Consider the following 57,671-nt stretch of genomic DNA (forward strand, 5'->3'; position numbering starts at 1 on the left):
GAATAATCTTTATCTTCTGGGTCAGTATTATTATCAGCAGCTGCCTCCTGTCCAGGCGAAAGCAAATCAGCTGCTAATTTTGAGGGCCGAAAAACCTTTTGGATATTTTCATAACTGGGAGCTTAATTTGATCTCTGACCTCAAAAAAGGAATGTCTGTAGTCAGACCCAGCCTTATCTTTTCTTTAAATGAAGGCCTTGATTTAGAAACTGGAGCGGTTCTTAAGCTTAACCAGAAAAAGGAAAGCAGTTTAAATCAGTTAAGTCAGGAACTTCTTTATCTTTCTTTAAGTAAATACTTTTAGCACAGGAGCTGATCTGAATGCTGCAAAAAACAATAGAAAAAATTTCTTCTCTGGCAGTTAAACATCCGCTTCCAGTAATTTTGATTTTTATTGTAATTACACTTTTTTCACTATATAATTTACAGGTGATAGAGGTAGATACAGCAATTAAAAGTCAGATTCCGGAGTCGATGCCTTCTAGAACTAAAATAGAAGAGATTGAAAATATTTTTGGTGGTACAGAAATGGTTATGCTGACAGTAGAGGCAGAAGATGTGCTGGAGGCTGAACTGCTGAGAAAATTACGCTTTATTTCTGACGAGTTAGAAAAACTGGCCGAAGTTGATAAGGTAAACAGTCCCTTTACAGTAAATATTATTGAGGGTAGAGAAGATGAACTGCTGATAGAAAGTGCTGTCAACACTATTCCCGCAGATGAAACTGAAAAAGAAAGTTTGCGGGAGCGGCTTGCAGAAAGTGAACTGGTAATGGGGTCGGTTTTTTCCCGAAACTTTAAGGCGGTCAATATTGCTGTGATTCTGGCTGAAGACTTTGATGATGCAGAAATTAAGCAAAAAATCAATGCTATTCTGGCAGAGGCAGACGAAGAGTTTTCAGCTGAAGAAAGTATATTAAAGTCTGGTCTGCCAATCATAAGAGCCTTAAATGCAGAAATTATGCAGCACGATATGAGGCTTTTAATGCCGCTGGGATTAGTTATTATGTTAATTTTTCTTTTTTTCTGTTTCAAACAGCTGCGCGGTGTTATTTTACCATTTACAGTTGTTGTAATGTCAATAATTTTTTCTTTATCTCTGCTTCCTCTCCTGGGCTGGAAGTTTCAGCTGATGACGGTTATTTTACCGGTAATTTTAATTGCTGTGACCAATGATTATGGAATCCATATCATTGCAGCTTATCAGGAGCTGGCAGTTGAGCAGAAAAATTCAGTTCAGCTGAGCAGAAATTCTGTTTTAAAGCTGGGAGCTCCTGTAATTGCTGCAGGAATTACAACTGTTGTTGGTCTGCTCTCCCTTTCCAGTCATATTATTGTCCCGGCTCGAGAACTGGGAGTGCTGGCAGGTGCCGGAATTACTTTTGCGCTTTTAGCCAGTCTTTTATTTATTCCCGCGATTTTATCTCTGCTGAAAGTTAAGACTCCCCTGAAAAAATATAAGTCCGGTGCTGAAAATAATCAAGGAATTAGCAGAAAAGGAATTATAGACCGGATATTGTTTAAAATCGCAGATCTAGTTGGTAGAAAAGCTAAAACGATTCTGATTTTTAGTGGTTTAATTATTCTGGCACTTGCTGCTGGAATGCTGAGGCTGCAGGTTGACACTAATCCAATTAACTTTTATGAAGAAGAATCTGAGATTGTGCGGGCAACAGAGATAGTTAATCAGAATTTTGGTGGAGCAAATACTATTTCTGTAGTTGCCAGAGGTAATATTACTCAGTCTAAAATGATGCAGAAAATCAGTGATTTTGAGCTGGCAATTGAAGAATTTGAGAATGTAGGAGAAGTAAATGCAGTTTCCACAATTATCAGGACTATGAATAGAGAACTCCATAACGGCCAGCAAGAATTTGAAAGAATTCCAGAAGCCGACTCTGCTTTATCTCAGTATTTACTTCTTTTTTCGATGTCAGGTGACCTTGATAAAATAATTGATTTTAGGGAAGAAAACGCTCTGATAACAGTCCGCATAAAAACTAACAGCACTGATCAAATCAGGGGAGTGTTAGATAAAATTGAAAATGAAGCCCAAAATTACGAAAAGAATACCTTTCCTCTGATAGGTGGATTTGGGGATCTGCTGTCTGAACTGGTGAATGCTGTTGTCCGGGGTCAGGTGGTCAGTCTTTTTCTTTCAATAATTCTGGTTGCAGCTGTAGTTATGCTGTTATTTAAATCTTTTACAGCTGGTTTTTATGCTGCAGTTCCGCTGGTAACAGCTTTAGTTTCATTGTTTTCGCTGATGGGCTTTTTAAATATTAAACTCGATATGATTACCACTATGCTTTCTTCGATAATGATCGGGGTCGGAGTTGATTATACAATTCACTTTCTCTGGCGCTACCGGGAGGAAAGAAGAAATCTAGATCAAGAAGAAGCACTTCTCGAAACTCTTACAACTTCAGGCCGGGGAATCACTTTTAACGCTCTTTCGGTAATAGTTGGATTTTCGGTACTTTTTGTTTCTGGATTTTTACCGGTTAAATTCTTTGCTTTTCTAGTAACAGTATCTATTGCTACCTGTTTAATTGGGGCTTTGCTGATACTTCCAGCTTTAGTTCTAGTTTTTGAGCCTGAATTTTTGGAATAAATTCACAGGTACCAGGTACCTAAAACGATTTCTGGTACCTGGTACCTAAAAACAAAAAAAGGAATGATAAAATGAAAATAGAGAGAATTAAAATTTTTATAACTTTAGTTGATTTGGAAAGTTACTCACTAACAGCCGAAAAGTTTGAATTGAGCCAACCAGCAGTAAGTATGCAGATTAAGTCCCTTGAAGAATTTTTTGACACAGAATTATTTTATAAGGAAAATAGTCAGATAAAACTTAGTCCTGCTGGGAAAATTGTATATCAGGAAGGCAAAAAGATTGTTAAAAGATGGGAGTATTTAAAACAGAGGGTTGAAGGCAAAAAAAATATACAGACAAAGAATCTAAAAATAGCTTCCAGCACTATTCCTTCTGTATATTTATTACCAGATATAATTTCAGCCTTAAATAATAATATTGAAGTTTTAAAAACAGAAGTTTCAGTTGGTGACAGCAGATCGATGATTAATTTATTGGAAAATAGTGAGGTTGATTTGATAGTAGTTGGATATAAACCTCAAAATAATAAATTTAAATCAGTTGAGCTTTGTAGTGACAATTTGAGTTTGATAGCACCATTAAATCATTCTTTAAATAATAAAGAAAAAATATTTTTAGCTGATCTTCAAAATCAAAACTTTTTGCTAAGGGAGGAAGGATCTGGAACTAGAAAGGCTACCATTTCAGCATTTAAAGAAGCTGATTTAAAATTAGATGATTTTAATGTTATAAGTCAGCTGGGAAGTACCGAGGCAATAATTTCTGGTGTTGAATCCGGACTGGGAATTTCTTTTATTTCAGAAATAGCAGCTAAAAAAGCTGCTATTTGTAGAGGAGTTACTGAAATAAAAGTTGCAGACGCTGCATATGAGCGTAAATTTTATTTATCCTATAATAAAAACCGTCATGATGATTTTTTAATAAATTCTTTTATTGAAGCTGCTAAAAATATTTTATAAAATATTTTTTAGAACATCTAAAGTAAATTCTATTTCCGGAAGAGTATTAAAATAGCCAATGCTGAAGCGCAGACTTCCTTCTGGATAGGTACCTAATGTTTTATGAGCAAAAGGTGCACAGTGTAGCCCGGATCTTGTCATAATATTATATTTATCATCTAATTCAAAACTTAATTGACCTAAATCTTTTGCGCCGCCTGTTATAGAAAATGTTGGTATTTGTTCTCTAAGGTTACCAGGGCCAATTATTTTTATTTCAGCTATTTTATTTAGACCTTCTAAAAAGACTTTCCCTAACTGATGTTCATGTTCTCTTATTTTTTTAATACCTATTTTTTTAATAAACTCTATGCCTGCTTTTAGACCGCTTATTCCCATAGTATTCATTGTTCCACTTTCAAATTTATCTGGTAGAAAGTCTGGCTGTTCTTCTTGATCAGACTTGCTGCCAGTTCCCCCTTCAATTAAGGGTTCCATCTCTGCAGCCATTTTTTTGCTCACTGCAAAACCACCAGTGCCGGTAGGTCCCATTAGTGCCTTATGACCCGTAAATGCCAGAAAATCTACTTTTAATCTTTTAAAGTTAATATCATAAATTCCGGCAGTCTGGGCAGTGTCGATCATAAAATAAATATTATTTTTACTTGCAACTTCTCCGACTTCCTTAACAGGCATAAGGGCACCGCTTACATTTGAAGCATGTGTTAAGATGATTAGTTTAGTATTTTTATTAATAGCTGCTTCAACTTTTTCTGGATCTAACCTTCCTTTTTCATCACATTTTATGTAATCAACATTAATAATTCCTTTTTTTTCAAGGCTATTTAAAGGTCTTAAAACAGAATTATGTTCCATAGTTGAAGTTATGACATGATCTCTTTTTTTTAAAATACCTTTAATTCCAATATTTAAGGCATAGGTTATATTGTGTGTAAAGATAATTTGTTTTAAATCATCAATATTAAAAAGGTCAGCTATTGTCTTTCGTGCTTCAATAATCAACCGTCCTGCTTGAAGAGAGTCCTCATAACCACCGCGCCCAGGGCTGCAGCCAATATTTTCATAATAGTTTAGTATTGCTTTTTTAACTGTCTCCGGTTTATTTCTGCTTGTAGCTGCATTATCAAGATATATTTTTCCCATAAATATGTTCCCTCCTTTTGTTATATTAGCTTCAAATTTAAATTGTGATACGAAATTTATTGATTTCATTATAGACTTAATTAAATGATTAATCAAGAAATATAATAAAAAATTATAAATATTATAAAAATGCTTTATATATAAAATAATTTGTGCTATAATAATTGTGAAATAAAGAATAATCATGATTATATTTTGACTCAGACTATAATGATCTATATTAATAGATTGGATATTTAATTAGTTTCTGGGTGAATTTAAATTATAATCAAAAATATTTAAGTAAAATAGATTTAAATTTTATAAATTGAAATGATTATAATATTAGAATTGAAATTTGGAGGTAAAAATGAATAATAAATCGTTAGCACTTACTATGGCCGCTTTAGGAATTGTAGTTAATCTTGTTTTAGGTACAACAGTAGCAATGCTCAAAATCCCTTTGCTTTTTCTTGATACAGTAGGAACTATTTTTGTAGCAGCAGTACTGGGACCTGTTTATGGAGCAATGGCCGGAGGATTAACTAATTTGATTCAGGGCATGATCACAAATCCAGCTAATATCCCCTTTGCTCTAGTTAATATTGTAATTGGAATTGTAGTTGGACTTATTGCTAGACGTTATGGTTTTGATTATTGGATTGCCTTGCTAACTGGATTGATCCTGGCTATTGTAGCACCCTTAATTGGAACTCCAATTGTAGTCTGGTTATTTGGGGGAGTAACCGGAGGTGGAATTGACTTTGTTTTTGCCTGGTTGTTGAATTCTACTCAGAATATTTTTGAAGCTGCTTTTATTTCCCGAATCACCGGGAATCTGGTAGATAAAGTTGCCAGTTGTTTATTTGTAGCTTTTGTAATCAGGCGTTTATCAGCTAAGATTAGGAGCCGTTTCGGGGCTCCAAAAAAAGTTTATGCGGGTGACAATTAATGGAAAGAAGCAAAAAACTTGTTTTGGTTGCACATTGTCTTCTAAACAGCAATTCTAAAGTAGCTGGTCTTGTTAAAAAACAGGAAGAAATCCAGAAAATATTATCTTTATTGTTAGAGAAAAAATTCGGAATTATTCAGCTCCCCTGTCCTGAATTGACTTTATATGGAATTAAGCGTTGGGGACATGTAAAAGAACAGTTTGATACCCCCTATTATAGGAGACACTGTCGAGAAATTTTTCAGCCATATTTAGATCAGATAATTGATTATCGGGCAGTTGGTTATGAAATTAAAGCTTTAATTGGTATTGACGGCAGTCCGAGCTGTGGGGTTAATAAAACCTGCTCTGCCTGCTGGCAAGGTGAGGTAGCTGATCTTAAACCGGATGAACTGATGAGTTTGAAAATAATTAATGAAGCTGGGATATTTATTGAAGTAATAAAAAAAATCTTGAAAGCAAAAGAGATTGAAATTCCATTAATTGCAGTTGATGAAGAAAATCCGTTTTTAGCCAGAGAAAAAATTGAACAGTTGTAATGAAGGATAAGGAAAAATAGAAATTTAAGATTATGTTTATAAACAAAAATTATTTTAAATAAACAATTTAAATATTAAGGAGAGATTATTAATGAATAACAAACAACAGGAATTAGTTAATGAGGCAAGAGAACGGGCTGAAGGCTATTTTCGTAGAGGAGAATTCTATTGTTCTGAAGCGGTTTTGACAGCAATTAATGAATTATTAGGTGAAGAGGTGGATCCAGAAATTGTTAAATTAGCTTCTGGTTTCCCAATTGGAATTGGTAAATCAAAATGTTTATGTGGGGCAGTCAGTGGTGGAGTTATGGCTCTTGGTTTAAAATATGGTAGAACTGAGCCAGGAGCAGAAATGCCAGAAAAGTGTTTTCCTGCAAATGCAGCTTTACATGATTACATAAAAGAAACTTATGGTTCAACTTGCTGTCGAGTCCTGACTAAAGATTTTGATGATTTTGGCAGCCCAGAAAGAGCAGCTCACTGTATTCAAATTTCCGGTGAAGTTGCAGCCTGGGTAATGCAGAGATTTATTGAAGATGGAATAGTTGAATAATTTTAAAACAAATAGAATTTTAGAAGGAGAATCTTATTATGCAGAGTTTAATTAAAAAAACTCCTATTCCGATTGCCGGCCTGATGCTTGGACTGGCGGGATTAGGTAATTTAGTAGCAGATTATAATATCTATTACCGGTATCTGGCGGGAATTTTATCAGTTTTAACTGCATTATTTTTAATTGGACGTTTCTTAATAGCCAGGGATAGTCTTGGACCTGATTTAAGAAATCCAGTTATAGCAAGTGTTACTCCTACTTTTTTCATGGCTTTAATGATTCTTGCTACTTATTTATTAAGTATAACTCCAAATTTGGCTTCTTCTATCTGGTATTCCGCTATTATCCTACATACAGTTTGGGTTATCTGGTTTACAATTCGTTTTATCTTTAATTTTAAAATTCAACAGGTGTTTGCCAGTTATTTTATTGTTTATGTAGGATTAGTGGTTGCCAGTGTAACTGCACCTGCTTTCAATAATTTGAAATTGGGTCAGGGGATTTTTTATTTTGGTTTTGCTGCTTATCTGGTACTTTTACCAGTAGTTATTTATCGTGTTTTCTGGGTTAAAGGAATAAAAGATCCTGCTCTGCCAACCATTGCTATTTTTACAGCTCCAGCTGGACTCTGTCTGGCAGGTTATCTGAGCTCATTTCCTGAAAAAAATATTCTTATGCCTGGTTTACTTACTATCTTGACCTTAATTATGTTAATCGGGGTAACAATTTATTTGCCGAAAATGCTTAAAGTTGGGTTTTACCCTAGTTTTTCAGCTTTTACTTTTCCCTATGTTATAAGTGCAATCGGTCTAAAAATGGCCGTGAAATTTTGGGGCACTAATCCAGCATTGAACTGGCTTAAATATCCAGCAAGATTAACTGAACTGCTGGCAATTGTTATAGTTTTATTTGTTTTTATTAAATACAGCAGCTTTTTTTATCAAAACTATAAGAATGGGAATATGACTGTTGAAGTAGAACAAAAAAGCTGTTAGTAATAAAAAAATAATTTTACTGAGAAAAATAATTTTTGCAGAGTATAGAAAAAAGTTTTCGATTCTTTAAATGAAAAACTAAAAGGGTATGTTTCAATTGCTAGTATAACATAAAATGACTTAGAAGGGGTTTGACTTAATGGTAAATAATATAGATTATTCAGAGCTTACAGCACGAGTAAATTCTGTTTTAGAAGTTAAACGAAAAATAGTTGGAGTGAAATTTATTTATAACGAAAATGAATTTGATAAAGCTGCTGCTACTCATTCTAAGAAAAAAATGTCCTACTGCCGAATGGTAAAAGAAGCATCAAATGGAAAGGATATTAAGTCTAATTTTGATAATTTTGGTTGTTTTGCAGGAGCTAGAGCTTTAGGAATAGTAGATATAGATGAGGGATATAAATCAGGAGCATATTATGATGGTTGTGGTTTGTATCAGGATTTAGCTACTGCTAAAGAAGCTACAGATAAAATAACAATCTGTAATCATAGTGTTTATGGTGTTCAAGTTAAACCTTTAGAAGCATTTAGTTTAAAACCCGAGATTGTAATAATTATTACTAATCCATTTAATGCAATGAGATTAGTTCAAGGTTATACTTACAATTGTGGCCCCTATTCAGCTTTTAAAATGATGGGTAATCAGGCAATTTGTTCTGAATGTACTGCTTATCCTTACGAAACTGATAACATTAGTTTTTCACTTCTTTGTGCAGGAGCCAGAAAAAGTGGTTTTGATCAGAATGAAGTAGGAATTGGTATTACTTTAAATATATTTAGACAGATGGTAGCAGGTCTCTGTTCAACAGTTACTCCGGTGGAGAATAATCAGAACAAGAAACTGATTGAAAAGAAACTAAAAACTAATAAGATTACTGATGTGGGTGTAACTTATAATAATAATTATGGTGATAAATTACGCAGATATGATTTAGATTTATTTTTGAAATGATTAAGTCATATTTAACTAGCTCGTTTATTTTTTTAGATTTTAGACTGTTAAGCTCAGAATATTGCTTTTAAAGGTAAAAAAATTGGAGGGAATAATTATGCAGAGTATAGAAAAAATATTCAACGATCTAGATGGAGAGTTAAAAGGACACGGTCCAGTTGCAATGAAAAATCTGGTAGAAAAAGAAGGTAAAAATGTTGTAGGTACCTATTGTGTTTTTACTCCATATGAGGTGATAAGTGCTGCTGATGCAGTGCCGGTAACTCTTTGTAGCACCAGCAATGACACTATTGATGAGGCAGAAAAAGATTTACCCAGAAATTTATGTCCTCTGATCAAATCAAGCTATGGTTTTGCAATTACTGATAAATGTCCCTATTTTCATTTTGCAGATATTATTGTTGGTGAAACAACTTGTGATGGCAAGAAAAAAATGTATGAATACTTAGACGAAGTTACTCCTGTTCATGTTATGCAGCTGCCTCAATCATCTCATCGAGAAGCTGATTTTGATTTTTGGAAAAATGAAGTAGTATTATTAAAGGAAAGATTAGAAGAAAAATTTGGGACAGAAATTACTGAAGAGCGTTTAGAAAAAGAAATAAAAATCAAAAATGAGGAAAGAAATACCTTAAAAGAATTTTATGAACTGGCAAAATTGAATCCTGCTCCGATTTATGGAACTGAAATTTTTAAAGTTTTAAATAGATCTAACTATACCTTTGATAAAGAAATTGCAAATAAGAGGACAAAAGCAATTACTGAAAAAGTTTTAGCTAAGTATAATCAGGGAGAAAAAAGAATCAGCGAAAATGCACCGAGAATTTTAGTTACTGGCTGCCCAATGGGTGCTGCTACACTAAAAGTTATTGAAGCAATTGAAAATAATGGCGGTTCAGTAGTTTGTTTGGAAAACTGTACTGGCTTAAAACCTAATGAAGAGAATGTAGATCAGGACAAAAATCCAATCGATGCAATTGCAGAAAAATATTTAAATACTCCTTGTTCCTGTATGAGTCCTAATGATAACCGGGTGGAGCTAATAAAAAGATTGGTAGAAGAGTACCAGGTTGATGGAGTTGTAGACATGATTTTGCAGGCCTGCCATACTTATAATGTTGAGACAAAAAGAATTAAAGACGAGCTGAAAGAATGTAATACTCCTTATATCAATATTGAAACTGATTATTCGGAATCAGATAAGGGTCAATTGGGAACTCGCTTAACTGCCTTTTTAGAAATGCTGTAAAGGAGCTACAAAATGTATTATATTGGTATTGATATTGGTTCAGTTGGCTGTAAGGGAGTTCTTTTTAAAGATCAGATTGTAGATAAAAAACTATTACCTACAGGCTGGAATCCTCAAAGAAGCGGAGAGCAGACGCTTAATTACTTATTAGAAGCTAATGATTTGAAAGCTAAAGACATAGAAGGAGTTGTAGCTACTGGCTATGGACGAGTTTCCCAGCAATTTGCTGATAAAACTGTGACAGAAATAACTTGCCACGGTAAAGGCGGATATTATCTAAACAATAATATTAGAACTATTATTGATATAGGTGGTCAGGATAGCAAAGTAATATCTTTAAATGATTATGGTGATGTCATTGATTTTGTGATGAATGATAAATGTGCTGCCGGGACAGGTAAATTTTTAGAGATGACAATTAATTCTCTGGAAGAACAAATTGATAATCTAGACAATATAATAAAAAATGAGAAAAAAGCTAAGATTAGCAGTATGTGTGCTGTTTTTGCAGAATCAGAAATAATTTCTCTCTTAGCTGCTGGTGTCAGCAAAAGTGAAATAGCTGGGGGGATTATTGATTCGATTATAAATAGAATCAATATTTTGTTGAGTAAAATCACTTTCCAAGAGGATGTTCTTTTTACAGGGGGGCTGGCTCAAAGTGAAGTTATCAGAAGTGAACTTAGTAAAAAGCTGCAGACAGAAGTCTTTAGTTACTCAGATTCTCAGTTTGCTGGTGCTATTGGGGCAGCTTTAATCTCAAAAGATATTGACTAAGTAAGATAAGTAAGATGATGCAAAACTCAAGATATTAACTTTTTTAGTTATAATTATTTGTAGTTTTAAGAGATTAAATTTATGATAAAGGAGCAAAAATTTTGAAAGAGTATAACATAATATTTACTTTTTATTCAACTCATCTGGCTTTAGAATTTGAACGTGAGTTAAAAAATAGTGAAATAAATGTAAAAATCATTCCAGTTCCCAGGCAGATTAGTTCTTCCTGCGGTTTATCTGGAAGAATTAATGCTCAAGATTTAGAAAAAGTTAAGGAAATTTGTAATGATAGTGAAATAGAATATGAAGATATATACCAAATCAAGGGAGAAAACTTCAAAAAAATTTTTGAATAAATAATCTAAATGGGAGATGTTTTGAATGAAAAAAACAATACTTGTTTTCTGTTTTATATTACTAACTTTATGTTTAGTATCAGGAAATATTTTAGCAGAATATCAAACTAGTGAAATAGTTGAATCTGAAGATATGATATTGATTGATTCTAGATCTTCATATTCCTATAATGGTTGGGCAATTGATGGAAAAGTAGGAGGACATATTCCCGGAGCTGTCTTGTTTTCTACAAAGTGGCTGGAAAACTTAGAAACTAATCAGGCAATTAAGAATGAACTTAATAGGTTTAACATAGTTAAAAATAAAGAACTGTATGTTTACGGAGATAATTCAGATACATTAGTGGATAAATTAAACGAGTTGGGTTATAAATCTTCTCAAATCGAAGTTGACTTGAAAGAATATGATAACTTAGCTCAAATGGAAAATTTTGAAATGCTTGTTCCACCAGTCTGGCTAAATGAAAAAATTAAAGCCGACCAGGTTTTTGTCTTAGAAGCTTCCTGGGGAGATCAATCTGAATATCTGAAAGGACATATACCAGGTAGTGTCCATATCAATACTGATGCCATCGAAGAAGGGCCTATCTGGAATAGAAAAAGTGATGAAGAAATTATTAAATCACTCGGCCAACATGGAATAAATAAAGAGCAGACAGTTGTTGTTTATAGTGTGGCAGATACTACACCTGCAGCTCGACTCGCTTCAATATTAAAATATGCTGGTGTTAACGATGTTAGAATTTTAGATGGAAATCTTAAGGCCTGGAATGCCGCTGGTTATGAACTGGAAACAGAAAAAGTTGAAGTTGAGCCAGTAGATTTTGGGGCTAAAAAAGTAGAAAATCCAGAATATATTATTGATTTAAAAGAAGCAAAAAAAGCTTATGATAACCCAAATTCAGATTTTATAGATGTTAGAAGTCCAGAAGAATTCAGGGGTGAAACTACAGGTTATGATTATATTCCCAAAGCCGGTAGAATTAAAGGTGCCATTTATGGCTATGGTGGTAAAAATGCCTATGATATGAGTGATTATCGTAATCCTGATAATACAATGATTAGTTATACTTTTATGGAGTCCAGATGGCTGGAACAGAGTGTAGAAGCAGAAAATCAAAATAATTTTTATTGTGGAACTGGTTGGAGAGCTTCAGAAGTTTGGTTTTATGCTCTAGCTTTAGGTTGGGATAATGTTTCAGTATATGATGGCGGCTGGTTTGAATGGAGCGAAAATAAGCAGCCAGTTGTTAAAGAGTAATCAAAATGAAAATAACTTTTAAAAGTATACTATTATTAACATCATATATCTGCTTAGCAGCTAGCTTAATTTTAACTAAGCTGGCTGCTAATTATCAAGGAATAAACCGGAGTTTAGTAACCAGAAGTTATTATGTGAACAAGGTACTTTTTAGTAATTTTAATTTGAAGGTATTTCAAAATTTATTGATTTTATTTTTTATATTTTTTGTTTATAAATTATTTCAAACTAAAAAATTATTTACTTATATCATCTTGATTGTCTGGAATATTGTACTTTTATATATTTTATTTAGATATCATGAACTTACTATTTTAGGTTTACCTTATCTTACAATTACAATATTTTTAGTTTTTTCGCTCCACTTTATTTATGCTTTCAGCAGGTTTAAAGACTAAAGGTGGTTAGATAAAACTGGAATTAAATATTATTATTGATAAAATTAATAGTGTGGATGTATAATCTAAGAATAGAGGGATATTAATGATAAACAAATTAAAGTCAATAATTTTTGGCCCGGATTATAGTGAGATGCAGAAAGATTTTGCAGACAATACAATTAATCTCAGCAATATTAAAGAAAAAGCCGAGAACTATTATCGAAATGGTGATTTTTACTGCTCGGAATCGATAATCAAGACTTTTATTGAAGAATTTGCTCTAGATCTTCCTGATGATGTAATAGCAATGGCTTCTGCTTTTCCTGTTGGCATGGGTAATTCTGGCTGCAGCTGTGGAGCAGTCATTGGTGCCCAGATGATGCTAGGATACTTTTTTGGCAGAAGGCAGGCGGGAAGTAAAAAAGTAAATAAGACAATGGAACTTTCAGCTGAATTACATGATTATTTTAGGGATGAACATGGTTCTCTCTGCTGTAGAGTTCTAACTAAAGATTACAAACTTGGTTCTAAAGATCATATTAAACAATGTGTAGATTTTACTGGTGAGATGGCTTATGTTGCTGCTAAAAAAATATGTGAAGAATTAGACTTAGAATATAGAGAATAATAAAGAGTATGATTTATTTAAAAAATTGGAGGTAATGATAATGAAAGAAATTGACGCTAAAGGTTTAGCATGTCCTAAACCAGTTGTACTTGCCAAAAAAGCTATAACTTCTAATCAAGAAGTATTAGTAATTGTTGATAATCAGACTGCTGCTTCGAATTTAACTAAATTAGGCAATAAAATGGAAGCTGAAGTTTCAGTTGTAGAAGAATCGGAAACTGAATTTAGAGTCATGTTTAAAAAATCAAAAAGTAGTAACAGCGAAAACGATGAATCAAAATCAGAAAGTAAAGGAGCTAAAATTTATTTAATTCCAGCAGATACTATGGGAGATGGAGAACGAGAATTGGGTCAAATCTTAATTAAAGGCTTTATTTCTACTATTAAAGAGTTAGATCCTCTGCCTAAAAAAATTATTTTTTTAAATTCTGGAGTTAAATTAGCTGTCAAAAAAGATGTTACTTCTTATTTAAAAGAGCTTGAGGATAAAGGGGTTGAAATACTTCTCTGTGGAACCTGTGTTGACTATTATGGACTACAGGAAGAAGTAGAAGTAGGAGAAATAAGTAATATGTTTGAGATTGCTGATAGTTTGAACAGAGAAGAAGCTGTTGTAATTTAATCTAGAAAGAGAGAGTTAAACTTTTCTAAGATAAAGTAAAAGAAGCTGGTGCTTATAAAAATAGAGACAATTATCAGGAATTTGTCAGCGAAAGTGGACAGTGGACAGAGAGATCAGATACTTTACGACTTAATGCATGATCCTTAGACTTCAGGAGGACTTTTAATTTCAGTGGCAGAAGCAGATACAGCTGACTTATTAATTGACCTTTATGCAGCAGGACTTGATGTGGCAGTAATTGCAAAAGCTCATCAAGGTGAAAAAGGAATTAAGATAAACTGGAATTGAATTATTAATTATTTACCCTCTTAGGTTAGAAGGATCAATTCTAATTTAAGAGGATTTATTTTTATAATAGGAGTAATTAAATGTTTAGTACTTAATAAGAAAAGTCCATTTATTAAATATTAATACAGAAAATTATAAAAAAAGTAGTAAAAAAAATCACAATCATGATTGACATATAATCATGATTGTGGTATTATAATATTGCGAAAATGATGAAAATAAAAATATCAAGGAGGTGTTACTCATGTTAGAAGGTAAAAAGATTGCTATTTTAGGCGATCGTGATGGTATCCCTGGACCAGCTATTGAAGAATGTATTGAAACAACTGGTGCAGATGAAGTTGTATTTACTACAACTGAGTGCTTTGTCTGAACAAGCGCAGGAGCTATGGACCTGGAAAATCAGCAGAGAATAAAAGATCTTGCTGATAAACACGGTGCGGAGAACCTTGTTGTTATCTTAGGTGGTGCAGAAGCAGAAGCTTCTGGATTAGCCTGTGAAACTGTAACAAATGGTGATCCAACCTTTGCAGGACCATTAGCAGGAGTTCCGTTGGGACTCGCGTGTTATCATGTCGTGGAACCAGAAATCAAATCTGAAATTGATGATCAGGTTTATGATGATCAAATCAGTATGATGGAAATGGTATTAGATGTAGATGCTATTGTAGAAGAGGTAAAAACCTATCGCGAGAAGTATTCAGAATATAAGTAAAAGCATATTCTGAGTAAGATTGTGAATTAATTACTAAGAAAGGGGTGGACCGCGGTGAAACTTGAACTCGGAAATTTTTATGTAAAAGATATTGAGTTCGGTGCCAAAACTGCTTTTAATGATGGAATACTGACTATCAATAAAGAAGAAGCATTAGAAGTGGTTTTTAAAGATAATCATATTACTGAGGCAGACTTGAGAATAGTTAAGCCTGGAGATATGGTTCGTCTGGTACCAGTTAAAGAAGCAATTGAACCCCGCTTCCGCGTAGGGGGAGGACCTGTTTTTCCTGGTGTAACTGGAAAACTCATGCAGGCTGGTGAAGGTGAAACTCGCTGCTTAAAAGATATGAGTGTTTTAGTTGTAGGTAAACACTGGGGTGGTTTCCAGGACGGACTTATTGACATGGGAGGAGAAGGTGCAAAATATACACATTTTTCCTCTTTAAAAAATGTTGTTTTAGTTGCTGATACTGATGAAGAATTTGAGCAGCGAGAACAGCAGAAAAAAAATCATGCCTTGAGATGGGCCGGAATGAGACTTGCAGAATATTTAGGTGAGGCAGTTAAAGATTTAGAGCCAGAAGATAAAGATACATATGAGCTGGAACCTTTAACCAAAAGATCTAAAGAGTTAGACGAACTTCCTAGCGTTGCAATTGTAATGCAGCCACAATCTCAGATGGAAGAAAAAGGTTATAATGACCTAAACTATGGTTGGGATACAAATAGAATGCTTCCAACTTTTATGCATCCTAATGAGATTCTGGATGGAGCAATGATTTCCGGCAGCTTTATGCCCTGTTCTTCAAAATGGGCGACTTATGATTTTCAGAATTTCCCATTGATTAGAAGACTTTATCAAGAACACGGTAAGACAATTAATTTTGTTGGTGTGATTATGTCAAACTTAAATGTTGCGCTTGAGCAGAAAGAGCGTTCAGCACAGTTTGTGGCTCAAATGGCTAAATCTCTTGGAGTTGATGCAGCAATAGTAACAGAAGAAGGATACGGAAATCCAGATGCTGATTACATTGGCTGTCTGGTTGCTTTAGAGGATGCCGGTGTTAAAACAGTTGGTGTCAGCAATGAAGCAACAGGAAGAGATGGTGGCTCACAGCCATTAGTAACTTTAGATCCAAAAGCAGATGCACTTGTTTCTACAGGTAATGTATCTGAACTAATTGAATTACCTCCTATGGATGAGGTAATTGGTGAATTAGAAGCACTTGCCAGAGATGGACTTTCTGGAGGCTGGGAAGATGACGAAGTCCTCGGTTCTTCAGTTAAAGAAGACGGTTCAATTATTATGGAAAATAATGCAATGTTCTGTGGAGATCGAATTGCTGGTTGGTCTCCAAAAACAATGAAAGAATTTTAAACCGGGGAGGTGGAATAAATGAAAAAAGCAGTTGTATATTTAAACCAATTTTTTGGTCAGATAGGTGGAGAAGATGTTGCAGATCATGCTCCTGAAATAAGAGAAGAAAAGGTTGGAGCAGCAATGCTTTATAATCAGTTACTTGATGCAGAAGTTACTCATACTGTGATTTGTGGAGATAATTTTATGGGTAGTAGGACTGAGGAAGCTGTAGAAACTATTCTTGATTTCTTAAAAGATGTAGATTTTGATATCTTCTTTGCTGGACCCGCTTTTCAGGCTGGACGTTATGGTATGGCCTGTGGTGAAATTGGTAAAGCAGTAAAAGAAGAGTTTGATGTACCTGTAATTTCATCGATGAATATTGAGAACCCCGGTGTTGAAGTCTTTAAGAAGGATATTTATATCTTCCCGGGTGGACACAGTGCTGCAAAAATGAGAGATGATGTTAAAAAAATAACTGATTTTGGTAATAAGATTCTGAATGGAGAAAAATTATTACCTGCAGAAAAAGAAGGTTATTATAAACGTGGTATTAGACATCAATATTTCTTAGAAGATGAGACTCCAGCATATGAGAGAGCAATTGATATGCTGTTGAAAAAGATTAATGGTGAAGAATTTGAAAGTGAACTACCCATACCTGAATTAGATCTGGTAGAAATTGCTCCAGCAATTGAGGATTTAAGTAAAACAACTATTGCTTTAGTGACTTCAGGTGGTATTGTACCTGTTGATAATCCAGATAAAATACAGTCGGCTTCTGCTACAAGATGGGGTAAATATGATATAAGTGCTATGGATAAACTAGACAACAGAGAAGATTTAGCTTTTAAAACTATTCATGCTGGTTATGACCCTGCTGCAGCTGATGCTGATCCTAACGTTGTAGTTCCCGTTGATGCAATGCGCAAATATGAAAAAGAAGGTAGAATTGGTAAATTACATGACTATTTCTATTCAACAGTAGGAACTGGTACTACTCAGAAAGAGGCTGCCAGAATGGGTAAGGAAATAGCCCAAGAATTACAAGATGCCAATGTTCAAGCAGTTATTTTAACATCCACTTGAGGTACCTGTACACGTTGCGGTGCAACAATGGTGAAAGAAATTGAAAAAGCTGGTTTTACAGTTGTTCAAATGGCAAACTTGATTCCTGTAGCAAAAACTGTTGGTGCTAATAGAATGGTTCCAACTATTTCTATCCCTTATCCATTAGGTGATCCTTCTACAAGTAAAGAAGAACAGTGGGAGTTAAGATATCACAGAGTGGGAGTAGCTTTAGACGCTCTAACAACTGAGATTGAAGAGCAAAAAGTCTTTGATGTAGAAATCTAAATATTAAACCTCTACCCCTCCTTTATAGGTGGGGTAGGGGTCTTTAACTGAGATTTAAGTGAAAAATATAACACATTCTATAAGGGGTGAAGTAGATGGAAGAACGTAAAGACGCACATGGTAATATAATTAAAGAAAGAGGCAAAGAAGTGTTTGTGATTTCTCTGGTGGTGGTTTTTGCAATTGTTCTCTGGGGAATAGCAATGCCAGCAAGTTTCAGTGGAGTTGCTAATAATTTGTTCAATTATTTGACAAATAATTTCGCCTGGTTTTATTTAATTACGATGACCTTATTTGTAATTTTCTGTGTCTGGGTGGCCCTGAGTCGTTATGGAAAAATAAAGCTCGGTAAGCCTGATGAAGATCCAGAATTTAGCACTATTTCCTGGTTTGCAATGTTGTTTAGTGCAGGTATGGGAGTAGGACTTGTATTCTGGGGAGTTGCAGAACCATTAAATCACTTTGTTAATCCTTTAGCTATTGAGGGAGGAACTGCGGCTGCTGCAGATTTTGCTTTAAAAACTTCATTTTTACACTGGGGACTTCATCCCTGGTCTGCTTATGGAGTTTTAGCACTGGCTTTAGCCTATATGCAGTTTAGACATGATAAACCTGCACAAATAAGCAGTGTGTTTATTCCACTAATCGGAGAAGCTAAGGCCAGAGGGACAATTGGAAAAACTATTGATATTTTAGCGATTTTTGCAACTGTAGCAGGTGTTGCAACTTCGCTGGGACTGGCGACACTACAGGTAACTAGTGGTCTTAATTTCTTATTTGGAGTTCCAGAAACTGATTTAATACGTTTATTAGTTATTGGAATTATTACGATATTATTTATGATTTCTGCAATAACCGGTGTTGATAAAGGGATTAAATATTTATCTAACGCCAATATTTCACTTGCAGGAGTTATCATGCTGCTCTGTTTAGTTATCGGTCCCACTGTTTTAATCATTAATAATTTCACTAATGCCTTTGGAATGTATTTTTCAAATATAGTTCGAGATAGCTTTAAAATTGGTAAAGATAGCTGGTATGGAGCCTGGACCATATTTTACTGGGCCTGGTGGATAGCCTGGGCACCTTTTGTTGCCACTTTCATTGCCAGAATTTCTAGAGGTAGAACAATTAGAGAATTTATTGGTGGTGTATTATTTGCTCCAACACTTGCTTCTTTTGTCTGGTTTTCCATTTTGGGTACTATGGGGATTGAAACCGGAATGGGAGTTGCTGAAGAGGCTATTGCTGTAACAGAGACTGCATTTTTTGAAGTGATGCAGTATTATCCTGGTGGTGGTTTGATTTCCATTATCGCAGTAGTGCTGTTAATAACTTTCTTTATTACTTCAGCAGATTCAGCTACCTTTGTCCTGGGTATGTTATCTGATAAGGGTAATCAAAATCCCTCAGCAAAATTAAAGATAACCTGGGGAGTAATTCAGTCAGGCCTTGCTATTGCACTGATGTTATCCGGAGGTTTAGGTATGCTGCAGACCGGATCAATCGTAGCTGCTTTTCCCTTTGCCTTCATTATGCTTTTTGCCATGCTAGCCATGATGAAAGCCTTAAAAGCTGATGCAGCAGTAGAGGGTATTGTTGATATTGATAAAGTAGCAAATGTTTCAGTAGATCATATGGATAAAGAAGAATTAGCGGCAGTCGAAGATGCTTAGAGTAAAATTATTAATAGATTGGAAATAAAAAATCCCGGCTTATTAGCCGGGTTTATTTCCAATCATTTTTGATGACAGCAGATGGCATTTTCTAAAATTGTTCGTATTTGGCTGCTGATAATTTCTAGGGCCTGATCACTTGTGTATTCAATTCTCTCATTCACCATTAAGGTTAACATACCGTGGTAAATATAGGTAATCATGTTATCCATCTGACGAGCTTTTTTTTCCTGAAGAAAATCATTTTCGATTAATGGTTTAGAAGCGATAGCAGCACGGTGAGAGAGATCAGGATCTAAAAGCATTGGCAGTAGATCAGTAGGTGGAGTGCCTAATTTTTCAGGAAAGAGATCAAAGTATTTTTTCATTAAAATTTCTGGATGATCTCCAATATTATCTGAAAAAATAGCATAATAAATTTTTGGGTTTTCGAATGAATATTTACAGAAGCACTCCCACATTTTTATGAATTTCTCTATTTCATCTTCAGCATCTGCTATGTATTCCGGCATTGCCTGGCTGTATTCACCCAGAAAATCAAGTGAGGCAAAAAATATCAGCTGGTTGCAGTTATCAAAATAATTGTAGATTGTAGCACTATTATAACCGGCTTTTTTAGCAACTCCACGGATTGTTACTTTCTCAATGCCCTTTTCTTCAATCAACTTGCGAGTTGCTTCAATAAAAATTTTAAGGGTTCGCTTTTTCTTAATGTCTTTATTATCAAAGTCAATCATGTTTATTACACATCCTTTAAAAATTTTAAAAGCTAAATATTCTTTATTTATTAAGGATACAACAGCTTTTAAAAAAATGCAAGAAGGCAGTACCATATATTTTTCAACAAATATATTTCTAAATATAAAGTTATAAACTTAAATCTTTTTAAAAAGTCAAGTTATTTTAGGAGGAAAAATATGAGCGCAAATTATGATTTAATTGTTCTGGGTGGAGGACCTGCTGGTATGGCTTCTGCCATCTATAGTTCAAGGTCAAGACTTAATACTTTAGTTTTGGAAACAAAAAGAAAAACTGGTGGCCAGCCTGGTACCTATCACGACATGGAAAATTACCCAGGTGTACCTGAGACTACAGCTTCTGAGCTAATGGAAAATTTCCGTACACATGCAGAAAAGTTTGGTACGGAATTTGAAAGAGGAGAAGTTAAGTCGCTTGAGGTTAATGGTTTTGAGAAAGTTATTACCACTAAAAAGGGTGAAGAGTATAGGGCTAAAAGTGTTGTTATTGCAACAGGGGCTGAGCCTAGAAAATTAGGAATTAAAGGTGAAGAAGAATTTAAAGGTAAGGGTGTTTCTTACTGTGCAACCTGTGATGCAGATCTATTTACAGATTTAGATATTGTTGTAGTTGGTAATGGAAACTCTGCTGTTGAAGAATCAATTTATTTGAGCAAATTTGTCAATAAAATTACAATGATAGTAATCCATGATGAAGGTGTAATGGATGCTGAAAAGATTCTTCAGGAAAAAGCAATGGAAAATGATAAAATTGAATTTGTCTGGAATTCAGTTTTAGAAGAAATCAAAGGTGAAGGCCTAGTTGAAAAAGCTGTAGTTAAAAACATCAAAAATGGTGAAAAAACCGAACTTGATTGTAATGGTGTTTTCTTCTTTGTCGGCAGGGTACCCAGTACTGACTTCCTGGAAGGAGTTGTTGATTTAACAGAGCATGGTTATGTTAAAACAACAAAGCAGATGGAAACAAATCAACCTGGAGTTTATGCAGTTGGAGATGTAAGAGATAAGGTTGTGCGTCAGGTAATAACAGCTGCTGGTGATGGAGCAACTGCTGCGGTATTGGCCCAGGGCTATATTGAAGAAGAAGAGTACTGGCATAATCATGTTGTTAATTCTGATAAGCCGGCTCTGGTAGCTTTCTGGAGTGTTACTGATCAGGAGAGCATGGATCTAATCAGTCAGCTCGAAGGTATGGAGCTTGAAGATAAAGGTTATAAATTCATCAAGATTGATACCTATAAAAATAGACTTATTTCTGACAGATATGATGTAGAAGAAATCCCAACTCTACTCAAGATTGAGTCCGGTGAGGTAGCTTCTAAGCTTGTTAAACCAGAAAAAGAAAAGATTAAAGAATTAATTTAAAAAATTTAAGGAGGAATAAAAATGATTGAACTTAACAAAGATAATTTTGAGGAAGAAGTACTTAACAGCAAAGGTAAGGTTGTAGTTGATTTCTGGAGTGAAAGTTGTGATGTCTGCATGGAAATTATGCCTGATGTCAAAGAATTAGCTGAAGAATTTGCAGATGACTTTAAATTTGCAAAGTTAGACATTAAAGGAAACAGAAGACTTGCTATTGGTCAGCAGGTTTTAGGTCTGCCTTCAATTGTTTTCTATGAAGACGGAGAAAAGGTAGAGCATTTAAGCGGTGAAGATCTGGAAGTAGAAGATATTAGAAAAGAATTAGAAGCAAGAGCATAGTTGAATAGTTAAGCTGATAATAATTTCTCTGCCCAATTTAATTTGGGTGGAGAAATTATTCAAAAAATTTGGAGGTGAGCTTATTGGATTTTCCAGTAATTAAAGCTTCAGGATATATTCTGGTACATACTCCCAATATATTAAAAGAGGGTGGTTCTACTCAAACGACAACCAGAGCCAAGAATCCTGATGATGAATATTTAAAAAAATTAGATGATTATTTAAGATCTTTTGAAGAAGTTGTTTCGTATGCTCCCAATCAGGCATATATAGGAAATATTTTACCTGATGAATTAAAAAATATCGAACAACCCTGGTATGAAGAGCAAAACTTTGTTGAGGGTAATAGATATGGTGACTTTGGAGAAATAATGCCGGAAGATGAGTTTTATGTTCTGCTCAAACATGTTGATGTTTTTGATTTAGTAAAGCTGAGCAGTGATTTTATTTCAGAAATCGAGCCAAAAGTTGCAGAACATTCAATTTTAAAAGAGATGGAGATTGAACTTGGAGAAGGTGAAGAAAAATCTGAACTTGAAGCTCTACTAGATAAACATGCTGAACCACTTTACTTGGGCGAAACATTAATAGGTTGTGTAAAGAAAGCTCATGAGAGTGATGTGAATCTTAATGCACATACTATTTTGGAAAACCTGGTTGCTAAAGCTTCGGCTGTATTGTCTCTCAAAAATATGGCTTTTAAAAATGATCTTGATTTAGCAGATATTGATTATGTTTTAGAGTGTTCCGAAGAGGCCTGTGGTGATATTAATCAGCGTGGTGGAGGCAACTTTGCCAAAGCTATCGCAGAAATGGCTGGTTGTGTTAATGCAAATGGTTCAGATGTTAGAAGTTTCTGTGCAGCTCCAGCTCATGCGGTTGTTAATGCTGCTGCTTTAGTTAAAGCAGGTATCTATGATAATGTTGTAGTTGTTGCCGGTGGATCTGTGGCAAAACTCGGGATGAATGGTAAAGATCATATCAAAAAAGAAATGCCTGTTTTAGAGGACACACTGGGTGGATTTGCAGTTTTAATCTCAAAAAATGATGGAGCCAGTCCAGTTATTAGAACTGATATTATTGGCCGTCATAAGGTAGGAACAGGGTCTTCTCCTCAGGCTGTAATCAGCTCTCTGGTAACTGATCCTCTAGATGAAAATGATTTAGGGATTAAAGATATTGATAAGTATTCTGTTGAAATGCAGAACCCCGAAGTTACAAAACCTGCTGGTGCAGGCGATGTACCAGAATCAAACTATAAAATGATTGCTGCTTTAGGAGTTAAGCGGGGAGATTTAGAAAGAAAAGAACTTATGAACTTTGTTAAAGAACATGGAATGCCTGGATTTGCACCAACTCAGGGTCATATTCCTTCTGGAGTGCCCTTTATTGGTCCGGCGGCAAAGATGATGAGAGATGGTCAGATTGAAAAGGCAATGATTATTGGTAAGGGAAGTCTTTTCCTGGGCAGAATGACTAACCTTTTTGACGGAGTTTCTTTTGTAATTGAAAAGAACTCTGGAGTTAAAAAACAGGAAAGCAGTGTAAGTGATACAGAAATCAAAAATATGATCGCCGGTGCTATGCGCCAGATGGCAGATAATCTTCTCGGCGAAACCGAGTGAGGTGGATAAAATGACAGATAGTGTAAAAGAAAGAGTTGCTGGAGTGTTTAATGAAGTTGCAGCGGCAATTGAATCCGGCCAGTTTGGTGATAAAAAGAAAATTGGCTTAACTTTACTGGATAGTGAACACGGAATAGATGAGTTAAAAAAGGCTGCAGAGATTGCACGTAACAAATATAATGATTTAGAAGTAGAATTAATCGGCTGTGAAGATGATAAATGTGACTGCCTGGCAGATGCACATTCAATTATGGATCAGAAACTTGAAAAGAATGAAATTGATGCAGCTGTGACTCTTCATTATAATTTTCCTTTAGGTGTTTCTACAGTTGGTAGAGTAGTTACTCCTGGTAGAGGAAAAGAAATGCTGATTGCTACAACAACAGGTACAACTGATACAGATCGAGTTCCCTCAATGCTAAAAAATACTATCTATGGAATTGCGGCTGCTAAATCTTTAGGGATTGAAAAGCCGACTGTAGGTATTTTAAATGTTGAAGGTGCAAGGCTGGTCGAGAAAAATCTGCAGAAGTTAAAGAAAAGTGGTTATGATTTTGATTTTGCGACCTCTGTAAGAGCTGATGGTGGTTCTGTAATGAGAGGTAATGATCTTCTATTAGGAACTCCAGATGTGATGGTTACAGATACTCTGACCGGTAATATGTTGATGAAAGTATTTTCTGCCTTTAATACAGGTGGCCAGTATGAAGCTGTTGGTTATGGTTATGGTCCTGGAGTTGGAGAGGGTTATGACAAGTTGATTGGAATAATTTCCCGTGCTTCTGGAGCACCTGTAATTGCCAATGCTATTAAATTTATGGCAGAGGTCAGTAAAGGTGATTTATTAGAAATAACTAAGGCTGAAGTGAAAGCTGCCAATAGTGCTGGTTTAAAAGATATAATTACTGAACTTAAAAGCAGCAGCTCGGCTGTACAGGCAGAAAAAGTAGAAGCACCTGCTAAAAAGGTTACTGGAGAGGAAATAGCGGGTATTGATATTTTAGAAATTGATGCAGCTAAAGAATCCCTCTGGAAAAAAGATATTTATGCTGAAACGGGAATGGGCTGCACTGGTCCGGTGATCTTAATTGCAGAAGAAGACGAAGAAGCAGCAAGAAAAGAATTGAAAGAAGCAGGTTTTATTGAATAACTGATTACTCAAATTTAATTTTAGTAATTTGTTAATATGTATTTTTTAAGTATAAAGTTATAAGAAAAGAGCCTGTTTCAAATTAAAACTTGAAATGGGCTCTTTAAATCAAATCTTTACCAGCTTTATTTAATTATCTGGAGTTTTTAAAAATTGCAGTATATAAAAGTATACTAACTGGAGAGCATAATAATGAAATTACTTAATAATTTATCTTTTAAAGTTAAGTTTATTATAATACCAATTGTTTTAATTTTAATTGGAGTCAGTGGAATTGGGTTTCTGGCAACAAGTCTTTTACAAGAAAACTTATTTGAAGAACAGTATAATAACAGTCTAAACCTGGCTGAACAAGTAGAAATGCAGGTTGCTGATAACAGTAATTCACTTAAGACAATTGATAGAATGCTGGAAGAGAAAATAGAAGCTGCAGCAAATGTGGTAACTTTAAATAGAGATAATCTCAGTAATGAGCAGCTAAGAGAAATCATGGAACAGACAATGGTCCAGGAGATTTCCTGGTATAATTCAGAAGGTGAAATCATTTATTCAACTGTAGATGATTATGTGGGCTGGACTGCAGAAATTGATCATCCTGTTAATGATTTTATGATTTCCGATAAAAAAATTCTAATGGAAGATATTCGTAAAGACACTGAATCTGATAATTATAATAAATATGGTTATTTAAGAAATGACGATGGTACTTTTCTCCAGGTAGGAATAACAGCTAATAACGTAAGGGAATTAACTGATAGTTTTAGCTATCAGACTTTAGTGGAAAAGCTAGAAAAAAATGACCAGATAGTTTATGCTGCTTTTATTAATAATGATCTGGTAAACGAAGCAGACAGTAGACAAGAAAAAGTTGGAGTTCTTAGAGATTCAGGGCTAATTAAAGCGGCTGTAAAAACAGGACAAAATCATTTTGAAGAAAGAAGTTATAATTACAATAATCAACAGATCAAAATAAATGAGGTATTTGTACCTGTTGAAATCGGAGGAGAACAGATTGGAGTTTTAAATCTGGCCTTTTCGATGGAAGAAATTTATTCAACAGTAGATCAAGCAAGAAATGATATAATATATATTTCTGCAATTCTCTTTATTTTAATTAGTCTAATTCTATTTTTAAGTTCAAATAATGTTATAAAAGCTTTAGACAGGATAGTTGAACAAAGTGGTGAGATTTCTAAGGGCAACTTAAGTCAAAAAATACCGGAAGCTCTTTTAAAAAGAAAAGATGAACTTGGAAAACTTACAAAAAGTTTTTCCGTTATGCAGAGCCATTTAAAAGAAATTATAGGCAGTGCAGCAGATATATCAGGTGAATTATCAGCTGCCAGTGAAGAACTATCAGCTTCAAGTCAAGAAGTTTCGGCTTCAGCAGATGAAGTAAGTAGGTCAATTCATAATGTTGCATCTGGTGCAGAAAAACAGACTGCTGTAATTCAGGATAGTAAAGATAATATCAATAATCTTGGCCAGAGAATTAATAAAGTGAATCAAATTTCTGGTCAAATGCAGAATAATGCTTTTGAGGTAGCAAATAATATTAAAGTAGGTCGGACGAAGCTTAATCAAACAGTAAATGATATTGAAAGTGTAAAAGATAATTCTGATCAGGCTGCAGCTAAAATAAACAAATTGGGAGAGCTTTCTGGGGAAATTGAAGAAATAATTAACCTGATTAATGATATTGCTTCTCAGACAAATCTCTTAGCTTTAAATGCTGCAATTGAAGCAGCAAGAGCTGGAGAAGCCGGAAGAGGATTTAGTGTAGTAGCAGATGAAATCAGAAATTTAGCTGAAGAATCGGAAAATGCTACTGAAAATATCTCAGTTTTAATTAAAGATATTCAATTTGCTGTTAAAGATGCTAATAACAAAATGAATAATACTGAAAAAGTGGTAGAGCATAGTATTGATTCTATTCAGGATACAGGAGATTCTTTTAATAAAATTGATAAGGCAGTAGAGAGTTTAAATTCTTTAATTGAAAAAGTAGATCATAATCTTGAAGAAATTAAAGTAGAAAGTCAGGAAGTAAATGATTATATGGAGGATATTTCTCGAGTGAGTAATGAAACTGCAGCAAATTCAGAAGAGGTTTCAGCCAGCAGTGAGGAACAAAGTAGAGTAACTGAGGAAATTGTAAAATCAGCAGAAAACCTGACAATTATGGCCCAAAATTTATCAGCTATTGTAGAACAATTTAAACTATAGTATACAAAAAGAAATCTTGTAAATTAAATAACAAAATGATACAATTATATTAATCATAATAAACAGGGGAGTGTTTATGTTCAAGGTGAACATCCTGGACTTCAAATCCAGTGGCAGGCAGGTAGACCTGTCTGTGGTGGGTTCGATTCCCATACATTCCCGCCATATAAATATTACTAACTTTTAGGCATCTATTTAGATTATATAATCTTTGTAGGTGCATTTTTTTTTAGAAAAATAAAAGCCATTAATTTAGGGAGGTAATTATGGGTAAAGAAGAGCTTTTAAAGTTAATACCTGCTGTAAATGACATATTATCCGAAAATAAATCAGAAAAAATTAAAAATGATTATTCCAGGGCAGATTTATTAGAAGGGATAAGATATGTAACTGATAATTTAAGAACTAAGATTTTAGCAGATGATTTTTCAGAGACTAATTTTGATCAAGAATCATTAAAAGCAGAAAAAATTTTAGATTCAGTAAAAATTTACTTAAAAAATATTTATCGACCAGAAATGTCTCCTGCCATAAATGCCACAGGTGTTGTTATACATACCAATCTTGGCCGTTCTCTGCTTGCAGATAGTGCTGCAGAAGCTGTTAATAATGTGGCTCTTCACTATTCAACTTTAGAAATTAATAGAGATACTGGAGAAAGAGGAGATCGCTATTCTTCAGTCCAGGATATTATTAAGAAATTAACAGGAGCTGAGGCTTCTCTGGTAGTTAATAATAATGCAGCAGCGGTAACTCTGGTATTAGCTGCTATAGCAGAAGATAAAGAAGTAGTAATTTCTCGAGGGGAACTTGTAGAAATAGGTGGCTCTTTTAGAGTTCCAGAAGTTATGGAGCAGAGTGGAGCTAGATTAGTCGAAGTTGGTTCAACTAATAAAGTTTACTTAAAAGACTATTTGAATGCAGTTACAGAAGAAACTGGTGCCTTTTTAAAAGTTCATACCAGCAATTATAGAATACAGGGTTTTACAGCTACTGTGGAGGCAGAAGATCTGGTTAATGACGCACACCAGAGAGACATTCCGGTGATAGAAGATTTGGGCAGTGGTATTATTTTTGATTTGCAGTCTTATGGATTGCCATATGAACCTACAGTTAAAGAAAGTATAGATGCAGGTATCGATCTGGTAACATTCAGTGGAGATAAACTACTTGGTGGTCCTCAGGCCGGGATAATTGTTGGTAAAAAGAAATATATTAAAAAACTGGAACATCACCCTTTGTTGAGGGCTTTGAGAGTTGATAAATTTACACTGGCAGCTCTGGAGGCTACACTCAAATTATATCGTAATTTTGATGATGCTGTAGATAAAATTCCAACTCTAAAAATGCTTACAGAATCAGCTGAAAAAGTTATGCAGCGGGCTGAAAAATTATTCAGTTATTTAGATGAATATGATAATTTTACTTTAAAAATTGAAAAAGATACAGCTCGAATTGGTGGAGGCAGTTATCCTTTGACAGAAATAAAAACATATGTTCTGACAATTGATTCTGAGCTAATTTCTTCAGAAGAGTTAGCTTATAAATTGCGTCAGGCTGAGATGCCTATCTTCAGCAGAATTAAAAACCAGAAATTAATAATTGATCTGAAGACAGTACAACCAGCTGAAATTAAATTACTGGCTGCAGAGATTAATCAGGTTCTGAGGGAGGAAGTCTGATGAATGATAAAAATATTATTATTGGTACAGCCGGCCATATTGATCACGGAAAAACTACTTTGATCAAGGCTCTTACCGGTGCCGATACAGATAGATTACAGCAGGAAAAAGAACGCGGAATCTCGATCGAGCTTGGATTTACCTCATTTGAACTTTCAAATCAGCATCAGGTAGGGATTATTGATGTACCCGGACACGAAAAATTTATAAAAAACATGCTGGCCGGAGCCGCTGGAGTTGATCTTGCTATTCTAGTAGTTGCTGCAGATGAAGGGATGATGCCCCAGTCAAAAGAACATCTGGCAATTCTTGATCTGCTTGGGGTTAAACACGGAGTTGTTGCTTTATCTAAAAGTGACAAAGTAGAGGAAGAATGGCAGGAGCTGGTGATAGAAGATACCCGGGAAAAACTGAAAGGTTCTTTTTTAGAAAATGCAGAGATTATTCCTATTTCTGCTGTAGAAAAAGAGGGGATAGATTCTTTAAAATTAGAACTAAATAAAATTATTGAAAAAATTAGTACTAAAAAAAATGAAAATAATACGTATTTCCCAATTGATAGAGTCTTTACGCTTAAAGGGTTTGGAACAATAGTAACTGGAACTCTTTTTAGAGGAGTTATTGAGGTAGAAGATGAGCTTGAACTTTACTCTCAGTCAAAAAAAATTAGAGTTAGGAGTCTGCAGGTTCACAATGATCAGGTTCAAAAAGTATATCCCGGTCAGAGAGTAGGGATTAATATTTCAGGTATTGATAAAGATGAGCTGCAGCGGGGAGATGTGCTGGCAAAAATCAATTCACTTTTTAAGACAAAATATTTTGAGGCAAAAATGAAAATGCTGAAAGACTTAAATTTTGTCCTTAAAAATGGCGATCAGATAAGATTTCATATTGGAGCCAAAGAAATCATTGGTAGAGTCTATATTTATGATAAGAAAGAACTTTTTCCTGGAGAAGAAGCTTATGTTCAGTTTACTCTGGAAGGAGAGATTGCAGCCTATTTGGGAGAAAAATTTGTAATCAGAAGACATTCACCAATGGATTTAATTGGTGGTGGTCAGATAATAATTGTTGATCCACCGCCGCGAAAAAGAAATGAACAACAGATAACTAAAATACTTCAAAAAATCGAAGCAGGAGACTGGGAAGAAAAAATAGAAATCTTTATTAACTCTAAAAAGTATGAATCAGCCTCTCTGGAGTATTTATTAAAAAAATCATCACTTAAAGAAACTGAGCTTAAAAATATTCTTAAGCAATTAAAAACTGCCGGAAGAATAATCTGTCTAAAAGAAGCTAAAAACAGTTTATGGATTCATATTGATAAATTTGCAGAAGTTGAAGAGCAGATACTTGATTTTGTTACTTCCTATCATCAAGATAATCACCTGGAGCCTGGAATCAGTAAAGAAGAGCTGAGGTCAAAAATTAAATTTAATTTTGATAATCAGGAGTTTAATCAAATCATTAAGATTTTAGTTTCGAAAAATATAATTAAAGAAAAAGAAAATACTGTCGCGCTTTTTGATTTTGAGATTAATTTTACTGAAGCAGAAAAAGAACTAAAAAATAAAATTGTTGAGGAGTTCAAAAACAATTTATATTCTCCGCCAGGTCAAGAAGACCTTAAGGAGGAACTGAATATTGATCAGCAAAAAGAAGAAAAATTTAATTCAATTATTAATTATTTGATTTTTAATGAGCATCTAATCAGATTAAATAATCAGATCTTAATTCACAGTCAGGCTATAGATAGGTCGAGAAAACTATTGCAGGATTATCTAAAAGAAAATTCAGAAATAGAACTGGGTGAATTTAGAGATTTAATTGAGAGCAGCAGAAAATATGCTTTAGCACTGCTGGAGAAATTTGAGAATGATAGATTAATTAAAAAGAATGGAGATAAAAGAGTTCTTTTCTAATTAAGCTTTCCAAAAACAAAGTCGGGTGATAGCATGGAAACAACCAAAAATGAAAATGGAGATCCAAAGCTTAGAGTCTGGACCAGACAGCATAAAAATGTTCTTAAAATACTTAAAGAAAAAGGTCTTTATAGAGTAAAAGAGAGATATATAAGGAAAAAGCTTGATGATTGTGCTGATATTTATCTTGATGTTTATAAATGGCTGCGAAATCAGGCAGCTAAAAGGATGGAAATCAGAGAAGAATTAAGATATCCTATCTGGCTCAGCACAGAAGAAGAGCTTAAACTTCCAGCAGCGGAAGGAATGGTCTTTTTTGAGCTAGAAATTCCCAGAAATAAAATTATGGTTTTTGATATACTGAAGTGGGATTATATAGTTAATTATCTTTACCTTCCCAAAAATAAAGAAGATAGAAAAAGGTTTAAAGAAAAACTTAAAAAGTATAATATCAATGTTGAATCGGATATTTATCTGCAAAATTTTTACCCGAGGTTGAAACAGGAAATGACTTCAAGCTGGGAAAGACTTTTTGATTCAGATATCAAGCTTTCAGACAAAAAAGTTGCAATAAGCTGGGAACTTAATGAGGAATGGGTGGTTGATTATGAGTACAGAGATTGAAATCTGGACTCAGCAGAGCCAAAAGGTTAAAGAACTGTTACTTAAAAAGAAGAGACTGAAGGTAAAGAAAAGATATATTAAACAGAAGTATGGTTCGGAAGCTAAAATATTTTTAAAAGCATATAATTTTTTTGTTAAAGAAGCTGAAAAAATAGTTGAAAAACCTGAAGCTGCTGAATATCCATTCTGGGCTGCAGCTGATCCAGAGACTGCCTTGAGTGGTGGCGGTGGTTTTTTAATTAAATTAAAAGTTCCTGAAGATAAAATAATATTCTTTGATAAAAAGAAATGGAATCAGATTTTAAAGCTCAGCTATCTTGCTGATAATCAAAAAGATGCAAATAAACACCAGGAGATCTTAAAAAAACGGGGAATAGCTGATGATTCAGAGGTTATGCTTTCTCCTCATTATCCGGTTTTGAAAAATAAGATAAAACAGAGCTGGCAAAAACTTTTTGAAGCAGAGAATGACGAATTCAACTCTGAGATAAAAGGAGCAGCAGTCTGGGAGCTCCGTTATAGTTGGTTAGAAGAAATTATTGAAATGAAATAAAATGATAACGTCAAATTAAACTTATAGGGGGAAAAAATGAAAATACTTGTTATTAATAGTGGTAGTTCATCTTTAAAGTATCAGTTATTTAATATGGAAACAGAAAGTGTGCTGGCTAAAGGTTTGATTCAGCGAATCGGAATCGAAAATTCATTTTTAGAATATGAAAATGGAAGTGGAGAAGAAATTGTGATTGAGAAAGATATTCCTACACACAAGGTGGGAATTGAATTATTATTAGAAACACTATTATCAGAAGATCACGGAGTACTAAAGAATATGGATGAAGTAGAAGCTATCGGTCATCGAATTGTCCATGGTGGTGAGGCCTTTTCCGAGTCCACAGTTATCGATGCTGCAGCAATTAAAAAGCTGGAGGAAGTTGCAGATTTAGCTCCTCTTCACAATCCTCCCAATATTATGGGGATTAAGGTTTGTAAAGAATTAATGCCTGACAAACCACAGGTTGGTGTCTTTGATACTGCTTTTCATCAGAGTATGCCTGAGAAAGCCTATATTTATGCTCTGCCATATGAATATTATAAAAAATATAGTATAAGAAGATATGGTTTCCACGGCACCTCTCATGGTTATGTTGCAAAAAGAGCTGCTCAGATGATGGACCAGCCATTATCCGAACTTAAAATTATTACCTGTCACTTAGGTAATGGTGCTAGTGTAACAGCGGTTGAAAATGGTAAATCAGTTGATACCAGTATGGGACTGACTCCTTTAGAAGGTCTGGTAATGGGAACTCGCTGTGGAGATATTGATCCCGCGATAATTCCCTTTGTTATGGACAAAGAAGATATTTCTGCATCTGAAATGGATCATATTTTAAATAAAGAAAGTGGACTTTTAGGGGTTTCCGGTATCAGCAGTGATTTTCGTGATGTTGAAGCTGCAGCAGCTGAAGGAAATCACCAGGCAGAAATTATAATTGAACATTTTAACTATAGAGTTAAAAAATATATTGGTGCCTATACCTCCGCAATGGGTGGAGTTGATGCAATTGTATTTACTGCTGGAATCGGAGAAAATTCTAAAGAGACCCGGACAGGAGTTTTAGATGGACTTGAATATTTAGGTGTTAAGGTTGATCATGAAGCTAATGACTGCCGCGGTAAAGAAGTATTTATTTCGACGGCTGATTCTAATGTTAAAGCAATGATAATTCCTACCAATGAAGAATTAGTAATTGCCAGAGATACAATGGAATTAGTATCTTAAGCCAACATATACATATATAAATACCACTTATATAAAATAAGGACCCTGCTGTTTAAACAGCAGGGTTTTTTAAATGCTAATTTTAAGCTATAGCTTTTAGTCCTTCTTCGCCAGTGCTTATTTTAACAGAGTTTTCTATATCACTGACATAAATCTTACCGTCCCCACTCTCACCTGTCTGGACTGTGTTTTTAATTGCTTCTACGTATTTATCAACTTCGGTATAATTAATAACGAATTCTATCTTTATCATCGGGGTAAATTCAATTTTTAGATCACTATCTGCTAACTTAATTAAATCTTTGTTAAAGTTTTTTGCTTCCAGAATATTTAATTCCTTTAGGCCCATAGAATTTAATTTTGTGACTAATTCATTTAGCTTATCAGATCGGATAAAAGCTTCAACTTTTTTCATTTCAACCCCTCCTTAGATTAATATTCTGAATATTTCTATATCTTCATTATAGTCCAATAAGGAGTAAATGTGAATAGTTTTAAGGTTGATTATAATAGTATACAGGGATATTAATTTTATACCGGAGAAGAAAAGACAAAGTCAAAAGAGAGTTTTAAATATCTGCACTGCTGGTGATCCTCTAAGTTATACTGCATAATTTTTTCTGCTTTTTTCAATCTATAACTTAAAGTGTTCCGGTGGATATTCAGCTTTTTTGCAGTATAATTATTGTCTTTAAAAGAAAGCAAATACTGATATAATGTAAAAGCGAATTCGGTTTCATTTTCTTTATCATATTTTAGGATCCTGCTTACTCCGGGGTGAATAAATTTTTTGTTGTTTTCTGTTTTAATTAATTTATTAATAAAAAACCTTTCACCAAATTCATTAAAGTTATAAATAAATCTGTTTTTATCTTGAAAAAAATTAAAGACAAACTTAGTTTGTTGATAATAAAAATAACTTTCACTCAGCATATTGAATTTATTACTCACTCCTGTTTTTAACTTCTTTTCTTTTAATATCTTTGTAGCCTGATTCAATTTAGCTTCTATATTCCTTCCATGAATGAAAATAACCAGGTTATTGTTATGAGTCAAAATTTGTATATTATTTATTAAAGCTGAAAGCTTTTTATGTAATTGCTTGAGCTTATTTGTGGATAAATTATTTTTTGAAATTGGGACACTTAAAATATAATAAGGTCCATTAATATTAACCCGGGCAGTATCAACTGATTTTTTTAGGATCTGTTGAGAATTGATTCCATTATCCAGTAGATTTGCAAGTAATGATTGTTTTATAACATAAAGTTTATCTGTTGGCTGTTGAATTTGTTTAACTAAGGCCAGTAGAGCTTCTGATAAAGCATTTACTATCATATAATCTCTATTTTTAATTTTTTTGTTAACTTCTAGAACTCCAAAGGTTCCGTATAACTCGTGTTTATCAGATATTTTTGCCGAAAGACGAGGTATTTCCTCAGCAAAGCCCCAGTCAAGATAAATTACTTGATCAGAATTCAAAAGTTTTTCAAGTGTTTGATCAACATCAAACATTATCATATGTTTTTGATTAACAAAGCCATCCTGGTACATATTATCCCAGACTGGATCTCCTATTTTTTGCTCTGGATAATAACCTAAAGTTCTATAATTTGCATCTGCTACTAGAATAGGATTTCCCAGAAAATCATATGCCTCTTTGAGGAGTGAGGAAATGTCACCATTTTTAACTACTATTTCAAAAAATCTTTTTCTGATATAAGAAAGATAGTTTGTTTCATTTATTTTTGCTTCTAAAATATTTAGGCAGTTATTTAGTGAGCCTTTTTTTATAATGATTAAATTTTTCACTTCTGATTTTTCTAACTCTGCAAAGTCTATTTTGTTTTTTTCTACCAGCAGATTATCACTATCCAGGCTGCCTGAAGTTAAATTTTCTTTTGTGAAATTTAATAAATTAGAATATTGATTTTCTTTACAGCTGTTTATATTTTGAATTCCTATAATTTCTGGATTAGTATTTAGTCTATGATTTATTATGTGATTCTCTAACAGATCAACTATATCAAGCATTTTCATAAATGTTACCTCCTGTTTAAAATGAGTTGGTAATTATTTTATCATAGTTGTGCATAATGAACAATTAAGTGAAGATAATTCATTATTTTAGATATTGTTAAGTTTATCACAATAAAATATAATAAATATAAATTATATATATCACAAAATTAAGCAGGAGGTAATAAAATGAATTATGATGTTTTGTTTTCACCCTTTAAAATTGGAAATATGGAAGTGAAAAATAGAATAGTTATGTCACCAATGGGTACTAATTCTGCACGTATTGATGGTACAATTGCTGATGATGAAATTGATTATTTTGAAGCCAGAGCTAAAGGTGGCACAGGAATGATTATAATGGGCTGTCAGTTTATTTCGAAAGAGATGGCTCAGGGATCGCTGGAAGGAGTACTAGAAAAATCACATGTTATTCCTCAACTAACAACTTTATGTGAAGCTGTGCATCGTTATGACTGTAAAATAACTGCTCAATTGAGCTGTGGAACAGGCAGAAATGCTTTTCCAAATATGCATGGTGAGCCTCCAATGTCTGCTTCTGCTATTCCATCAACTTTTAATCCCGATGTTGACTGTAGACCTATGAGTTATGATGATATTCAGGAAATGATGGATAAATTTGCTCATTCTGCTAAAATTGTAAAAGATGCTGGTTTTGATGCTATAGAAATTCATGGTCATGCCGGGTACTTAATTGATCAATTTATGTCTCCTGTCTGGAACAAAAGAACTGATGAATATGGCGGAAGTCCAGAAAAACGAGCGCGTTTTCCGCGTGAAATTATAAGGTCAATCAGAGAAGCAGTTGGTGAAGAAATGCCAATTTTATTTAGAATTTCTCTTGATCATCGTTTTGAAGGTGGTCGAACTCTGGAAGAAAGTATGAAACTAATAAAACTTTTAGAAGCTGAAGGAATTGATGCAATTGACATTGATGCAGGCTGTTATGAAACAATAGATTATATTTTTCCACCTGCTTATCTCGGTGATGCCTGCATGGATTATGTTTGTGAGCCTGCACGTGAAGCTGTAGATATCCCGATACTGAACTCTGGTAATCATACTCCAGAGACTGCTGTTAATTTACTGGAGTCAGGAAATGCTGATTTTGTAATGTTTGGAAGACCTTTAATTGCTGAGCCTGAGCTGGCCAATAAATTAGCTGAGAATAAAAGAGAAGAAGTAAGACCCTGTATTAGATGTAATCAGGAATGTATTGGACGAATTGCTGGAAGATTAACTAAATTGAGCTGTGCTGTTAACTCTCAGGCCTGTGAGGAAAAAAGATTTGAAATTAAGAAAACGGATGCTCCCCAAAATGTAGTTATTATTGGTGCAGGTCCTGCTGGATTGGAAGCTGCACGCACAGCTGCTTTAAGTGGTCATCAGGTAAATATTTATGAAAAGGAAGATCAGATAGGTGGTCAACTTGCGGCAGCAGCTACTCCAGAATTCAAGAAACAGCTAAAAGAGCTTATTGATTGGTATGAATTACAGCTTGAGCAACTTGATATTAAGCTTAATTTAAATAATGAAATTACTAGTGATAGCCCTATATTATCTGAAGCTGATAAAATTATAGTTGCTGCAGGAGCTGTTCCAATTGAGGTTGAAATAGAAGGAATTGAAAATTCAAATGTAATTAATGTTCTAACTGCTCATCAGGATAAAGGGCAGATAAAAGGAAATGATATTGTAATTTGTGGTGGAGGTCTTTCTGGATGTGATAATGCTCTGGAACTTGCAGCAGAAGAAAATAAAAATGTTACGATTGTTGAAATGCAGTCAGAGCTTGCTCCGGAAATGTTATTTATAAACAAGGCTTCATTAATGAGAAAACTTGCTGAAAATAATGTTAAGATTTTAACTGATACCAGAGTTATGGCTTTTTCTGAAAACCAGGTTAAAATTGAAAAGGCAGATGAAAGTATTGATAAAATTAAGGCAGATACTATTATAACTGCTTTTGGTATGAAATCAAATAATAAGCTGGCAGATAAAATTAAAGATAAGTTTAATTTAAAGACTCGTGTAATAGGAGATAATAATCAGGTTGCAAAAGTCGGAGGAGCAATTAGAGATGGATTTTATGCAGGTAGTAGTATAGTCTAATAGAGTTGTGCTGACATATTTTTTAATAAGATACAATAATAATTGCAAGTACAAGTAAGAGATTTGCTGTTCATATACAGTAGATCTCTTTTTTTATTTACCTAAATTTAACCTTCTGGAAATTTAGAATTAACTTTGTAATGCTAATATTACTGTTAGAGAAAATCATTTTAGTAGATTTCTATTTTCATCAAATCAAAAGGGAGTGAAAAATATTTATGAAAAAAACTGTTTTGTTAGTTCTGGTAAGTCTTTGTTTTATTGTGAGTTTTTCGGCAGCGGCAGAAGAAGTTACAATTGATTTCTGGCACGCAATGGGAGGACATAATCTCGAAGTAGTTAACACGTTAGTCGAAGAGTTTAATGGTAGCCAGGATCAAGTTGAAGTTAAAGCTCAGTATACAGGTTCTTATAATGATACTTTGACTAAAACTCAGTCAGCAGTTCAGACCGGAACTGCACCACATATTATTCAGATTTACGAAATTGGAACTCAGATGATGCTGGACAGCGGCATAATTATGCCGATAGAGGATCTGGGCAAAGAGGTAGCGGGAGATAATAGTTTTGACTGGGACAAATTTTTAGTTCCGGTTTCAAATTACTACACAATTGACGGCAAATTGAATTCTATGCCTTTTAACTCATCTACACCAATTTTATATTATGATAGAGATGCTTTTGAAGAAGCGGGCTTAGATCCTAATAGACCTCCTCAGACTTTTGCAGAACTAAAAGAGTATGCACGAAAATTAACAATTAAAAATGACGATGGTACAGTTGAACGCTATGGATTCACCCTGGGAATAGTGGGCTGGTTTGTAGAACAGATGGTTGCAAACCAGGATGCAACTCTGGTTAACAATGATAATGGGCGTAGTGCTAGAGCAACAGCATCTAATCTAAACGAAGAAGCAGCAGTTCGTTTTGTTAAACTGTGGAAAGAAATGGTTGATGAAGGAATTATGCTTAATCCAGGACGAGGCTGGGATGGAGCAAATCAAGCATTTTCTTCCGGAAGAGCAGCAATGTTAATAGAATCTACTTCTTCAGTGGCCGGGTTTACAGAAAATGCTGAGGCAGCAGGTTTTGAATTGGGAACCGGATTTTTACCAAGACCAGCAGCTGCTAATCGCGGTGGAGTGATTATTGGTGGTGCAAGTCTCTGGACAATTGCTGACCATCCTGAAGAAGAATTGAAAGCTACCTGGGAATTCTTAAAGTGGCTTTCAGAAGAGGAACAGCAGGTTTACTGGTTTGAAAATACAGGCTACTTCCCGGTAACCAAAGCGGCAGTTGAAAGAGAAATGAATAATAAGTTTTTTGCTGAAAACCCAAATTATCTAACAGCCTTTTTACAGTTACTACTGAGTAAAAAGGCAGTTTCAACCCAGGGAGCATTAATCGGTACTTTCCCTGAAGTTAGACAAATTGTGGAAGAATCAGTTGAAAAAACATTGGAAGGAAATATGACTCCGCAAGCGGCAATGGATGAGGCAGCAGAGAGAGTAAATAAATCACTTAAAGAATATAATCAACTTAATGAATAAGAATTTATATAGTTGATTATTGACAGCTGTCCCTTCCTGAATTTCAGGGAGGGACATTATTATTGGAGGTGTATTTTTTGCAAAAATTAAATTATCGATCCCATTCACTTGTTCCATATCTACTTCTTTCCCCCACATTTATTGTTTTGTTATTGTTTTTATACTGGCCCAGTATTAATTCAGTGTTTTTAAGCTTATTTAAACAGGCGCCATTTGGACGTAAAAGAATTTTTGTAGGAATCCAGAATTATATAAATTTATTTCAGGACCCAGCTTATCTTAATAGTTTGTTGAGATCAACATTATTTATTATCTTCACCATTACTATTGGGCTGGTATTTTCTCTGCTGCTGGCGGTTATTTTGAACCAGAATCTAAAAGGAATAAAATTTTACAGAGTTATATTTTTCATTCCTTATGCTATTTCTCCAACTGTAGCCGGTTCTCTCTGGGTCTTTTTGCTGAATCCGGTAGCAGGCCAGGTTAATTATTTATTAGATCTTGCTTTTAATATTCAGGTTAACTGGTTAACGAATAGTTTTTTTGCATTTCTGGCTATTATTATAGCAACTGTCTGGAAGAATATGGGCTTTAATATAATATTTTTTCTGGCAGGCCTGCAGGCAATACCGGATAGTGTTTATGAGTCTGCAGAGATTGATGGGGCAGGAGCTATAACTATATTTAAAGATATTACAATTCCCTTATTATCTCCCACAACTTTTTATTTAATTATCATGAATATTATTTTCAGTGTATTTGAAAGCTTTGGGATTGTAGATATTATGACTCAGGGTGGACCCGCTGATTCTACAAATATTGTGATTTATAAATTATATCGGGAAATGTTTATTAATTTCAGGCCGGGAATTGCAGCAGCGCAATCCGTAATCTTATTAACTCTGGTGATTATAGTGACTATTTTTCATTTTAAATATGGCTCAAATAATGTACATTATCAATAAGAGAAAGGTGATTAAATATGTTTGATTTAAATAGAGGTCCCTATAGTACTTATAAAAAAATAGCACTACATCTGGTCTTGATAATCATTTCTTTCATTGTCTTAATGCCGATTATTTTTGGCATCAGTGTCAGTATGCAGCCCAGAGCCCAGATATTTTCTTATCCACCATCATTTTTACCTGATAGATTATATTTTGATAATTATATTAAGGCCTGGAATTTAGTCAGTCTTGATAAAATTTTAGTTAACAGTATTCTGGCTTCTTCTGTGGTGATGTTAGGGAAATTAGGGCTGGGAGTTTTGAGTGGTTATGCATTTTCGCATTTTGAGTTCAAATACAAAAAGTTTTTGTTTTTTGCAGTCTTATTTACTTTAATGCTGCCGATGCAGGTGCGGGTAGTACCCTTGTTTGAGTTTATAAGTAGATTGGGACTGGGAAATTCTTTTTCAGGTCTGGTTTTACCGTTTCTTGCAAGTGCCACTACAACTTTTTTGATGAGGCAGCATTTTTTGACTATTCCTAAGTCTATTATGGAATCTGCTCAAATAGATGGCTGTGGACCTTTTCGATTTTTATTTCAAATTCTCTTACCCTTATCAGGAGCTAATCTTGCTGGATTGGCCGTAGTTAACTTTTTAGTGATGTGGAATGCCTATCTCTGGCCGTTGATTATTATTAATGATGATCAAAAAAAGCTAGCTCAGCAGGGAGTAAAAATGCTTTTTGCCAGTTCTTCAGAACGGGACTGGGGAATTATTATGGCAGGAACTATCATGGTGGTAATTCCGACTCTAATTGTATTTTTATTGGCCCAAAAGTTTTTCGTAAAAGGAATTGCTACTCAGGGTATAAAAGAATAGATATTATTTTTATGTTTAAGTTCTGTTGAAAGATCTGCTGTTATTGAGTAGATCTTTCTTTTTCTCTAAAAAGTTCTATAAATTCTGTTTTTCCTTCTGCTTCAAGTAAACTTTCCCTGAAATCATCCTCTCGCAGCCAGCTGACCAGAGTTGAAACTAATTTTAAGTATTCTGGAGAATAATCTGGATAATCAGCTACCATAAATATCAGTTTTACTTTTTTTCCATCCAGACTGTGATATTCAATTCCTGCTTTTGACCTGCCAATAGCCAGGGATAATTCGTTAACTGTTTCGCTTTTACCGTGGGGGACTGCAATTCCTCTTCCAAAACCGGTACTGCTCTCTTTTTCTCGAACAATTATTTTTGCCAGAAATTTATCTTCTGCCTGGATTTTATCTTCTTTTTTTAATAAATGGATCATTTCCTTTAAAGCATCTTCTTTATTACTGGTATTTAGATCAAGATTAATTAAGTTTTTATCTAACAATTTATTAATTTTCATTATCTTTTCCCACCTTTCTATTGCTTAAATTATATAATAATGCTGATAGATAAGTCAATCTAAACTGGCTAAACAAATCCAATAATTTATTTAAAAAGAATAAAATGGATACTAAAAAGCGATGTATTCCTGGATAAGGGGATTAAAAACTTAATTGTAACTGGACTACTTGACACCTGCCAGAAAAAGGATTAGTATTAAAACAAATTAACATAAAGCTAACACAAATTGAGTAGCTGAGTAGAAAGGAGAGATGTTTTATGTTAAAAGTAAAAAGCGCAGTCAAGGAATTTAGTGGATTTAGGGCAGTAGATGAATGTTCTTTTGAGGTAGAAGAAAATACGATAACTGGACTGATTGGTCCAAATGGAGCCGGAAAAACAACTATGTTTAATTTAATTGCCGGTTCTTTAGATCTCGATCAGGGAGAGGTTTATTTTTCAGAGCAAAAAGTAAACAACTTTGCTCCTCATCAGATTGCACGTCTTGGTCTGGCCAGAACTTTTCAGATTCCTAAAACTTTAAAAAAGATGACAGTAATGGAAAACTTAATGCTTGTTCCTTCAGGTCAGAGTGGAGAAAATCTCTGGAACAGCTGGTTTAATTCGGCCAAAGTAAGTAAAGAAGAAGAGATAGTTGAAGCAAAAGCTTATGAAACTTTAGAGTTTCTGGAGCTGACTCATCTGGCTGACGAGATGGCTGTTAACCTATCAGGTGGGCAGAAAAAACTGCTTGAACTTGGTAGAGCATTAATGGCAGATCCAGAATTAATTATGCTGGATGAGCCAGGTGCCGGGGTCAACCCCACCTTATTGAATAAAATAGCAGAAAATATTCTTAAATTAAAAGAAAGAGGAAAGACTATACTTTTAATCGAGCATAACATGGATTTAATTATGAATATCTGTGACCGGGTTATTGTAATGAATGATGGTAAGCATTTAGTTGAAGGAACTCCGGCTGAAATCAAGAGGAATCCCCGGGTCTTAGAAGCTTATCTGGGAGAAAAAACAGCTTAAGGGGTGGTTCGATTGTTAAGAATTAATGATATATATTCCGGCTATGGTGAAATAGAAATAATCCATGGGATTACTCTTAATGTTGAGCAGGGAGAAATAGTTTCCATTGTTGGGCCCAACGGTTCCGGAAAGTCCACTCTTTTAAAATCAATTTTTTCTCTTGTTGATATTATGGGAGGAGAAATTAATTATCTGGGCAGTGATTTAACAAAAGCTGCAACTGATCAGATGATAAAAAAAGGACTTTCCTTTGTCCCGCAAACTGATAATATCTTCCCGACTTTAACTGTGGCAGAAAATCTGGAACTGGGGGCCTATGTGTCCAGGAAAAATCTTAGCGACAGGTTTGATTTAATTTATAATTTATTTCCACCATTAGTAGAGAAGAGAAAGAAAAAAGCAGGTACTTTAAGTGGTGGCCAACGGCAGATGGTGGCCTTTGGCAGGGCCCTGGTAATGGAGCCCAAACTGCTGCTGTTAGATGAACCAACAGCCGGGCTGGCACCAATGTTTATTGATTTAATCTTAGAGAAAGTAGAAGAAATAAACAAAACAGGAGTTTCAATTTTAATGGTAGAACAAAATGCAAAAAAAGCTTTAGCTATGTCAGACAGAGGATATGTTCTGGCAGCAGGAGAAAAAAAATACGAAGATAGTGGGAGAGGCTTACTTGAGAATAAAGAAGTAGCGCAGCTCTTTTTGGGAGGATAAGTCTATGGCCTTACAGTTATTTTTGAACGGAGTAATACTCGGATCAATTATAGCGCTGGGTGCAATTGGATTATCACTGATTTATGGAATTTTGAAGTTTGGACATTTTGCTCATGGTGATTTAATGACACTCGGTGCTTATTTTGCTTTTTTATTTAAAGTACAGCTGGGCCTGCCTTTCTGGCTGGCTTTTGTTTTAGCAGCAGCTTTAACTGCAGGTGCAGCAATACTTTTAAACCTTATCTTATACAGACATTTAAAGAAAAGAGATTCGGTAATTGTAATGATTTCTTCTGTTGGAGCCGCCTTGATAATCAGAAATTTAGTTTTATTATTCTGGGGGCCGCAGAATAAATTTTATGAGAAAGCTATCCAGATGCCGATCGTTTTAGGTGACGGATTATTACGAATTAAAGAAAATCAGATCATAATTCTAGTTCTGGCTTTGACACTGGTAATTGCTGTTCATCTATTTTTGAGTAAAACAAAATTAGGCAAGGCAATGCGGGCAATGTCAGATAACATTGACCTGGCTCAGATAACAGGGATTAATACCGAAAGAGTAATCATCTGGACCTGGGCAATGAGTGGTGTGCTCACAGCAGCTGCAGGTATCCTGCTTGCTTTTGATACCCACCTGACACCGGTAATGGGCTGGAATTTACTCTTACCCCTATTTGCAGCGGTTATTCTGGGAGGAATTGGCAGTCCTTATGGTGCAATGTTTGGTGGACTGGTAATTGGTATCTCACAGGAAATGTCAACTCTAATTATTTCTGCAGCTTACAAACCGGCAGTTGCATTTACGATTATGATTCTAATGTTAATTATTAAACCTTCTGGTTTAATGGGAAAGAAGGTGTAAATAGATGACTTTTGCAGGTGTTTTTTCTTATCTGGTTTTCTTTTTAATCTTTGCCGGTATTTATGCAGTTATGACCCTGGCTTTAAATATGCAGCGGGGTTTTGCAGGACTTTTCAATATAGGAATTGCAGGATTCTGGGCGGTGGGTGCTTATACATCAGCAATTATGACCAAGGGGCCTTCTCCTGATCATCTAGGTGGATTTGGAATGCCTTTTATAATAGGCCTGCTGGCAGCAGGTATAATATCCTCACTGCTGGCTTTTCTGGTAGGGATCCCAACGATTCGTCTGCGGGAAGATTATCTTGGAATTGCAACAATTGGTATTGCTGAGATAATCAGACTGGTAATTAAAAATGAAGCCTGGTTGACTAATGGTGTTAGAGGTATTTCCGCTATTCCCAAACCTTTAGCTGGAAGCTTTGGTTCAAACTATAATTTGTTTTTTCTAATGATTGTAGTTTTGGTTATCGCTCTTTTTTATTATCTCAGTGAAAAAGGGATTAATTCTCCCTGGGGCAGAATTTTAAGAGCGATTAGAGAAGACGAAGAGGTAGTTAAGGCTGTGGGGAAGAATGTAGTTCGTTATCGAATGGAAGCTTTTGTTTTAGGAGCTTTTATGATGGGGGTTGGTGGTGGACTTTATGCCCATTTTACTTCCTTTATTTCACCAGAGGCTTTTAAGCCAATGCAGGCTACATTTCTAGTCTGGATAATGCTGATCATCGGTGGTAGTGCCAATAACTTTGGTTCAATCGTAGGTGCTTTTTTGACCTGGGGAATCTGGACCGGAACTGAATTTTTAACAGGAATGCTGCCGGCTGCCTATACAACTCAGGCTGCTGCTATCAGGGTGATTTTAATTGGTGTATTTTTAGAAATAATACTCTTGAATCGACCTGAGGGTCTATTTGGAGAAAAGAAATACAGCAGTGTTTCAACAGCTGATAGATAAATAATACTATGGTTTTTGATAATCAGGGAATGATTTCAAAAGTAAAATGAAATTAGTAGTTAGAATTAACCGAGAAGGATTTATAGTTTTAATTTTACTCTTAGTTGAGTATTTTTAAATATAATAAGTAGCGAGAATAAGAGGAGGAAAAAATAATGTTTAAAAAGAAAATTTTGATTACAATGCTGGTGATGTTGTTTCTGTCTTTGACTGTTAGTGGTGCCTTTGCTCAGGACACTGTTAAAATTGGTACTTTAATGCCGCTTACAGGTGGGCTGGCTTCTTATGGTCAGTTTACCCGTAATGGAACATTGTTAGCTCAAAAAATTATTAACGAACAGGGCGGTCTGCTTGGTGGTAAGGAGCTGGAGTTAGTTAATGTTGATACCCAGACAAATCCCCAGGCTGGAGTTGATGGAGCCCAGAAGTTAGTTTCTGTAAATGGTATTAATGCCATAGTAGGAGCTTTATCCAGTGGTGTTACAATCCCTGTTGCTGAAAGTGTGACGGTTCCAGCTGAGGTAGTATTGATCTCACCATCGTCTACTTCCCCGGTACTGACTACATTAGATGATAATGGCTATGTATTTAGAACAGTACCTTCTGATAGTTTACAGGGAGTAGTTGCCGGTAATCTGGCAGCAGACTTAAATCATGATTCACTGGCAATAATTTATGTAAATAATGATTATGGTCAGGGCTTAAATGACGCTGTAATTGAACAATTTGAAGAAAGAGGAGGCGAAGTAACTGCCTCCATTGCTTTTGAACCAAATAAGGTTTCTTATAGAAGTGAGCTGATGGAAGCTGCTGAAGGAAATCCTGATGCCCTATTATTAATTGCCTATACTGATGATGGTGGAATTACAATTATCAGACAGGCTTTAGAAAATGGTTTCTTTGAAGAATTCATCTTTACTGACGGCTTAAAAGCCCCGGAAATCACAGAAGGTGTCGAGCAGTATCTGGAAGGAATGCGCGGTACAGCTCCAACTTCTATGCCCGGTGGGAAAGGTCCTGAATTATTTACCAAGCTGTATGAAGAAGAGTTTGGCGAGATTCCACCCAAACCATATATTGATACCAGTTTTGATGCTACCTTTGTTTTAGCATTAGCTATTGAGAAAGCTGGTAGTACAGAAGGGCCGGCTATTAGAGATGCCCTTGGAGAAGTATTAGCTGAAGATGGAATGGTAGTTAATATTAATGAGTGGAATAAAGCTAAAGACTTAATTGCAGCCGGAGAAAAAATACGGTATGAAGGTGCTTCTGGACCGGTACTCTTTAATGATGTTGGAGACAGTATGGGAGCAATTGGTATCTGGAAGATTGAAGATGGAAATATTGTCAATGAAAGTATAGAAGTACAGTAATTTAATAATTCATTCAATATTGAATCCATAAATTCCATATGTAAATTCAGAAAAGATCCCAGCTTTTACAGCCTGGGGTCTTTTTCTTACTGAGGACGTGTTTATTGTGAAAAAAGTTAAGCTAATAGATATCACATTTAGAGATTTTGATCTGCTTGATTTAAGTAATAGTAATTTACAGCGCTTAAAAATGATTAAAATGATGGGTAAAATGGGATTAAAAGAAGTTGAAATAGGTTCTCCAGTTTTGACAGATAAAATTAAGTTTATAGAAATGACCAGTGGAAAAGACAAAATAAAAGAAGAAATTGATCTCAAATTCCGCAGCTGGAACAGACCCTTAATTTCTGATTTGAGAAAATCTCTGCAGGCAGGAGTTGATCTTGTAGTTATCTCTATTTCACTAAAAAATTTAAATTTCAGGTCAAATAAATATAATAAAACGGCAGATAAATTGTTAAATGATTTGAAAAGAAGTATTCACTATGCAAAAACTAAGGGGTTAGAGATAATAGTAGAAATTCAAAATGCTTCAGCAGTTAATTTAAATCAGATATTAGAAGTTACAGCTTTCTGCAAAAAACTGGGTGTTAATAGATTGTCTTATCAGGAAGCAGAAACTGTAATTGAACCCCTTAAGTTTAAAAAGAGGATAGAAGATATTATCAGGACAGCTGATATTAAACTGGAAGTAAACTGCAGCAATATTTTTCAGACAGCAGCTGCAGCATCACTGGCAGCTTATAATGCTGGTGCCAGCGGAATCTGTGCCAGTATTAATGGTTTCAGCAAAAACCTTTATAGCAGAACGGCGCTGGAAGAAATCATGATGATCTTAAAAAAACTTGAAGTTTTAGATAGGGAATATAAAACAGAAAAACTTTTTGAGTTAAGTCAGTTAATGGCAGAGCATCTAAATGATTTCCCGGCTGATAATAAAGCGATAATAGGAAAAGGTATTTTTAAGCACGAATCTGGTATTCACGTGGATGGTATCTTAAAAAACCCAACTACATATGAGGCATTTTCTCCGGCAGAAGTTGGGTTAAGGAGAGAAATTATAATCGGGAAACACTCCGGGAAAAAGGCAGTGATAGCAAAATATAAAGAATTCGGTATCGATTTAAGCCTTAAAGAAGCTGAATTGAAATTAAAAAAGATCAAAAGAAAATCTATTAAGTTAAAAAGAGCTTTAACAGAAACAGAATTAAAAGATATTTAACCTGGATGGCAGTTTTTGCTAATCCAGGTTTTTTTGTATCCAGATATAAATGACATATTCATGTTATATATTTACCATATATACAATTATACACTTGAAAATAGCAAATTTAGTGTTATACTTTAGTTAATAAATTTAAAACCTAACATAAATGAGTAAAAATTAAATCTATACTCATTCTCTACAGTGATTTAAATTTATAATTAAATAAGGTTATAAATATTCGGAATCAAATTTCGAATATCTATAATATAATATCAAACTCTAGGAGGAGAAAAAATGAAAGAAGATTTGAGACAGGTAGCGATTTATGGAAAAGGTGGTATTGGGAAATCAACTACAACTCAGAATTTGACTTCGTCACTGGCAGAGATGGGCAAGGAAATAATGGTGGTTGGATGTGATCCAAAAGCTGATTCTACCAGAATGTTACTGGGAGGAATGGATCAGCAGACAGTTCTTGATACTTTAAGAGAAGAAGGACAGGATATTGAACTGGATGATATTTTAAAGAGAGGTAAGGACTTCGAAAATATTCGCTGTGTAGAATCTGGTGGACCAGAACCTGGTGTGGGATGTGCAGGTCGGGGAATTATAACTTCTATTAATATGCTGGAGAGTTTAGGGGCCTATACAGATGAACTTGACTATGTATTTTATGATGTTTTGGGTGATGTTGTTTGTGGTGGATTTGCGATGCCGATCAGAGAGGGCAAGGCACAGGAAATATATATTGTAGCAAGTGGAGAGCTGATGGCCCTTTATGCGGCAAACAATATCTGTAAAGGTATTAAAAGATATGCAGAATCCGGAGGTGTAAGACTGGGAGGAATTATCTGCAACAGTCGTCAGGTTGATGGTGAATTAGAACTATTAGAATCATTTGCCAAAAAACTCGGCAGCCAGTTAATTCACTTTGTACCCAGAGATAATATAGTTCAGAGAGCTGAGATCAACAGAAAAGTTGTTATTGCCTATGACCCAGAATCAGATCAGGCTCAGGAATATAGAGATCTAGCTCAGGCAATTGATGAAAATGAGACCTTTGTAATTCCAGATCCAATGGAACAGGATGAGTTAGAGCAGTTAATGATGGACTTTGGTATTCTAGAAGTGTAGTTCTAGAAGCTGCTTGGGTCAATTTTTATTTGAATTTAACTATTTTAAAAATTACTAAATCAGCAGAGAATAAAAGAGTAGAAGATTAATAGAGCGAGAAGGGAATGATATAAGTGAAATTATTACAGGCGATTATCAGACCGGAAAAAAGTTCAACAGTTCTTTCGGAACTTAAAGAGGCTGGTTTTCCGGCAGTGACTAAAATGGATGTTGCAGGAAGAGGTAAACAGCGGGGAGTTAAAGTTGGTAATATACACTATGATGAATTACCAAAAGAACTCTTAATGATGGTTTTAGAAGATGAAGATAAAGAAGATGTAGTTAAAATAATCATGAAAACTGTTAGAAGTGGTAAAGAAGGAAGCTATGGAGATGGTAAAATTTTTGTCAGCGATGTGGAGGAAGCATATACCATCAGCTCAAACAGTCAGGGTTTATAAGGTTATTAATTGGAAGTTGGGGAAAGAAAAGATATGTCAATTATTTAAATTTTCGCGGAGGTGAAAGATATGAAAGAGATCATGGCTGTAATCAGAATGAATAAAATTAACCAGACTAAAAAAGCTCTGGCCGTTCAGGGCTTTAATTCTCTAACCTGTGTTAAGGTCACCGGCAGGGGAAAAAAGAAGGTTAATTATGAGCTTATAGAAAAAATACTTGAGGGAGAAGAAGAGATAATTAAATCCAGAGAAGTTACAGAGTCAATTACAGAAGGACACCGTTTAATACCAAAGAGAATGGTAATTACGGTAGTGAAAGATGAAGATGCTAAAAAGGTAGTTGAGACAATAATGAATGTTAATGAGACAGGTAATCCGGGTGATGGTAAAATTTTTGTTTTACCAATTGAAGATGCCTATAGAGTAAGAACAGGTGAAAGCGGTAAAGCAGCAGTATAGAAAAGAGGTGAAGATAATGAAAAATAATAATAATGCAGGAATTGAAGATGTTTTAGATGATGTTTTGCAGTCATATCCTGCTAAATCAATGAAAAATAGAAAAGAGCATATTCTGGTCAAAGATAAGAAAAAGGATAAACATAAAATAAAGGCTAATACACGAACTATTCCAGGGATTATTACTAATCGTGGTTGTGCATATGCAGGCTGTCGTGGTGTTGTGCTGGGACCATTAAAAGATGTAGTTCAGCTTGTTCATGGACCTATAGGTTGTAGTTATTATGCCTGGGGGATGAGAAGACATCAGGGAGTAGCAGCAGAGGGTGGTAAAAACTTTATTAATTACACTTTTTCCACCGATATGCAGGACTCGGATGTTGTTTTCGGAGGAGAAAGAAAATTAAAAGAAGCAATCAAAGAAGCAGTAGAGATTTTTAATCCTTCAACGATTATGATTACAGCTACCTGTCCTGTTGGTTTGATTGGTGATGATATTAACAATATCGCTAAGAAGGCAGAAGAAGAGTATGGAATTACAGTTATGGCCTTTAACTGTGAAGGTTATAAAGGGGTAAGTCAGTCAGCCGGCCATCATATCGCCAACAATGAAATTATGGCTAATCTGGTTGGTATAGAAGATAAAGAGCTGGATCATAAATATCCAATTAATCTGATGGGGGAATATAACATTGGGGGAGATGCTTTCGAAATAGAGAGGATCTTAGAAAAAATTGGTTATGATATTGTGGCTTCTTTTTCCGGGAATGGTACAGCAGATCAGATAAAATATTCACACGAAGCTGATCTTAATCTGGTTCAGTGTCACCGTTCAATTAACTACATTGCAGAAATGTTTGAAGAAAAATATGGTATACCCTGGTTAAAGGTTAATTTTTTAGGTGTGGATGCCACTATTAAAGCACTTCGCAATATGGCTGAATATTTTGGAGATCCAGAGCTTAAGGAAAGAACAGAGAAGGTAATAGCAGAAGAGCTGGCTCAGATAGAGGGTCCACTTAACCGGTACCAGGAACTTTTTGAAGGTAAAACTGCTTTTCTTTTTGTTGGCGGTTCCAGAGCTCACCACTATCAGAATGTATTTAAGAGGATTGGAATTGAAACAGTAGTAGCTGGATATGAATTTGGTCACCGTGATGATTATGAGGGCAGAGAAGTTATCCCTGATATTGAAATGACAGCTGATGACCGGAATATTCCAGAACTGGAAGTTACAAAAGATGATAAGAAATATAACATGAGAATTTCCAAAGCTAAAAAAGAGGAACTGCAGCAGAAGATGCCCCTTGATTATTATGAAGGCATGATCAAAGAAATGGAAGATGGAAGTATTGTTATTGATGATTTAAATCACCACGAACATATTAAGTTAACCGAAGCTTTAGAGCCTGATATTTTCTGTTCTGGAATTAAGGATAAATATACTTCTCATAAAATGGGTATTTTCTCAAAACAGCTGCACAGTTATGATTACAGTGGTCCTTATGCAGGTTTTAAAGGGCATCTACAGTTTGCAGAAGATATTGCAGCCGGTATCCTTAACCCCAGCTGGAGTTATATTAATCCTCCCTGGAAAGACAATGTTGAACTTGCAGGAACAATTGGAGGTGTTCGCTAATGCAGGATTTAGTGCCAAAAGAATATAAAGAGAGAAACTCACTTGTTATCAATCCGGTTAAAACCTGTCAGCCAATCGGTGCGATGTATGCAGCTTTAGGCATTCATGGAGCTCTGCCGCACAGTCACGGATCACAGGGGTGCTGTTCTTATCATAGAATGCATTTGACCAAACATTTTAGAGAACCTGTTGTTGCTTCTTCCAGTTCGTTTACAGAAGGGGCCTCAGTATTTGGCGGCCGGGCTAACTTAGAAACCGCACTGAAAAATATATTTGCTGTTTATGATCCTGAAGTTGTAGCCATTAACACAACCTGTTTGTCAGAAACAATTGGTGATGATATTGGCTCAATTATTAATGGATTTGATGTTCCGGCAGGAAAAACAATTATCCATGCCAGTACTCCAAGTTATGTTGGCTCCCATATTACAGGATTTTCAAATATGGTTAAAGCCGTGATTAAACAGGTTTCGGAAAAAAATGAAGATGCTAAGACAAATAACAAAATAAATTTAATACCTGGGTTTGTTGACCCCGGAGATATCCGCGAGATTAAGAGAATACTAGAAGCTATGGGTATCGACTATATTTTATTTCCGGATCAGAGTGATGTACTTGATACACCTCTGGATGGCAGCTATGATATGTATCCAGAAGGAGGAGTTACAATTCCAGAATTAAAAGATACTGGTAATTCGCAGGCCACTATAGCTCTGGGAGAATTTGCTGCTTCAGATCCTGCTTTTGAGCTGGAAAAAAAGCATGATGTAAAACCTTATACTCTAAAATCACCGGTCGGCATTAAGGCAACAGATGAGTTTTTAATGCAGCTGATGAAGCTGACTGGAAAAGAGGTGCCAGCAGAAATTGAAAAAGAAAGAGGCCAGCTGGTGGATATTATTGCAGATACACATCATCAGTTCCACGGCAAAAAAGTAGCTGTTTATGGTGATCCTGATATAGTAATTTCTCTGACTGAATTTGTTTTAAGTCTGGGAATGAAACCAGTTCATATCTTAACAGGGACTCCAGATAAGAAGTTTGAAGAAACAGTTGCAGAAATGATGGAAAGTGCGGACTGGAAATATAACTTAACCGCCGGAGGTGACTTATTCCAGCTTCATCAGTGGATTAAAAATGATCAGGTAGATTTATTACTTGGTAATTCCTATGGTAAATTGGTTGCCAAACAGGAAGATGTCCCACTGGTCAGAGTTGGATTTCCTATACTTGACCGCAGTGTCCATTCTTATTTGCCAACTATTGGCTATAAGGGAGCAATTTTGCTGGTTGAAAAAATTAGTGGAGCTTTACTTGATAGAAAAGATAGAGATACAGACTTTGAATTGATAGAGTTTGTGCTGTAAAAAACATCTATTTTTTAAAGTATAATTAAATTATAATTTCGGTTTATAAACAATTTTTATTATAACTGAAGTTTAGATATTTAACCCATCTGTTTTTTTAGGAGTGTCATCAGTAGAGAGTAGTGTTAGGTAATGATAACTTGCTTTAAACAGATGGGTTATTTTTCATTCTGGAGGTGAAATATATGCAGAATTCAAGCAGTAGTAAAGCACTTTCTGAAAGAGAAGACTTTATTATGACTAAAGGAGATAACAAAGAAAATATTAAATGTGATCAGCAGAGTCTGGCAGGTGCAGTTAGTCAGAGAGCCTGTGTATATTCAGGGGCTCGAGTTGTTTTGAATCCAGTCAAAGATGCTTATCATCTTGTACATGGACCAATTGGCTGTGCCAGTTATACCTGGGATATCAGAGGCAGTTTGACTTCTGGAGCCGATATTTTCCGCAGCAGTTTTTCTACTGATTTAAGAGAAAAAGATATTGTTTTTGGTGGGGAAGCAAAACTGGAGCTTGTTATAGAAGAACTAATGGAAGCAGAGCAGTATAAGCCGGAAGTGATTTTTATTTATTCAACCTGTGTAGTTGGAGTTATTGGAGATGATTTAAAAGCTGCAGCCAGAAAAGCAGAAGCCAAATATGGGATTAGAGTTATTCCTGTAGAATCTTCAGGTTTTGCCGGTACAAAATCCAAGGGATATAAAGCTGCCTGTGAGGCATTATTAACTTTAATGAGTGACTTTAAGGCCGAAAGTATTGGAGTAGAGAACAAAAAAATGGCCGTAGATAGCAGAAATGAAATTAAGGCGCTAAGTCAACTAAATGAAGATTATAGTAATTTAAATACAAAAGAAAAAATCAGGATCTTGCAGAAAAAGTTAAGTCAGATTAATTCTCTTCAGGCAGGAAGAGCTATAGAGGATTTTAAAAATAAGAAAATGAAAGAACAGGCGGAAAACAGGAGGTACATTAGAAAAATAAATCTTCTGGGAGATTACAATCTGGCAGGTGAAGGCTGGATAATAGAAAATTATTTGAATGATGTTGGAATAGAACTTGCAGCCAGATTTACCGGCGACTCAAGTATAGAAGATATTCGTAAAGCACCTACTGCTGATTTAAATATTGTTCAGTGTGCTGGTTCAATGAAATATCTGGCTAAAAGAATGAAAAAGAAGTTTGAAATTCCCTTCTTAGAAATTTCATTTTTAGGTTTACAGGACAGCCTGGATTCTCTGCGCCAGATTGCTCAACATTTAGGTGATCAGATAATAATCAATAAAGTTGAAAGATTAATTGCCCGCAGGCTGCCTGATACTGAAGCAAAGTTAAGAATATATAAAAACTATCTGTCCGGGAAAAAGGCAGCAATTTATGTTGGTGGTGCTTTTAAGGCGATTTCTCTTGTAAAACAGTTCAATGATCTGGGAATTAAGACTGTTATGGTAGGCACTCAAAACGGAAAAGAGTCTGATTATGAAAAGTTAAAAGATCTTACTGATCCAGGAACTATCATTTTAGATGATGCTAACCCATCTGAACTGGAGGCCTTTATGCGAGAAAAAGGAGCAGATGTTTTAGTTGGTGGAGTAAAAGACAGGGCCCTGGCCTATAAAATGGGTATTGCTTTTTTTGATCATAATCATGAGCGTAAACATCCACTGGTAGGTTTTGAAGGGGTTGTTAATCTGGCTGAAGAACTTGATTTAACAATTAACAGTCCAATCTGGAAAACGATCAGGAGTGATATAGATGGGTAATTTAAAAAGATTAGATGTTAATCCCTGTAAAATGTGTATGCCGATAGGGGCTGCTATTGCTTTTAAGGGAATAGAAGAGAGTATGCTTTTAATGCATGGTTCTCAGGGGTGCAGCACTTATATGAGAAGACATATGTCAACACATTATGAAGAACCGATAGACATAGCTTCTTCTTCAATCGATGAGCAGGGTACTGTTTATGGAGGAGAAAAAAATTTAAGACAGGGTTTAAAAAATCTGATTAAGTTATATTCACCTAAAGTTATAGGTGTTGTAACTACCTGTCTGGCAGAAACTATTGGCGAAGATATAAATAGAATAGCAGCTGATTTTAAAAAAGCAAATGATGTTGAAGATATTTCTATTATCACAGTACCAACTCCGGGCTATGGAGGATCTCAATTTGAAGGATATTATTTAACATTACGGAAAATTGTTGAGCAGCTTGCGGAAAGTTCTGGCGCTAAAAGTTCTAAGCTAAATGTGGCTGCAGCAAATTTAAGTCCGGCAGAGGTCAGAGAAATCAAGAGAATTTTGGATTTATTTGAACTTGAATATACAATTTTACCTGATATATCAAAAACTCTGGCTGCTCCTTTTACAAAAGATTATAGTAAAATACCGCCGGGTGGAACTAAAATCTCCGAAATTAAAAAAATGGGGGATGCTGCCTTTACAATTGAATTTGGAACTCTTGTTGACAGCAGCCTCTCAACAGCTGTTTATCTTAAAGATAAATTTGGGATTCCTGCTTATAGACTGCCAATTCCAATCGGGCTTAAGAATACAGATCAGCTGATAAATATTCTGGCAGAAATATCCGGTAAGAAGATACCTTTAAGTTTAAAGGAAGCAAGAGGTAGACTGATCGATACAATGATTGACTCTCATAAATATAACAGTGAAGGCAGAGCAGCTGTGTTTGGTGATCCGGAGATGATTTATGCAGTCAGCTCTATCTGTCAGGAAAATGGAATTTCTCCTGTGATTATGGCTACCGGTACCGATCTGGATATTTTTCAGAGGAAGTTGGAAGAACTTACAGCAGACAGTAGAGACCAAAATTTAATCTTTAGTGATACCGATTTTGAGGAGATTAGAAACTATGTTAATGAATATAACATAAATATTATGATTGGTAATTCCGATGGTGCTTTTATAGAAGAAAAAGATGGAATCCCTTTAATTAGAGTTGGCTTTCCAATTCATGACAGAGTCGGGGCGTCTCGTCAGCAAAATATTGGCTATCAGGGGTCTAATAACTTTCTTGATCAGATAACTAATCAGATTCTGGCCCTAAAACATGATAATTATCGAGAAGATTTATATAAAGAGTTTTATCAGGCTAATAAAGGTGCAGCAGCCGCAAAAGATGCTGCAGAGTTGAAAGTAGGTGAGGAATAATGAATTTAAAAACAAAAACTCATCCCTGTTACAGTAAGTTTGCCCATAATTACGCCAGAATGCATATTCCGGTAGCCTCAAAATGCAATATCAGCTGTAATTACTGCAACCGTAAATATGACTGCTTACATGAGACCAGACCCGGGGTAACAAGTAAATTGCTGTCACCTCAGGAAGCATTAGCCAGATTTAAAATGGTCAAAAATAAAGTAGATAATTTAAGTGTAGTTGGAGTTGCTGGTCCGGGAGATGCTCTGGCAAGTTTTGAAGCAGCCAGGGAATCTTTAGAGCTAATTAAAGCTGAAGATCCTGATCTAACTTTCTGCCTTTCGACAAATGGTTTAAGTTTGCCGGAATATCAGGAGGAAGTTGTTAGACTTGGAGTTAGCCATGTGACCATAACAATTAATGCTGTTGATCCTTTGATTGGGGCAAAGATATATGAAAGAGTAAACTATCAGGGCAAAACCTTGACAGGAGTTGAGGGAGCTCAGCTTCTACTTAAAAATCAGCTGTCTGGCTTAAAATACCTGTCGCAAAATGGTGTACTCTGTAAAGTCAATATTGTTTTGATCAAGGGAATAAATAATTATCATATCGAAGAAGTCGTAAGAACAGTAAAAAAAGCTGGAGCTTTTATGACCAATATTATGCCGCTGATTCCAGTAGAAAATACACCATTCGAAAATAATCCCCTGACCAGTAAGGTTGAACTTGATTATTTGCGGAATAAATGTGAAGAGGATTTAAAGCAGATGTATCACTGCCAGCAGTGTCGTTCTGATGCAGTTGGCTGTTTAAATAAAGATAGATCGCTGGAGTTTAAAGAGGAAGAGGATATTCTGGAAACTGAAACTCAGGCGAGACAGCCCCATCAGATACTTGAGGGAAGTTACTATCTGGAGAAAGAAGAAAGACTTTTTGCTGCAGCATCACAGGATGGAGAAATAGTAAACCTTCATTTTGGACATGCTGAAGATTTCTATATTTATCAGGTTAAAGGGAGTTCTATTAAATTTGTAGAAAAGAGAAATGTTAAGCAGTACTGTATCGATAAAGAATGTAATGATCAAGAAGATCGGATAGGCAGTATTATTAATACTATTTCTGATTGTGAAGCTGTTCTCTCTGTCAGAATTGGCACTGTTCCCAGAAGAAAACTTTTGCGGCACAATATTAAGGCGATAATGGTCTATGATAAGATTGAGTCAGCAGTTAGATTTGCACTGGGAAAAATGTATTCTGCAAATACAGGTTGATTTATTATGATGATAAAACTAAAGAATAATAGTATTTGTTGTTTATTTATGCTTATCTTAGTGGTCACAGCTATTTTTAATTTTCCAGTCAAAGCTGCAGAAAGCAAAATAAGAGTGATGGCTGCGGCCAGTTTAACAGAAATGTTTACAGAACTTGCTGAAGAATATGAAGTTAAGAGCGGAGTTGAAGTGGAATGCAATTTTGCCGGAAGCCAGGCCCTATACAGTCAGCTAATAATGGGGGTTGGGGCCGATGTATTTGCTTCTGCAAATATCAAATATATGGATCAACTTAAGGATTCAAAGCTGGTAGAAGATCCAAAAATATTTGCTGAAAACAAACTTATAGCTGCTGTTAATAAAGAAAGCGGTATTGATAAGTTTAGTGAACTTGCATTAGAAAAAGTTAAATTAGTAATAGCTGATGAATCAGTTCCTGTAGGATCTTATACGATTCAGATGCTGAACAAAGAAAAAAACAACTCTCAGTTAGATAAAGATTTTAAAGAAAAGTTTATGAATAATGTAGTATCTAAAGAAGTTGATGTAAAAAGTGTAGTTAATAAAGTTTATTTAGGTGAAGTTGATGCAGGTATAGTTTATCAAACTGATATAACACCAAAAACAGCAGAAAAATTGAAAGTTATAGAGATAGAAGATAATTATAATGTTACTGCATCTTATCCAATAGCGGTCTTAAATTCTTCTCACAATAAAAAAGAAGCTCTAAATTTTATTGAATATATCTATTCTGATGCAGGAGGTAAAATTTTAGATAAATATGGATTTACAAAAGTAGGTAGTGATTAAAATGGAAAATAATATAAATCCCAAACAGAATACAGAAGCTATTTCTCCGGATATTATTCTGGAGAATAGCTTTTTAGACTACTTTCGTAATAACCTTGATCTGGATTTAACCCAGATAATTTTGTTCTTTTTAGCAGGTATAAATGTAATCTTTGTAATATTAATTATAGCATCGTTATTTTTAAGTACCTCGATTGAGGGTCTGCTTACTACGGTAAACAACATAAATACTTTACAGGCAATAAAAGTATCAATTCTTTCTATTCTAATATCGATTATGATTACAGTTTTAGTTGGGGTTCCATTCAGTTATGTGGTCAGTCAGAATGGAAGTAAGATTAACAAAGTAGTTAATATGTTTATTAAACTACCGCTTGTTATGCCGCCGACTGTGGCCGGACTGG

Annotated in this window: 53 protein-coding genes, 1 tRNA gene and 1 pseudogene (2 of these 55 cut by a window edge); 50 read left to right on the plus strand and 5 right to left on the minus strand. The window is 34.9% G+C overall.

Translation table 11 applies throughout. From position 1 onward, the window contains the following. The 3 genes from C7958_RS01890 to C7958_RS01900 form a co-directional block, all read left to right on the plus strand. Positions 1-304: the final stretch of a DUF1302 family protein gene (locus tag C7958_RS01890; protein WP_111570978.1), read on the plus strand. The gene continues 791 nt to the left of window position 1, outside the view; 304 of the gene's 1,095 nt are visible here — the last part of the coding sequence; its start codon lies off the left edge, out of view; its stop codon occupies positions 302-304. 17 nt (positions 305-321) lie between these two features. Then, the gene (locus tag C7958_RS01895; RefSeq protein ID WP_111570979.1) at positions 322-2,613 is read left to right on the plus strand and encodes an efflux RND transporter permease subunit; all 2,292 of its coding nucleotides are present in this window, start codon (positions 322-324) and stop codon (positions 2,611-2,613) included. A 71-nt stretch (positions 2,614-2,684) separates the two neighbouring features. Continuing rightward, complete coding sequence (locus C7958_RS01900) at positions 2,685-3,575, plus strand: selenium metabolism-associated LysR family transcriptional regulator (RefSeq protein ID WP_111570980.1); 891 nt, start codon at positions 2,685-2,687, stop codon at positions 3,573-3,575. Here C7958_RS01900 and C7958_RS01905 read toward each other — a convergent pair. Next, a complete protein-coding gene (locus C7958_RS01905; protein WP_111570981.1) occupies positions 3,570-4,718 on the minus strand; it encodes an aminotransferase class V-fold PLP-dependent enzyme in 1,149 nt (382 codons plus the stop codon). The genes C7958_RS01900 and C7958_RS01905 overlap by 6 nt on opposite strands. A gap of 349 nt (positions 4,719-5,067) precedes the next feature. Here C7958_RS01905 and C7958_RS01910 point away from each other — a divergent pair, with 349 nt between their 5' ends. The 16 genes and pseudogenes from C7958_RS01910 (at position 5,068) to C7958_RS01985 (ending at position 19,361) form a co-directional block, all read left to right on the plus strand. Further along, positions 5,068-5,649, plus strand: a complete 582-nt coding sequence (locus C7958_RS01910; RefSeq protein WP_111570982.1) for a CD3073 family putative ECF transporter S component — start codon at positions 5,068-5,070, stop codon at positions 5,647-5,649. After that, positions 5,649-6,188: a CD3072 family TudS-related putative desulfidase gene (locus tag C7958_RS01915; protein ID WP_111570983.1), complete on the plus strand. Its 540-nt coding sequence runs from the start codon at positions 5,649-5,651 to the stop codon at positions 6,186-6,188. The genes C7958_RS01910 and C7958_RS01915 overlap by 1 nt, the downstream gene beginning before the upstream one ends. Before the next feature lie 91 nt (positions 6,189-6,279). After that, complete coding sequence (locus C7958_RS01920; protein WP_111570984.1) at positions 6,280-6,741, plus strand: C-GCAxxG-C-C family protein; 462 nt, start codon at positions 6,280-6,282, stop codon at positions 6,739-6,741. Positions 6,742-6,779: 38 nt separating this feature from the next. Next, positions 6,780-7,736, plus strand: a complete 957-nt coding sequence (locus C7958_RS01925; RefSeq protein WP_111570985.1) for a TDT family transporter — start codon at positions 6,780-6,782, stop codon at positions 7,734-7,736. A 139-nt stretch (positions 7,737-7,875) separates the two neighbouring features. Then, entirely contained in the window at positions 7,876-8,691 is an 816-nt protein-coding gene (locus tag C7958_RS01930; RefSeq protein ID WP_111570986.1) for a DUF169 domain-containing protein, read from the plus strand. Between the two features lie 97 nt (positions 8,692-8,788). Continuing rightward, a complete protein-coding gene (locus tag C7958_RS01935) occupies positions 8,789-9,940 on the plus strand; it encodes a double-cubane-cluster-containing anaerobic reductase (protein WP_111570987.1) in 1,152 nt (383 codons plus the stop codon). A 12-nt stretch (positions 9,941-9,952) separates the two neighbouring features. Further along, complete coding sequence (locus tag C7958_RS01940; RefSeq protein WP_111570988.1) at positions 9,953-10,717, plus strand: acyl-CoA dehydratase activase; 765 nt, start codon at positions 9,953-9,955, stop codon at positions 10,715-10,717. 101 nt (positions 10,718-10,818) lie between these two features. Beyond that, on the plus strand, positions 10,819-11,073 hold the full coding sequence (locus C7958_RS01945) for a DUF3343 domain-containing protein (protein WP_111570989.1): 255 nt from the start codon (positions 10,819-10,821) through the stop codon (positions 11,071-11,073). 25 nt (positions 11,074-11,098) lie between these two features. Beyond that, on the plus strand, positions 11,099-12,334 hold the full coding sequence (locus C7958_RS01950; RefSeq protein WP_111570990.1) for a sulfurtransferase: 1,236 nt from the start codon (positions 11,099-11,101) through the stop codon (positions 12,332-12,334). Between the two features lie 531 nt (positions 12,335-12,865). Continuing rightward, a complete protein-coding gene (locus tag C7958_RS01960; RefSeq protein WP_166668443.1) occupies positions 12,866-13,342 on the plus strand; it encodes a C-GCAxxG-C-C family (seleno)protein in 477 nt (158 codons plus the stop codon). Between the two features lie 40 nt (positions 13,343-13,382). Next, a complete protein-coding gene (gene yedF / locus C7958_RS01965) occupies positions 13,383-13,964 on the plus strand; it encodes a sulfurtransferase-like selenium metabolism protein YedF (protein WP_111570993.1) in 582 nt (193 codons plus the stop codon). Positions 13,965-14,008: 44 nt separating this feature from the next. Beyond that, a pseudogene (locus C7958_RS16060) lies at positions 14,009-14,252 on the plus strand (selenide, water dikinase SelD); the annotation flags it as partial. A 244-nt stretch (positions 14,253-14,496) separates the two neighbouring features. Beyond that, positions 14,497-14,967 carry a glycine/sarcosine/betaine reductase complex selenoprotein A gene (grdA, locus tag C7958_RS01970; RefSeq protein WP_111570994.1) on the plus strand — a complete coding sequence of 157 codons (471 nt, stop codon included), beginning with the start codon at positions 14,497-14,499 and terminating at the stop codon, positions 14,965-14,967. Between the two features lie 54 nt (positions 14,968-15,021). Beyond that, positions 15,022-16,347 carry a glycine/sarcosine/betaine reductase component B subunit gene (locus tag C7958_RS01975; RefSeq protein ID WP_111570995.1) on the plus strand — a complete coding sequence of 442 codons (1,326 nt, stop codon included), beginning with the start codon at positions 15,022-15,024 and terminating at the stop codon, positions 16,345-16,347. An 18-nt stretch (positions 16,348-16,365) separates the two neighbouring features. Continuing rightward, positions 16,366-17,685, plus strand: coding sequence for a betaine reductase selenoprotein B (gene grdH, locus C7958_RS01980; protein ID WP_111570996.1), 1,320 nt, complete (start codon positions 16,366-16,368; stop codon positions 17,683-17,685). Positions 17,686-17,780: 95 nt separating this feature from the next. After that, positions 17,781-19,361, plus strand: a complete 1,581-nt coding sequence (locus C7958_RS01985) for a BCCT family transporter (protein WP_111570997.1) — start codon at positions 17,781-17,783, stop codon at positions 19,359-19,361. A 62-nt stretch (positions 19,362-19,423) separates the two neighbouring features. Here the strand turns inward: C7958_RS01985 and C7958_RS01990 are convergent, their stop codons facing one another. Then, positions 19,424-20,098: a TetR/AcrR family transcriptional regulator gene (locus C7958_RS01990; RefSeq protein ID WP_111570998.1), complete on the minus strand. Its 675-nt coding sequence runs from the start codon at positions 20,096-20,098 to the stop codon at positions 19,424-19,426. A 180-nt stretch (positions 20,099-20,278) separates the two neighbouring features. On the opposite strand from C7958_RS01990, the gene trxB reads away from it, so the two are divergent. From trxB to C7958_RS02045, 11 genes are all read left to right on the plus strand, one after another. Next, complete coding sequence (gene trxB, locus C7958_RS01995) at positions 20,279-21,484, plus strand: thioredoxin-disulfide reductase (protein ID WP_111570999.1); 1,206 nt, start codon at positions 20,279-20,281, stop codon at positions 21,482-21,484. A 21-nt stretch (positions 21,485-21,505) separates the two neighbouring features. Next, complete coding sequence (gene trxA / locus C7958_RS02000; RefSeq protein WP_111571000.1) at positions 21,506-21,823, plus strand: thioredoxin TrxA; 318 nt, start codon at positions 21,506-21,508, stop codon at positions 21,821-21,823. An 83-nt stretch (positions 21,824-21,906) separates the two neighbouring features. After that, the gene (grdC, locus tag C7958_RS02005; protein ID WP_111571001.1) at positions 21,907-23,448 is read left to right on the plus strand and encodes a glycine/sarcosine/betaine reductase complex component C subunit beta; all 1,542 of its coding nucleotides are present in this window, start codon (positions 21,907-21,909) and stop codon (positions 23,446-23,448) included. A 10-nt stretch (positions 23,449-23,458) separates the two neighbouring features. Then, positions 23,459-24,598 carry a glycine/sarcosine/betaine reductase complex component C subunit alpha gene (gene grdD / locus C7958_RS02010; protein WP_111571002.1) on the plus strand — a complete coding sequence of 380 codons (1,140 nt, stop codon included), beginning with the start codon at positions 23,459-23,461 and terminating at the stop codon, positions 24,596-24,598. 192 nt (positions 24,599-24,790) lie between these two features. Beyond that, positions 24,791-26,824, plus strand: a complete 2,034-nt coding sequence (locus tag C7958_RS02015; protein WP_111571003.1) for a methyl-accepting chemotaxis protein — start codon at positions 24,791-24,793, stop codon at positions 26,822-26,824. Between the two features lie 66 nt (positions 26,825-26,890). Then, a tRNA-Sec gene (locus C7958_RS02020) sits at positions 26,891-26,989 on the plus strand. A 101-nt stretch (positions 26,990-27,090) separates the two neighbouring features. Then, positions 27,091-28,506, plus strand: a complete 1,416-nt coding sequence (gene selA / locus C7958_RS02025) for an L-seryl-tRNA(Sec) selenium transferase (protein ID WP_111571004.1) — start codon at positions 27,091-27,093, stop codon at positions 28,504-28,506. Next, complete coding sequence (gene selB, locus C7958_RS02030) at positions 28,506-30,428, plus strand: selenocysteine-specific translation elongation factor (protein WP_111571005.1); 1,923 nt, start codon at positions 28,506-28,508, stop codon at positions 30,426-30,428. The genes selA and selB overlap by 1 nt, the downstream gene beginning before the upstream one ends. Positions 30,429-30,461: 33 nt before the next feature. Then, positions 30,462-31,052 (plus strand): DUF3841 domain-containing protein, encoded by a 591-nt coding sequence (locus tag C7958_RS02035; protein ID WP_111571006.1) that lies wholly within the window; start codon positions 30,462-30,464, stop codon positions 31,050-31,052. Beyond that, positions 31,036-31,605 (plus strand): DUF3841 domain-containing protein, encoded by a 570-nt coding sequence (locus C7958_RS02040; protein ID WP_166668438.1) that lies wholly within the window; start codon positions 31,036-31,038, stop codon positions 31,603-31,605. The genes C7958_RS02035 and C7958_RS02040 overlap by 17 nt, the downstream gene beginning before the upstream one ends. A 36-nt stretch (positions 31,606-31,641) precedes the next feature. Continuing rightward, on the plus strand, positions 31,642-32,835 hold the full coding sequence (locus C7958_RS02045; RefSeq protein ID WP_111571008.1) for an acetate/propionate family kinase: 1,194 nt from the start codon (positions 31,642-31,644) through the stop codon (positions 32,833-32,835). Positions 32,836-32,917: 82 nt separating this feature from the next. Here the strand turns inward: C7958_RS02045 and C7958_RS02050 are convergent, their stop codons facing one another. After that, the gene (locus C7958_RS02050) at positions 32,918-33,250 is read right to left on the minus strand and encodes a P-II family nitrogen regulator (RefSeq protein ID WP_111571009.1); all 333 of its coding nucleotides are present in this window, start codon (positions 33,248-33,250) and stop codon (positions 32,918-32,920) included. Between the two features lie 116 nt (positions 33,251-33,366). Further along, the gene (locus C7958_RS02055) at positions 33,367-34,875 is read right to left on the minus strand and encodes a PucR family transcriptional regulator (RefSeq protein WP_111571010.1); all 1,509 of its coding nucleotides are present in this window, start codon (positions 34,873-34,875) and stop codon (positions 33,367-33,369) included. 168 nt (positions 34,876-35,043) lie between these two features. Between C7958_RS02055 and C7958_RS02060 the strand changes: the two genes are divergently transcribed. The 4 genes from C7958_RS02060 (at position 35,044) to C7958_RS02075 (ending at position 40,365) form a co-directional block, all read left to right on the plus strand. Continuing rightward, positions 35,044-36,987, plus strand: coding sequence for an NAD(P)/FAD-dependent oxidoreductase (locus C7958_RS02060; RefSeq protein ID WP_111571011.1), 1,944 nt, complete (start codon positions 35,044-35,046; stop codon positions 36,985-36,987). Between the two features lie 218 nt (positions 36,988-37,205). After that, entirely contained in the window at positions 37,206-38,537 is a 1,332-nt protein-coding gene (locus C7958_RS02065) for an ABC transporter substrate-binding protein (RefSeq protein ID WP_111571012.1), read from the plus strand. 77 nt (positions 38,538-38,614) lie between these two features. Further along, complete coding sequence (locus C7958_RS02070) at positions 38,615-39,502, plus strand: carbohydrate ABC transporter permease (RefSeq protein ID WP_111571013.1); 888 nt, start codon at positions 38,615-38,617, stop codon at positions 39,500-39,502. A gap of 17 nt (positions 39,503-39,519) precedes the next feature. Further along, on the plus strand, positions 39,520-40,365 hold the full coding sequence (locus tag C7958_RS02075; RefSeq protein WP_111571014.1) for a carbohydrate ABC transporter permease: 846 nt from the start codon (positions 39,520-39,522) through the stop codon (positions 40,363-40,365). 40 nt (positions 40,366-40,405) lie between these two features. On the opposite strand, the gene C7958_RS02080 is transcribed toward C7958_RS02075, so the two are convergent. Further along, positions 40,406-40,870 carry a PTS sugar transporter subunit IIA gene (locus C7958_RS02080; protein ID WP_111571015.1) on the minus strand — a complete coding sequence of 155 codons (465 nt, stop codon included), beginning with the start codon at positions 40,868-40,870 and terminating at the stop codon, positions 40,406-40,408. Between the two features lie 260 nt (positions 40,871-41,130). On the opposite strand from C7958_RS02080, the gene C7958_RS02085 reads away from it, so the two are divergent. The 16 genes from C7958_RS02085 to C7958_RS02160 all read left to right on the plus strand — a co-directional run. After that, a complete protein-coding gene (locus tag C7958_RS02085) occupies positions 41,131-41,889 on the plus strand; it encodes an ABC transporter ATP-binding protein (RefSeq protein WP_111571016.1) in 759 nt (252 codons plus the stop codon). A gap of 3 nt (positions 41,890-41,892) precedes the next feature. Continuing rightward, the gene (locus tag C7958_RS02090) at positions 41,893-42,600 is read left to right on the plus strand and encodes an ABC transporter ATP-binding protein (protein ID WP_111571017.1); all 708 of its coding nucleotides are present in this window, start codon (positions 41,893-41,895) and stop codon (positions 42,598-42,600) included. Between the two features lie 4 nt (positions 42,601-42,604). Beyond that, positions 42,605-43,465, plus strand: a complete 861-nt coding sequence (locus tag C7958_RS02095; protein WP_111571018.1) for a branched-chain amino acid ABC transporter permease — start codon at positions 42,605-42,607, stop codon at positions 43,463-43,465. Positions 43,466-43,469: 4 nt separating this feature from the next. Continuing rightward, a complete protein-coding gene (locus tag C7958_RS02100; protein WP_111571019.1) occupies positions 43,470-44,420 on the plus strand; it encodes a branched-chain amino acid ABC transporter permease in 951 nt (316 codons plus the stop codon). A gap of 155 nt (positions 44,421-44,575) precedes the next feature. Then, positions 44,576-45,793, plus strand: coding sequence for an ABC transporter substrate-binding protein (locus C7958_RS02105; protein ID WP_111571020.1), 1,218 nt, complete (start codon positions 44,576-44,578; stop codon positions 45,791-45,793). A gap of 106 nt (positions 45,794-45,899) precedes the next feature. Further along, positions 45,900-47,015: a homocitrate synthase/isopropylmalate synthase family protein gene (locus tag C7958_RS02110; protein ID WP_166668439.1), complete on the plus strand. Its 1,116-nt coding sequence runs from the start codon at positions 45,900-45,902 to the stop codon at positions 47,013-47,015. Positions 47,016-47,306: 291 nt separating this feature from the next. After that, a complete protein-coding gene (nifH, locus tag C7958_RS02115; protein WP_111571174.1) occupies positions 47,307-48,134 on the plus strand; it encodes a nitrogenase iron protein in 828 nt (275 codons plus the stop codon). Positions 48,135-48,247: 113 nt separating this feature from the next. After that, positions 48,248-48,574 (plus strand): P-II family nitrogen regulator, encoded by a 327-nt coding sequence (locus C7958_RS02120; RefSeq protein WP_111571022.1) that lies wholly within the window; start codon positions 48,248-48,250, stop codon positions 48,572-48,574. A 69-nt stretch (positions 48,575-48,643) separates the two neighbouring features. Further along, a complete protein-coding gene (locus C7958_RS02125) occupies positions 48,644-49,033 on the plus strand; it encodes a P-II family nitrogen regulator (protein ID WP_111571023.1) in 390 nt (129 codons plus the stop codon). Positions 49,034-49,049: 16 nt separating this feature from the next. Next, a complete protein-coding gene (nifD, locus tag C7958_RS02130; RefSeq protein WP_181453802.1) occupies positions 49,050-50,669 on the plus strand; it encodes a nitrogenase molybdenum-iron protein alpha chain in 1,620 nt (539 codons plus the stop codon). Next, positions 50,669-52,036, plus strand: a complete 1,368-nt coding sequence (gene nifK / locus C7958_RS02135) for a nitrogenase molybdenum-iron protein subunit beta (protein ID WP_111571024.1) — start codon at positions 50,669-50,671, stop codon at positions 52,034-52,036. Before nifD ends, nifK begins: the two co-directional genes overlap by 1 nt. Before the next feature lie 185 nt (positions 52,037-52,221). Continuing rightward, entirely contained in the window at positions 52,222-53,793 is a 1,572-nt protein-coding gene (locus tag C7958_RS02140) for a nitrogenase component 1 (RefSeq protein WP_111571025.1), read from the plus strand. Further along, positions 53,786-55,198 carry a nitrogenase component 1 gene (locus C7958_RS02145; RefSeq protein WP_111571026.1) on the plus strand — a complete coding sequence of 471 codons (1,413 nt, stop codon included), beginning with the start codon at positions 53,786-53,788 and terminating at the stop codon, positions 55,196-55,198. Before C7958_RS02140 ends, C7958_RS02145 begins: the two co-directional genes overlap by 8 nt. After that, positions 55,198-56,457 carry a nitrogenase cofactor biosynthesis protein NifB gene (nifB, locus tag C7958_RS02150; protein WP_111571027.1) on the plus strand — a complete coding sequence of 420 codons (1,260 nt, stop codon included), beginning with the start codon at positions 55,198-55,200 and terminating at the stop codon, positions 56,455-56,457. Before C7958_RS02145 ends, nifB begins: the two co-directional genes overlap by 1 nt. 6 nt (positions 56,458-56,463) lie before the next feature. Further along, entirely contained in the window at positions 56,464-57,267 is an 804-nt protein-coding gene (gene modA / locus C7958_RS02155) for a molybdate ABC transporter substrate-binding protein (RefSeq protein WP_243834220.1), read from the plus strand. A gap of 1 nt (position 57,268) precedes the next feature. Further along, positions 57,269-57,671, plus strand: partial view of a molybdate ABC transporter permease subunit gene (locus C7958_RS02160; RefSeq protein WP_111571028.1) — the 5' end (the start) only. The gene runs 464 nt beyond the window's last position; 403 of the gene's 867 nt are visible here — the first part of the coding sequence; its start codon is at positions 57,269-57,271; its stop codon lies off the right edge, out of view.

It is taken from the genome of Halanaerobium saccharolyticum, from assembly GCF_003259895.1.
GTDB lineage: Bacteria > Bacillota > Halanaerobiia > Halanaerobiales > Halanaerobiaceae > Halanaerobium > Halanaerobium saccharolyticum_A.

Excerpts from the sequence above, each read along its gene's own strand:
- C7958_RS02100 (WP_111571019.1), top strand. The coding sequence starts at position 43,470 with ATGACTTTTGCAGGTGTTTTTTCTTATCTGGTTTTCTTTTTAATCTTT.
- C7958_RS02140 (WP_111571025.1), top strand. The coding sequence starts at position 52,222 with ATGCAGAATTCAAGCAGTAGTAAAGCACTTTCTGAAAGAGAAGACTTT.
- C7958_RS01960 (WP_166668443.1), top strand. The coding sequence starts at position 12,866 with ATGCAGAAAGATTTTGCAGACAATACAATTAATCTCAGCAATATTAAA.
- C7958_RS01920 (WP_111570984.1), top strand. The coding sequence starts at position 6,280 with ATGAATAACAAACAACAGGAATTAGTTAATGAGGCAAGAGAACGGGCT.
- C7958_RS02065 (WP_111571012.1), top strand. The coding sequence starts at position 37,206 with ATGAAAAAAACTGTTTTGTTAGTTCTGGTAAGTCTTTGTTTTATTGTG.
- C7958_RS01930 (WP_111570986.1), top strand. The coding sequence starts at position 7,876 with ATGGTAAATAATATAGATTATTCAGAGCTTACAGCACGAGTAAATTCT.
- modA (WP_243834220.1), top strand. The coding sequence starts at position 56,464 with ATGATGATAAAACTAAAGAATAATAGTATTTGTTGTTTATTTATGCTT.
- C7958_RS01950 (WP_111570990.1), top strand. The coding sequence starts at position 11,099 with ATGAAAAAAACAATACTTGTTTTCTGTTTTATATTACTAACTTTATGT.
- C7958_RS02125 (WP_111571023.1), top strand. The coding sequence starts at position 48,644 with ATGAAAGAGATCATGGCTGTAATCAGAATGAATAAAATTAACCAGACT.
- C7958_RS02050 (WP_111571009.1), bottom strand. The coding sequence starts at position 33,250 with ATGAAAAAAGTTGAAGCTTTTATCCGATCTGATAAGCTAAATGAATTA.
- C7958_RS02040 (WP_166668438.1), top strand. The coding sequence starts at position 31,036 with ATGAGTACAGAGATTGAAATCTGGACTCAGCAGAGCCAAAAGGTTAAA.
- C7958_RS02015 (WP_111571003.1), top strand. The coding sequence starts at position 24,791 with ATGAAATTACTTAATAATTTATCTTTTAAAGTTAAGTTTATTATAATA.
- C7958_RS01895 (WP_111570979.1), top strand. The coding sequence starts at position 322 with ATGCTGCAAAAAACAATAGAAAAAATTTCTTCTCTGGCAGTTAAACAT.
- C7958_RS02080 (WP_111571015.1), bottom strand. The coding sequence starts at position 40,870 with ATGAAAATTAATAAATTGTTAGATAAAAACTTAATTAATCTTGATCTA.
- C7958_RS02060 (WP_111571011.1), top strand. The coding sequence starts at position 35,044 with ATGAATTATGATGTTTTGTTTTCACCCTTTAAAATTGGAAATATGGAA.
- C7958_RS01915 (WP_111570983.1), top strand. The coding sequence starts at position 5,649 with ATGGAAAGAAGCAAAAAACTTGTTTTGGTTGCACATTGTCTTCTAAAC.
- C7958_RS02055 (WP_111571010.1), bottom strand. The coding sequence starts at position 34,875 with ATGAAAATGCTTGATATAGTTGATCTGTTAGAGAATCACATAATAAAT.
- nifD (WP_181453802.1), top strand. The coding sequence starts at position 49,050 with ATGAAAAATAATAATAATGCAGGAATTGAAGATGTTTTAGATGATGTT.
- C7958_RS01935 (WP_111570987.1), top strand. The coding sequence starts at position 8,789 with ATGCAGAGTATAGAAAAAATATTCAACGATCTAGATGGAGAGTTAAAA.
- C7958_RS01940 (WP_111570988.1), top strand. The coding sequence starts at position 9,953 with ATGTATTATATTGGTATTGATATTGGTTCAGTTGGCTGTAAGGGAGTT.
- C7958_RS01925 (WP_111570985.1), top strand. The coding sequence starts at position 6,780 with ATGCAGAGTTTAATTAAAAAAACTCCTATTCCGATTGCCGGCCTGATG.
- C7958_RS02145 (WP_111571026.1), top strand. The coding sequence starts at position 53,786 with ATGGGTAATTTAAAAAGATTAGATGTTAATCCCTGTAAAATGTGTATG.
- C7958_RS01990 (WP_111570998.1), bottom strand. The coding sequence starts at position 20,098 with ATGATTGACTTTGATAATAAAGACATTAAGAAAAAGCGAACCCTTAAA.
- C7958_RS02075 (WP_111571014.1), top strand. The coding sequence starts at position 39,520 with ATGTTTGATTTAAATAGAGGTCCCTATAGTACTTATAAAAAAATAGCA.
- C7958_RS02035 (WP_111571006.1), top strand. The coding sequence starts at position 30,462 with ATGGAAACAACCAAAAATGAAAATGGAGATCCAAAGCTTAGAGTCTGG.
- C7958_RS02105 (WP_111571020.1), top strand. The coding sequence starts at position 44,576 with ATGTTTAAAAAGAAAATTTTGATTACAATGCTGGTGATGTTGTTTCTG.
- C7958_RS02045 (WP_111571008.1), top strand. The coding sequence starts at position 31,642 with ATGAAAATACTTGTTATTAATAGTGGTAGTTCATCTTTAAAGTATCAG.
- yedF (WP_111570993.1), top strand. The coding sequence starts at position 13,383 with ATGAAAGAAATTGACGCTAAAGGTTTAGCATGTCCTAAACCAGTTGTA.
- C7958_RS01910 (WP_111570982.1), top strand. The coding sequence starts at position 5,068 with ATGAATAATAAATCGTTAGCACTTACTATGGCCGCTTTAGGAATTGTA.
- C7958_RS01985 (WP_111570997.1), top strand. The coding sequence starts at position 17,781 with ATGGAAGAACGTAAAGACGCACATGGTAATATAATTAAAGAAAGAGGC.
- C7958_RS02085 (WP_111571016.1), top strand. The coding sequence starts at position 41,131 with ATGTTAAAAGTAAAAAGCGCAGTCAAGGAATTTAGTGGATTTAGGGCA.
- selB (WP_111571005.1), top strand. The coding sequence starts at position 28,506 with ATGAATGATAAAAATATTATTATTGGTACAGCCGGCCATATTGATCAC.
- C7958_RS02095 (WP_111571018.1), top strand. The coding sequence starts at position 42,605 with ATGGCCTTACAGTTATTTTTGAACGGAGTAATACTCGGATCAATTATA.
- trxA (WP_111571000.1), top strand. The coding sequence starts at position 21,506 with ATGATTGAACTTAACAAAGATAATTTTGAGGAAGAAGTACTTAACAGC.
- nifK (WP_111571024.1), top strand. The coding sequence starts at position 50,669 with ATGCAGGATTTAGTGCCAAAAGAATATAAAGAGAGAAACTCACTTGTT.
- selA (WP_111571004.1), top strand. The coding sequence starts at position 27,091 with ATGGGTAAAGAAGAGCTTTTAAAGTTAATACCTGCTGTAAATGACATA.
- trxB (WP_111570999.1), top strand. The coding sequence starts at position 20,279 with ATGAGCGCAAATTATGATTTAATTGTTCTGGGTGGAGGACCTGCTGGT.
- C7958_RS01905 (WP_111570981.1), bottom strand. The coding sequence starts at position 4,718 with ATGGGAAAAATATATCTTGATAATGCAGCTACAAGCAGAAATAAACCG.
- C7958_RS01900 (WP_111570980.1), top strand. The coding sequence starts at position 2,685 with ATGAAAATAGAGAGAATTAAAATTTTTATAACTTTAGTTGATTTGGAA.
- nifB (WP_111571027.1), top strand. The coding sequence starts at position 55,198 with ATGAATTTAAAAACAAAAACTCATCCCTGTTACAGTAAGTTTGCCCAT.
- grdD (WP_111571002.1), top strand. The coding sequence starts at position 23,459 with ATGACAGATAGTGTAAAAGAAAGAGTTGCTGGAGTGTTTAATGAAGTT.